This window comes from Olivibacter sp. CPCC 100613 (assembly GCF_036959255.1).
Taxonomy (GTDB): domain Bacteria; phylum Bacteroidota; class Bacteroidia; order Sphingobacteriales; family Sphingobacteriaceae; genus Olivibacter.
On sequence record NZ_JAWMTI010000005.1, the window covers coordinates 230,687 to 288,357 of the forward strand.

A 57,671-nucleotide genomic window follows, 5' to 3' on the forward strand; every position below is an offset into this window, starting at 1 on the left:
AAAAAAGAAGAGCCGACAGAAATTTAAACACTTCGGTTTCATATCAAGTACCTGAATGAAACCAGCAGGGGCTTGGTTTATTGCCACTTAAAAACAACTTACGCTAATGAAAAAAATATTCGCTTCAAAAGACGTTCACGGTTTCGATTGGATCGACTTAACGAATCCCTCTACAGAAGAAATCTTAGCTATAAGCAAGCAATTTTCATTACACGAAACATCTATTAAAGATTGCATGCAGCCTGATCATTTGCCAAAGCATGAAATTGTTGATAACTATACATTTATCATTGTTCGGGTTTATACACAAGATCCGATGAAAGATGCAGATACTATTCAAGAATTAACAAACAAAATAGCCCTTTTTTATACTTCTGATTACATCATCACTGTTCATCGGACGGAACAACCCTTGATCAACGAAATTAAATCCAAGGCGATCGATGCCGGAGGGTGCAAAGATACCCTTTGTTTATTAAATCGTATTGTACGGGCTTCACTCCTTACTTTTGAAGAACCCAGTGTCAAACTTGCCCAATCGTTAGATTATTTCGAAGAAAATGTTTTCTTGAAGCAACGTAAAGCCCCCATTTTGAGAGGACTTTATTATGTAAAGCGGAAAGTGGATGTAATCAAGCGTTTGTTGATTCTTTCGTATGAGATCATTGATAAAATAGACACACCTAAACAACGGAATATTTATACGCGTGATTTACGCGATCAATATGTAAGAATGCAAAACATTTATGAGAACCTTTCGGAGAATACAGCGCAGCTTTTGTCTGCTTACTTTTCAATTGCATCCCATAGAACGAATGAAATCATGCGTGTTTTAACCATCTTTTCAGTCTTTTTTATGCCACTCACTTTTATTGTAGGGATATATGGGATGAACTTTCATTACATGCCGGAATTGGGTTGGCACTTAGGATATCCGATCGTTATGCTTGTCATGGCTATTATCACATTAGCCATCTATTTCTGGTTTAGAAAAAAAGGATGGTTATAGATTCTTTGTTACCTCAATTAAGCCGGCGGACCACGATAGACCGACACCAAACCCTGCAACGACAACAGCTGTTTTTTCTTCTGTTAGATTTTCGTTGCTATAGTTTTTTAAGGCAATCGGTATAGTAGAAGAAACTGTATTCCCTCCATCTCGCAAATTGATGTAAAACTTTTGCGATGAAACCGCTAAACGTTCTCGCATCACCTTTAACATATGTGCGTTTGCTTGATGGAAAATGAATTGTCCTACCTCTTCCTTCCTTAATTCATTGAGCGTAAGTACTTCTTCAATAAAAGGAGGCACTACGGTACTCGTGAAACGGAATATTTCAGGTCCGTTCATATACAGATTGTTTTCTGTATAGATATTTCCTCTACCGTAAAGGCGTTCGACAGCCTGGTTATCGACTGGAAACTTAGTCCCTCCATTTTTTACAATCAACTTACTATATCCCTTCCCATCAGTTCCAAATTTAAACTTATGAATACCATTTTCTTCACTTGAGGAAATAATGGTAGCACTTGCCGCATCGCCAAAAATCGCTCTATTTGATCGGTCTTTCCTATTGATATATTTTGAATATGTATCCGTAGTTACCAATAAAACATAGTTAGCTTGACCACTTTCTATAAACGCTTTCGCCATACTCAAACCATAAGTATAACCAGAACAACCTAAATTGAAATCAAAGGCACCTACCGTTTTATTCAGTGCTAAGCGATCCTGCAAGATACAAGCGGTTGAAGGCATAATATATTCAGGGCTTTGCGTGCAATATAATACATAATCGATTTCCGATTTATCGATACGTTGAAACAGCTTCAAGCATGCTTTTTCAGCTAAATCTAAAGCAGTTTCGTTCGTCTCGGCTATATAACGACTGCTTATCCCTATTTTGAACTCAAACTTAGAAAAATCATAATCCGGAAATTCCTCACTAAGATCTTGGTTGGTAATTTTTTTTTCTGGAAAATAGTATTCTATTGCCTGTATTCTAGCACCCATAGAAGGTTTTATATTAACAAAATTTTAAATAAAGAGTGCAAACCTACTCCTTTTCAAGGTATTTTCCACACAATTGGACAAGAAAATTACATAAAAGTGGCGGACAAAAACAGCCTTAAATCAAACCCTGAAACGGTTTTTGGTTCAAAAATATAGCTGAGAATATGGGCACGACATTTCCTAGCGTGTGATTGACGTCATCCAAGTGGATCTATTAATTCAATTAGTTTTTACGATTTTATCTTCCAATTGACTTAAACATTCGCCGATTTAAATGGAATACGAAAACTAAATATGGAACCTTTGCCTTCTTCACTTTCTACCTCAATATCACCACGCTGTAATTTGATTAGTTGATAACAAATATATAGACCGAGCCCTGTCCCTGGCCTTGTATTATCTTTTCCAGCTTGGTAATATTTTGTAAACAACCGGCCCTGTTGCTCCTGGGGAATACCGATACCTGAGTCTTTAATACGCACTGTAAGCTCCTGCGCGCCTTCCCCTTCTTCTTGTTTCATTGTGCAGTGAACTTCTACTCCACCAATATCTGTATATTTTATTGCGTTACCTACTAAATTAATAACCACTTGCTTTAACCGAAAAGGATCTCCATAAACCATGTCATCTTGTGAACCATCAAAATTAAAGCTTAAGGATATATTTTTTTTTATGGCAATGAAACGCATGGTTTCTACTGTTTCCTTAATTTCGTAAAAAGGAGTAAAAGAAACAACTTTTAATACCTCAGACTGTTGGCTTTCAACCTTCGTCATATCCAAAATATCGTTCACAGTATCCATTAACATATCCGAAGAAGCCTTTATGGAACTCACCATACGATTTTGCTCAGCAGTTAAGGGGGTGTTTTTCATCAGATAGACAAATCCCGTAATAGCCGTTAACGGATTACGGATCTCATGACTCATAGTCGCCAGCATTTCAGATTTTTGCTCTGCAAGCGCAATCGCTCTTGCATTTTCAACTTTATATTGGTCTTCGGCCCGACTTGCTTTCTTTATGTAAATCAAAAGCAGTGCTACAAAAATAAGCACCATGATAATTGCAGTAACGGTAAAATTATCTAAATCATCCACCGCCTCTTCATATTGCGCGAGTGTTTCCCGTTGACTTCTCTCCCAAGTTAATAAGTAATTGTCTTTTATTTGATCAATAAGCTGACGCAATTGGATGATAAGCGATAAATTGGAAGATATAAGCTGCTGCTGCGATTGAGCAAGTAGGTTATGTTCTCTGCTCAATCTTTCCAAAAGTTGTTGTTGGCCCCTTTCGTTCTGGATCTGTAATTCTCTAGCCAACGAATCCCGTATAGCGCTTTCACGTGCAACGAGCAATAATTTTGTGCGTAAGGTATCCGAGCCTGGGGAAAAGGCCTGTTTTAAGCGTTTCAAGAACCCCTTCTTTTTAACAGCGGATGCTACCTCTCTAATAATGGTATCTTGCTCGGCGCTACGTCGTATTTGCCTCTTTTCTTTAGCAATCCGAACCTTACTATTGCCTAAAATATTCTCCTCTGTGCTTTTTACCAGTAAAGAATCAAAGCTTTTTTTCAATGCGAACACCTTAAGCGAAAGGCTTAATTTCCCATCCACGTATTTTTTAAATTCCTGTTCATTCAGCGAATTACCTAATGTATCAGCCAAAACAGGATATTCATGGAGAATCGTATCAATTTTAGTAAAGACATTTAATACCTTCTGCTGATATTCGTCTAGTTTGTCACCATAACCATAAAGGCTGGCTTGTTGAAAATCATTCTCGGCGCTACTTAGTTCAAGTAAAACATTACTTATTTCACCTGTTTCAGGAGGCGCCTTCAATTTCACACTTAAATAGGTCAACTTCTCTGCAATGGAATGCCTCAATAAAAGCGAACCAGCGGTGAGTAAAAAAACAAATATTAAGAAAACAAATAGAAGTCTCTGTAAAATACCGGAAGTTCTTTCTCGTTTTCTTTGCACCTCAAACTTCATAGATTATTCATTTTATCCGTATATCATTCATCAAAACGGTACAATGGCATCTATCAACCGAACAATACATAAATAGCCGCCTGATTTTGGTCGTTAACGGATAGCGCGACCATCAATCCTAATCCTATTTTAATCTTTCTCTAATGTTAAGCGGGTTAACTTTGCAAAGTTAAACTAAAAAATATATTATGCTTTATTCAATCTTATTAGGTGTCATTGGTGGACCTGAATTAGGGGTCATTGTGATTGCATTGCTATTACTCTTCGGTGGCAAGAAAATTCCTGAACTGATGCGAGGACTAGGCCAAGGTGTACGCGCTTTTAAAGATGGTCAACACGAAGAGACACCCGGGCCTGAGTCGCCAAAAAAGGAAGAATCAGTTTCCGAATAAAAGTGCTGTCATTAAATGAAAGGATTCTTCAATGGCGACAAACTGTTTGTCCCTTGATTCTATTAGATTTTGTTTCGGAACATCAATAGCAAGCAAGTATTGATTGAACATTTCTTCAATGGCCACAATACGTTGGAGACCGTCTACTCCCCAAGTGCTAAGATAACTGTTCAATTTTTTAACGTTGATTCCAACATAAGGAACGGCATAACTCATGGCCGTAATAGCTCCGTGCAGGCTTGTACCAATGTAACATTGAGCATTGGCAATTAGGTACATAATATCCCAGATAGTAACCTCATTGAAAAACTGTGCGTTTCCTTCCAAATGAGGAAAGATTAATTTTAAGGCCTCATCATCATTATGATTGGATGCTTTTCCTATCGGACATAAACAGATATCGGCACCGGTTTTGTCGTGAATGGCATTTAAAACCGACGCAATCTTTTCCTCTCTTTGCTTGGCATGATTTCTATTGATCTGAAAAAAAACATAGTCTCCTCTTTTTGATGCTACAAATTGCTTCACATCAGGATTCACCAGGTCATCGAGATATTCAACCGGATAAAATTTTGACATCAAAATAGCGGAATCAGGGTATAATTTCGTTTCGATACTTTTCTTTTTCAGATTTCCCTGTGTAATGGTATCTCGAACGGAAAAATAGTCGACATGCTTTAACTTCTGTTGTAGCCCCTCTATCTTTGAAAAAATACGTTCAGGAATCTCGGAGCCACCTAAAGAATTAAACAGTACATGGTCTACCGATTTGAAATCTGCCTTACTGAATACAAAAGGAAGTATAGTTTGTCCCTTCAATTTACGTTTCGCCCACTTATTAAGATCTATAATCTTTTCTAAATGATGTTGATAGCGCCTAATTACTCTGTATTTTTCGTTCAAGGCAACCAACAAAGAATTCCAAGTAACCGCTATTGCTTCACCACCCGCCACAATAACATTGGCTTTTTTATCGCTCGCATTGCAAGCCCGATAAAACGCCTGTATATCCTGCGTAGGCTTTCCTCCCAGATCACTTAAATCGCTCTCTATCATTCCAAAATATTCAATATCTAATGGATGACCATATGTTTTCAACTGTTGCTCAATAATAATGGGAAACAATAAATCGCCATAGTTAAAACGATCAAAAGCACCTACAATTAATATTTTATTCATGTTTCAGCAGTTTTAGCTTCTTATTTTTTGTTTTATTTTGCCCGTAAAATTACGAATCAATATTTTTTCATCTGCACACAAACCGAAGCAATAGATACTCAATCCAAAAACAAGGCAAGTGAGGGGTATACTCAATAAAAATCGATGTTGATAGTGTATGTATTTCGTTGCTAAGCCACCGGTAATTAAAGCGATCGTCACCGGAATGATTTCGCGGTAGACCACTCTTGACAGGTAATTACCGATAGATAATCCCCCTAAATATTTTAAGAAGAACATCCGCAACACACATGCAAGAAATTCAATAATAGCGTAGCTTATAATAACCGAATACACTGGATAGTGAAGCGAAAGCAGGATATAAGCTATGGGAAGGTTTAACAATAAAGTAGTACCCACCACAATCTGATAATATTTGATATCACCAATAGCCTGTACAGCAGATTGCAAACCGATTGTTAACTGATTAATCAATGTAGCGATGAGAACAAGCTGACAAAAAACAACCGTATGCGGCGGCACATTTTTCAACCAAAGATTTAGAATAGCTTCCATTTCGAAACATGCAGGTATGGCAATGATGGCCAGCAAGAAAAAACCGAATTTACTTGCCATCATCGCTAAGCGTAGCATTCTTGCCCTATCATTGGCCCCTTCGCTTTTCATAATCTGCGGATTAAGTGCGCGCAATAGTGTCGCCGAAAAAAAGTTAAGCTGCGCTGCCACTTGATTAGCAATTCCATATGCGGCATTGATCACGGCTCCCAGAAAAATGTTTAATAGAACAGCCAGCCCCTGTGTCCTTCCTAATCCACAGAGTGTTCCGAATAAATTCCATCCTGCGAAGGTCGACAACTCTTTCAATAACGGCTTATCTGCTTGTGCCGTAATTCCGTTTAAAGAACAATCAGCATATTTCCGCAGACAATAAACGGCATAAAGAAGAAAACTAACGACACTCACCAAGGCTGTTAAGGCCCCATAAACCATTAAGCGATCATAAGGAAGTACGGTCAACAACAAGGCAATTCCTAGCTTCAACAAAGTTTCAATGACGTTTACAATTGCTACCCAAACCATATTTTCATGCGCAATCAAAGCTCCGTTAAAAGGAACAACTACTACATTAAAGAAGACCGTAGCAGCCATGAAATGGTAAACAAAGCGTGTGGCTTCCAAACGAGCTACCGGAATATTCAGTGTACCATTAAACAAAAACAATCCGGTAATTTCCAAAGCGACAACTATAATGACGGCAATTATTATATGCAAAAGCATGCTATTGCTAAACACACGTTTTTGCATTGGCAGGTCGTCTGCTCCTTGATAGAAAGATAAAAAACGTTGTGTAGAAGATGCCATGGTTGTATTGAGAAAAGATAGCATAAGTACAATCCCGGCAACCAGATTGAACAAGCCATAATCAGTGCTTCCAAGCACGTTTAGCACTACCCTTGTCGTATACAATGTGATGCCGGTGGTAACCAGCATCCTCAGATAAAGTATGGATGTATTAAGAGCTACTCTATTCGCTGCTTGCATTTGCTTGTTTTAGTTTACACAGTGTTGGTCTGACAAAAAGTAAATAAATACTATTCATTTTCTTTTCTAAGCTACGAAATTTAACAACACGGCCATACATATATAAAAATCGTGCCGTTCCTCACCCAAAATCGAACTATTGGACTGAAAATTGTTAGTTTTAGGGAAAGGTAAAACATTCATGGTTAAATTTTCTATCTGCATACCTGCCTATAAAAGTCGATATCTACAATCGTGTATAGAAAGCATTTTGCAACAAACTATTGATGATTTTGAATTGATCATATTGAATGATTGTTCTCCTGAACCGATAGACTCCATCGTGCAACAATTTGAGGATGATCGGATACACTATTATCGTAACGATAAAAATGTTGGCGCCATTAAGTTAGTGGAAAATTGGAATAAATGTTTATCATTAGCCAGGGGAGCCTATATAATGATTATGGGTGATGATGATGAATTAGAGGTGAATTATTTACAGGAATTTTCAGAGCTTATTCACCAATATCCGACATTAAATGTATATCATTGCCGAAGTAAAGTGATCAATGACAAAAGTGAAACTATGATGTTAACACCAGCATACCCGTCATTTGAAAACGTATATGACAGCATTTGGCATCGTTTAGCTCAATATCGATCAAACTATATTTCGGATTTTGTATATCGTGTTGAACCGCTCCGAAAGCAGGGTGGATTTTATAACCTACCGCTCGCTTGGGGCTCAGATGATATAACCGCATTTATTGCTACAGGGCAAACAGGTATTGCACATACCAATAAGGCCATTTTTAGATATAGAAGTAACGCGCTATCCATTACATCCACTGGAAATAATTTACAAAAAATGGAGGCTAACATCGGTTATGCGAAGTGGTTAAGCACATTTCTTCTGGAAAAACCTATTGATGAAGAAGCTATTGTAGTTCATGATTATCTGGTTAAAACTCAAAATCATCTCATGGATAAAAGGAAACTTTTTACGATGGCTTTATCCATGCGTTCTTCTTTAGTCGCTAATTTTTGGTTGTGGTTTAAACATCGTAAGGCGTTTGGTTTGCAAACGAAGCAGATTCTTATCGCTGCTGTAAAAAGTATAAATCTAAGAGAGAAGAGATTGTGAAGATTATATTTAATCCACCCGATAATAAAGAGAATCAATACATTAACCTTATGGTTGCGCCTTTGCGTGCTTCCGGATTTGAAATCTATGCGCTTGATGATTTTTTTTCGTCTTATAAACATTTCAAATCCATTGATCTCGTACATCTTAATTGGTTCGAGAACGTAGATGATAGTAGTTTTTTTGTTGCCTTACGGAGTTTTTTTCGAAAAATGGTCGTATTACTCGCTATAAGGTTATTTAAAAAACCACTTGTATGGACCATGCACAATCGAAGTTCTCATGAAAAAGGTTTACGTTTTTTCAGCCGCACGCTTAACAAGCTGCTAATTAAATGGGCTGATCGTATCATTATACACAGCCACATCTCACGTCATATTTTGATCGAGCGCAATGCACAAGTAGCTTCCAAGATAGTATATCTTCCCCATCCAAACTTTATTGATGTGTATGGGCCTATTCTACCCGGTTCAAATGATTCAAGTGGCATATTAAATCTACTGTTTATCGGCGTCGTTAAGCCTTATAAAAATATAGAGTTGTTAATCAAACTGGCAAAAGAGTTTAAAACAGATCTTATATTAACCATCGCAGGAAAACCAGCATCTGAAAAGTATGGGCGAGCATTGGAAGAAATAGGTAAAGATGCTGAAAATTTAAACCTTCAGTTACGCTTTATTGAAGATACGGAGATTCCAGATCTTTTCCGTGAAGTAGACCTATTGGTTTTACCCTATGATTTAGAAAGCAGCTTAAACTCAGGGACCGTTATTTTAGCATTTTCCTATGGAAAGACCGTTATTTGCCCCCTTATAGGCACGCTGGATGATATGCAAGAGGTACACGAAGACATATTAACGTATCGTTACAACGGGAAGAAGGAACATGAAGCTGTATTAAGAAGAACGATCGCGAATGCGATTAATTTGAAAAAAGCTAAAAACGATATTTTCAAAGAAAAAGGAGTTCGCCTATTCCATTATGTGCAACAACGACATAACAACCAACAAATTGGAAAGGAACTAATCAGCATCTATAAAAGCTTCAAACAATCTGTCAAGAAAGAAGGTAAAACATCGTAGACGAAAAATTTAACAGATGAAATCATTGTTCTATCCTACATGGTATGAATAAATTTGATACCTACCTATAATAGGCAGAGTTTCATCAATATTGAACACCAAATTTATACGAATGAAGATACTCTATATAAATGCCCTATATAGCCCTTTTATACAAGGAGGTGCGGAAATTTCCTTGAAAGCTATTGCAGAAGGGATGCAAGCCACAGGGCATGAAGTTGTTGTATTGAGTTTAAAGCCCAACGGGGTATTGAGTATGGACCAAGTAGATGGTGTAAAAGTTTATAGAGCAGCATTGAAAAACGTGTATTGGCCCTTTGAGAAAACAAGGGCAGGTAAAATGGACCGAATGCTTTGGCATGTTCGGGACCGATACAATACCGCTATGAAACAGGCTGTTAAGGTTGTTCTTGAGCGAGAAAAGCCAGATATTGTTTCATGCCACAACTTAGTAGGTTGGAGCGTTGCTATTTGGGATGAAATAAAATCGGCTCATATTCCTATTGTCCAAGTACTTCATGACCTTTATTTACTATGTCCAAACAGCGATATGTTTAAAGGTAATGCTTCATGCGATAAACAGTGTTTTAGCTGCGCTTTATTAAGACAGAAACATAAAAAGTTATCTACTCAGGTAGATGCTGTTGTGGGTATTAGCAAATTTATTCTCGGGCGTTTTGAACAATATCAATACTTTAACAAGGCCAAAAGATATGTTATCTATAATACAAGGGAAATACCCCAAACACCTCTACCGCCTCCAAGGATAGATGGTTCTACTTTCACGGTAGGCTATATAGGCACTTTAGCGGAAAAGAAAGGTATTGAATGGTTGATCGATCAATTTCAACGACTTTCAATTAAGGCTCAGCTGCTGATAGCTGGCGGTGGAAAAAAAGATTATGAGCTTTTTTTACAAGCCAAAGCCCGGGGAACGAACATTTCATTTATTGGCTACACGAATCCCGAAGCATTCTATAAGACTATTGATGTGCTCGTAGTCCCCTCACTTTGGCAAGAACCTTTGGGTATGGTGGCCATCGAGGCGCTTGCCTATCATGTACCGGTAATTGCGAATGCTGTAGGCGGTTTGCAAGAAACCGTTAAGGATGGTTTCAATGGATTATTATGTACTCATGAGAAGAACAGCTCCCTCGGCGATGCTATACAACGTTTATACGATAACCCTCTACTATACAATACCCTGGTTAAAAACGCACGCTTGTCAGTACAAGTTATTCTCAGCAAACAAAGAATGATAAATGAGTATTCAAACGTATTAAATGAAACCATCCATGGAAACAAGGGATAACCGTTATTCTTTACCCGGCCTTCTACTCTGTTTAGCCTTGTTAAGTGTATTTTTACCTTGGAAAATATATCCAGCCATATTCCTTATCGCATCGGTTGTATTTCTCATTGGAGCCTATCGGTACCATCCAAGCGGTCTTAAAACCTTTCTACAACAGCCATGGGTTTTAGCTATAGGTGTTTTTGTCGTGTATGCATGTGGAAGCTTTTTCGCTACCGCAAACGGTCAAACGCAAATAAGGGACAATCTCATTAAAATGCTTGTCAATTTCTGTTTCTTTACGTCGAGTATTTATTGGCTGAGTCAATGCGAAAAGAAGAATTTAGTCCGCATGATTGATTGGACCATGCATGTCATTTTTGTTCTTTGTTTTATACAGTTATTGATTTATCATCAGGCTTTCCATTTTCACTTATTAACAGGCGCGGCCTCTTCTGCAAAAGGCAGTGCGTTATACAACAAAGATTTATTTTTTTGGGGCCTCAGTGATAAAAACATGTTTGGCGCAAGACTAGCCCTATTTGGTTTGATCTATATTTTAATTCCACTGGTTAGCAATTTCCGTATCAGTTTTACCCGCATTTTACTGATTTTCTCACTCGCTTTTCTTTCGTTATCACGAACACCCATAGTCGCTTTACTTATTGGGGTATTCCTTATTTTTTGGTTTTTTGCCAATAAAACAGTCAGGATCGCTTTGTTTGCTTTCTTATGTGTATTAGCGCCTTATCTATTTATTAAAGTCTTACGCGTAGATACATTAACAGCTTCAAATGACGGTATGGGGGTGCGAATAACATATTGGAAGGCCTTTTTCCAACATTTTCGAGAGATTCAACCCTGGGGCAACGGATTTTTAAAGGGTGGTGATTTTTTACAACAACATGCCGCCTATTACCACGGGGAACCCCACATTCACAATACATTTTTATCGAATTATTTGGAACTCGGTATCGTTGGATTCGTTTCTTATCTCCTTTTCCTTTGTTTTTTTTATCGTTACTGCACACAGATTAATAACCTTCGTAGCTTTTGGCTGGCAGTATTTTTGCCCCTATTAGCCATTATGATGATTCTATATTCGGGTTATGATAATGACATTGTACTGTATTTGCAACTCGCTTTCCTATTAGGAAGTTTTCAAAAAATAGTTAAAGAAAAAATAAATATCGGAATTTAAATGAACACGAAGGTACTCATAGATAGTAGATGGGCAGGAAATACCGGAATTGGTAGGTTGTACCAAGAGGTGATGGACCGGAAACCTCCGCACGTAATGGATGTGCACATAGAAAGCGAGATGCGCCTAGGAAGTCTATACTCTCCTTTTATGCTTGGAAAAGCCATACGCTCTTCCCATGCGGACGTCTTTTATAGTCCTTCCTTTATGCCACCCGCTTTTTCCAATATTCCGTTTGTGATTACCATCCATGATCTGATGCACTTGTTTTATTACTCTTCACTTCATAAAATATATTATCAGCAAGTTATCGCCAGGCTTGCAAAAAAAGCCAAAAAAATAATTACGGTTTCATATCACAGTAAACAGCAATTGACTCAACTTCTCGGTATCGATGAGCATCTTATTACTGTCATTTATAATGGTGTAGACAAACGCTTTGCAGAGAATGAGAATCGTATAAAACTTGAGCGTCCCTACTTGTTGTACGTCGGGAATCGACGCAAGAATAAAAACATCCCTGCTATGCTTCGCGCTTTTGCACAAGCTAAAATAGATAAAGAAATCATATTTGCCCTTTCAGGTGAACCTGACCCGATCTTACTCCAGGAAGCGGAACATCTGGGAATCCAAGAGCGGATAAAATTTTTAGGGTTCATACAAGAAGAGACCTTGCCCCAACTTTATAAAGGCGCTTTAGTTACTATGTACGTTTCACTTATGGAAGGTTTTGGATTACCTATATTGGAATCTATGGCTTCCAGAACACCTGTTTTAACCTCCAATGTCAGTTCTCTTCCAGAAATAGCAGGATCCGGTGCATTATGTGTTGATCCGTTCAATATTAATGAAATGGCAGAAGGTATTAAGCAACTTGTAAACAACAATCAGCTACGAAATTATTATATCGAAGAGGGAACGAAACGAATAGATACTTTTCAGTGGGAACATACCGGCATACAAACCTGGAAAGCAATACTTTCATAACTCAAACCGCAACTATGAAAAATGTGCTATTTACAATTATATTTATAAATCTTATCCTTTGTTGTTTGAGTTGTCAAACAACAACAAAATCCAATAGCACAGGTAAAGGGAAACCCCGCGATACCACAGTTTATCAGGTGTTGGATGTACAGGTTTTTCATGCAAAAGGAGACGGGAAGACAGATGATACAAAAAGCATACAGCAAGCCATTCAAGCAGCGCAAAAAGGAGATACCGTTTTAATACCATCCGGAACCTATTTAGTAAAGACGTTAATTTTAAAATCGGATATTAACATCAAGGGCTTAGGACAGTTGAAGCAAGTTCTTCCCACTGATACGCAAAAATTTTCGCGTGTTGTCCAAAATTCTTCCGCTCCTTTATTTTTTGGAAGGAATCTTCGAAATATCAATCTGCACTTCCGTGCCTCTACCCAAAACGAGGCCTTGTACATTTCAAAGAGCTCCAATATTCGTATTGTAAATACCAATGTCCAAGGAAATGATAAAAAGATATATGCCTTTCCCGGAATGCTATTTTACGAATGTGACACCGTGTCAATCAAGAATAGCCATATTAGTGCCTATGGGGCCGGCCGCCAATCGGCCTCCAAGTACCAAGCAGGAACCGGTATTCGATTATTGTCCTGCAGTAACATTTATATAGCGAATAATCAAATAATCAAGAACGGCGAGAACGGCATTTTCATGCATGGAAGCGGCAGAGCCATTATAAAAAACAATCATATTGCATACAATGGGATGAGCGCTATCCAAATCGGGTTTGGAAAAACAAAAAGAGAGCAATATTTCGATATTTCCAACAATACATTAAATCACAATGCAGCTGACGCGATTGATATCAACAACAAAATAACACCAAATCCCTTTCCTATTCATTGCATTATAAAAAACAATAAAAGTTTTAACAATGGATTTGTTGCAGGTGAATCGACAGTAGATGGATCAGGCTTAGCCACGTTAGTTAATGTAAGCGAAACACGAGTTTTAAACAATACATCGAAAAAATCAAATCGCCCGGCACTTTATCTAGAACGCTGCGGTGTTATTCGTGCTGAAAATAACATAACCGATAATAAAGTAGAGATTGTACAGGCCTTTGATAAGATTTTATTGAAAAACAACACATTCGATGCTTTAACAATACTTTCAAAAGCAAAGGGTGTTACTTTACAATTAATGGAAAATAAATTTCGAACGATATTGCTGCCCAACGATATTGCAATAGATTCCCTTATCCTAATCAAAAATGTCCTTGCTAACACCAGCTTGAATATTAACCTACGGGGGAGGGTAATCATGAATGGAAACGAGATTTTCAGCAATCAGCCAACAGGCGCTATCCTACTTGTAAAAACGCAGGGTGCATCGCTTGTAAGCAATCGTATAAAGAGTACATCCGGTTATGCTGTTACAGTAAGAAAATCAGCAGAAGCAGTCCGTCTGGAACGTAATACAATCCAATCGGTTAATGCATGTGTTATAGATGAAGGTTCGAAAAACTTAACCCTTCAATACAACAAACTTATCTCTATACCAGGCGGAAAGTTGAATAGAACGTTAATAAGCCACAACCCATATGAGCTGATTTTAAAGAGCAATGTACATAAAGGTGGTAAAACAGACAATTCAATCCGTTTAGAGGGTACTGGATCTGCTTATATTGCTGATGAAAAAACAGTCAGTGGGTATCCAGATTATGGTAAGGTTGTTGTTAAGAAGTTGTAACTACAAAATGAAAACAATATTGTATATCCCCACCCTGAATGCCGGAAGGTTATGGTCTTCTGTAATTCAAGGCATTAACAAACAACTTATCCAGCCAGATCGGATCGTGATTATTGATTCAGGATCAACGGACGACACTTTATTGCATCCCTCCATGAAGGATTTTGAGATTATCCACATCGACAAAAAAGACTTTGATCATGGGGGAACAAGGCAAATGGCCGTTAATCGCTTCCCTGACGCAGACTTGTATCTTTTTTTAACCCAAGATGCTATACTTGCGAACGAGCATTCTTTAGGTAATTTGATAAAGGTGTTTGATGAAAATCCACAGGTTGGTGTGGCTTATGGCCGTCAGCTTCCACACATTGGGTCAAAAGGGCTGGAAACCCATGCCCGGTTATTTAATTACCCCGCAAACTCTCAATTGCGCGGACTCGCAAGTAGAAGTAAGTACGGAATTAAAACCGCCTCTTGCTCAAACTCCTTCGCGGCGTACCGAAAAACAGCGTTTGAGGAGGCCGGAGGATTTCCGAGCGGTACTATTTTGGGAGAAGATGTTATTGCTGCGGGGCGTATTATTTTAAACGGTTGGCAACTTGCCTATGTTGCTGATGCACAAGCCTATCACTCACATAGCTATTCCGTAAAAGAGGAATTCAAACGGTATTTTGATATTGGCGTCTTTCATGCTACCAACTCTTGGATCTTCCAACATTTTGGACATGCTGAATCGGAAGGTTTTAGATATGTCAAGTCTGAATTTTCTTATATCATCAAGCATCGTGCTACGGAACTTCCAAAGGCCTTTTTTTCTACCGGAGCCAAGTGGTTGGGATATAAGCTTGGGTTATTTCACAAATACTTGCCGTCTACATGGAATAAGCACTTTTCTATGCACAAAGCGTATTGGAAATGATTATGGAGCAACATGCTTAATAAGACAAAGACCTCCAATTTGTGGAAAAAAATCCCCACTTACCATTCCTAATAAACTGTAATTTAAATCAAAAAGGCGCTTTAATACGCTGCTAAGCAGCATTTGTGTATTTGGCATATTTCTTGGCATTTGCTTCACATATAATTAGAAGAGACATGTTAAGAGATTCGCAAATACAAGAAATGAAACAGGCTACCAGTGTAGATCAAAGCATTGTTGTACCCAATGTAATGCTAAGAACATCTTTTACGAGTTTAATTGAAAATAATTTTCTACACTACGCAGACTTCCCTATTATCCTTATTAACAAAGGAGAAGCACTCGATATAACTTCAAAATTTTTCAAAAGAAGTTTCGATATCATATTTTCCTTGACCGCACTGATTCTTGGTTTTCCATTATTTTTGTTGGTTGCCTTTATTACAAAGATTACTTCTAAAGGGCCTGCTTTTTACAAGCAAGAGCGAATTGGCTTGCACGAGAAGCCATTTTTCATCTATAAGTTTAGAAGTATGTATGTAGATGCTGAGAAATTCGGACCGCAGTTAGCACAAGATATTGATCCACGTATTACGCCATGGGGAAGATTAATGCGTAAAACGCGTCTCGACGAGATTCCTCAATTTTGGAATGTATTAAAAGGTGACATGTCAATTGTTGGCCCCCGTCCTGAACGCGCTCACTTTATCAATCAAATTGTAGACAAAGCGCCAAGCTATAAAAAATTGTTAACGATAAAGCCTGGAATTACCTCTATCGGACAAGTAAACTTTGGCTATGCGCAGACTGTGGACGAAATGTGTGAACGGATGTTATTGGATTTACAGTATTTACAAGAGATTAATTTCTTTGCCGATCTTCAAATCATTTTTAAGACTGTAAAAGTTATGTTCCAAGGAAAAGGTAAATAGGTAACTCCAAACCACCCATATAAACTATACTATTTAGAAGGAGAAGGGATCATGGCCCCTCTCCTTTTTTTATGTTAATATAACGGCTTGGGGATTTCGCTTTAACACACAGATAAGGTATTTATTTTAGGGTTGTGAGTTGCGGGTTGTGCGTATGGTACGTACGACCGATAACTGAAAGCTGATCAAAACCCCTGATGAAGCTCCTTCTTTCGTGAATCGCAAAATTTTACGCAATCGGTTGCGTTGACTGTCTTTTTATTTTATTTTAGCGAGCTATAAACAAATATTACAAAATCACATCCAAAAAAAGCTTAATTATGTGTGGAATCGTAGGCTATATTGGGCACAGAGACGCCTGGGGTATAATAATCAAAGGATTAAAAAGACTTGAGTACAGAGGATATGACAGTGCTGGAGTTGCACTTGTAAATGGAAAAATGAACATTTACAAAAAGACCGGCAAAGTGAATGATCTCGAAAATTTTGCAGAAAATGAGGAATTATCGGGCACGTTAGGAATGGGACATACCCGTTGGGCCACACACGGTGTACCCAGCGATCGCAATGCGCATCCTCATCTTTCCGGAAGTCAAAAATTAGCAATCGTTCACAATGGTATTATAGAGAATTACGCCGCCATCAAAGAAATGCTTATGCAGAAGGGACACACCTTTTTAAGCGATACAGATACAGAAGTTCTCATTAAACTTATTGAACAAATTCAGCTAGAAGGCGAAACCGATCTGCGGGAAGCCGTTCGAGTTGCTTTGACACATGTGACAGGTGCATTTGCGATCGTAATTCTAAGCAAGGACGAACCTGATTTATTAATTGCCGCCAGAAAAGGTAGCCCCATGGTGATTGGAATAGGAGAAAAAGAATATTTTGTTGCCTCCGATGCATCTCCAATCGTTGAGTATACTAAACAAGTTTATTATCCAGATGATAATGCTATTGTATTTCTTAATCGGGAAAACATGGAGATAAGGGATCTCTCCAACCTAGAAATAACACCTTATATTCAAGAACTTGAATTAGAATTAGAGGCATTAGAAAAGGGTGGTTATGAACATTTCATGCTAAAAGAAATTCATGAGCAACCTCGATCTATTGCCAATTGTATGCGTGGACGGATTTATGCTGAAGAAGCGCGAATCAACTTGGGGGGGATTAGCGAGTATGCCAATAAATTTCTGCAAGCACAACGGATTATTATCGTATCCTGTGGCACCTCGTGGCATGCAGGATTAGTAGGCGAGTATTTAATCGAAGAATATGCACGAATCTCTGTTGAAGTGGAGTATGCTTCTGAATTTAGGTATAGAAATCCTATAATAGGGAAAGAGGATATTGTTATTGCCATTTCTCAATCCGGCGAAACAGCCGACACAATGGCAGCTGTTGAGCTAGCAAAAAAGGCCGGTGCTACGATCTTTGGAATATGCAATGTTGTTGGATCTTCTATTCCAAGATTATCTCATGCTGGTATGTATACCCACGCGGGCCCGGAAATTGGTGTAGCATCTACTAAGGCTTTTACCGCACAAGTTACAGCACTTTCTTTACTATCATTATATATTGCTCGCCACCGAGGTACACTTCCTGCTTCTAAGATTGCGACCTTATTGGCTGAATTACAAAAGACACCCGATCTCATTCAAACCTGTTTAAAAAGCGAGTCGCTTGTCCAATTGATTGCCAGCGAAATAAAGGACAGCACCAATTGTTTGTTCTTGGGCCGTGGCATAAATTTTCCTGTAGCGCTTGAAGGGGCATTAAAATTAAAAGAAATCTCTTACATTCATGCAGAAGGTTATCCTGCGGCAGAGATGAAACATGGTCCAATCGCACTAATAGACGAACAAATGCCAGTGGTAGTCATCGCAACGAAAGATTCATCTTACGAAAAAATCATAAGTAATATACAGGAAGTAAAGGCGCGTAAGGGCAAAATTATTGCGATCGTGACTGAAGGTGATACCGTTATCCGGGATATTGCTGATTATATTATAGAAATTCCTTTTTGCGAAGAGGCTTTAACTCCCATACTTGCGACTATTCCGCTTCAACTATTGTCTTATCACATTGCCGTAATGCGCGGCTGCAATGTTGATCAGCCAAGAAATCTGGCAAAATCAGTCACCGTAGAATAATTCTTCGAGGCGTCCAGCACAAGTACCCGTAGAACCACCAACGGGTACTTATTGTGCTTAGACTATTCACACATGAAAAACGTCGATATGATATAAGTTTATATTCTTTGATAAAAATACAATTTATTTTTTATTTCAATAAAAAAAATTCAAATATTTTTTCAAACTGTTACTTATTTACAAAAAGAAGCCGTTTGTACACAATCAATGTTTAGTGTGTAGATCTATGAACATGGGTGGCTTTAGAAGATAGGTAGTGTTATATACTTCTATATTTGATCGGGCAACATAGTTAGCATTCAGTCCCTTACAAAAGGCATTAGGCTGTTGCTTTTATAAATTCGAGCCGTACATTTGTTCCTTTCGCGAGTGTAGATTGTACCGAGAGCTTTCCTTGCTGCATCTCCATAAAGTCACGGCAAATCATCAACGTAATGCCAATCCCTTTTTCTCCTGCAGTTCCCAGAAATTTGATTTTATTGGGGTTGTAAATATTTTCAAGTGTTTCTTCACTCATTCCGATTCCATTATCCCTGATGTCAATATACATCTTGTCATCATTAACTTCTCCCAAATCAATCGAGATACTACCCGCATGACCTGTAAACTTAATTGCATTATCTAAAACATGTTTAATAATAAATTGAGCTAACATTGGGTAACCCATTGGCGATGCCATTTCCGAACAGGGGACAACATGAACCGTTAATTGTTTTGACTGAATGGAGGAAGCATGTTGCTCTAGGACAGTTGTAATAATATGTGCTAAATTCAATTTCACCGGTTCTTCGTCCAACTCCATTGATTGCTCTCTGGTCCAAACAACGGTTTTATTGAATCCTTCCAATTGCAGTTCGGCTGTTTTCTTTAATTCGGGCAGTAATTCTAAAAATACTTCATCATCAATACCCTGCTTCAAATAGTTATCTACGAACCAGATGGTATTTCCCAGAAAACCTCTCAAATCATGCACTAGCAAGCTAATCCATTTTATTTTTAACTGATTACTGTCTTCCAATCGCAAAATGGTCTTTTCTTGTTCTGCGATGATCGCTAATAACTCCTCTTTACTTTTTGATAGCATTTATAAATCCCATTAAGAAAACTTCAGACCAACCGTAAGTCAATTACCCCCATTTTTAAAGACTAATGTTAAATCTAATATTTTTTCCATGCATTTTTAAATAAAATAATAAAAACACCGAAACACTTCTTTTTGTTATGTAACTATCAACAGCTACTACATTTTATGAATGAGCCGATTACCATTGCTTTGCTCGAAAAACTAAAAGAAAGTGGATTTATGACTTTAATAGCAAGTGCGCAGGACGGGTCCGATCTGGTATATATTCCGAGTAAAGAGCCTGAAAATAGCGATCTTATGGATGACGCATCGATCACTGCACTAAGTGAAAAGGAATTGCTAGGGGTAGATGAAGTACTCAATAATTTTTCCTATTATCAAGCAAAAGGCATCGAAATCGAAATAGATGAGGGAGAATAGGGTACTAGTTATTAGTTATTAGCTATTCGAAGTAACGTTTCTAAGAAGAGTATATTCAACTATTTGACTACTCAACTATCTCGCACTTCATGAAATGAATAACTGGCTATCATCGCATTAACTAATCCCCTATTCGCTATTTCTTGGCGCTCATATAAAAAATAAGCTCACCACCCTTTATTAAATCCGCATGTTTTATCTTGTAATCCTTAATTTCTTTGCCATTCAGCGTTACCTTTTTCACAAAAACATTTTTTTCCGATTGATTAATCGCTTTTATAGCAAGCATTTGACCATTTCCCAACTGTAATTTTGCGTCCTGAACCGCTGGACTTCCTAGCCAATATTCGTCTGACGCCGGGGCAACGGGATAGAAACCCAACGAACTAAAAATGAACCAGGCACTCATTTGTCCACAATCGTCATTACCTCCTAAACCATCGGCACCATTATGGTATTGATGTTTAAGAATCATTCTTATCTTTTGCTGGGACTTCCAAGGTTCTCCTGTTATATTGTACAAATAGGCAACATGGTGTGACGGTTCATTTCCGTGAACATAGTTCCCGATGATACCATCCCTTGTAATATCCTCTGTGTGGGCAAAAAACTCATCAGGTAAGTGCATACTAAACAACGAATCTAAATAGCGGGACAAGCGCTTTTTACCTCCCATATTCGTCATCATTGCCTCAGGATCATGCGGAACATACAAGCTGAAATTCCACGCATTCCCTTCGATAAATCCCTGTCCATCTGTTTTAAGCACATCAAAATCTTTTTTAAAAGAACCATCTGCCATGCGAGGTCGCATAAAGCCAATAGTAGGATCATACACATTTTTCCAACTGGATGCTCTCTTAATAAAATCCTGATATACATCCATTTTTCCTAGCTTTTTAGCCAATTGCGCAATACACCAGTCATCATACGCATATTCAAGTGTATTAGACACAGAGGTTCCGGAAATATCGGCCGATACATATCCATTATCAATATAACCACCAATCCCTTCATAATTTCTGGTATTTGCAGTTTGCACACAGGCATTTAATGCTTCTAGTGGGTCTCCTTTATACACACCCTTAATAATCGCATCTGCAATGACTGAGACGCTGTGATAACCACTCATACACCAATTATCATTTGCGTAGTGCGACCAAACAGGAAGCATGTGCAACACACTTTGCTGATAATGTGCCATCATAGATGCAACCATATCAGCATTTCGCTTGGGATTAATTAAATTAAGATAGGGATGAAATGCCCTAAAAGTATCCCATAGGGAAAAAGATGTATAATTTGTAAAGCCATCAGCCTGGTGCACCTCTTGATCCAATCCTTTATACTGACCATTGACATCCATATAAACTGTTGGCATTAAGGAAGCATGGTACATCGCCGTATAGAAATTAATACGGTCTTCATCCGTTGGAACATTGACTACTATTTTTTGTAACTCTTTTTCCCATAATTGCTGTCCTTCTTTCTTAACTCGATCAAAGTCCCAATGTGGAATTTCATGTTGCATATTGGCCAATGCATTTTGCATGCTCACCGGACTTATTGCAAATTTAACCTTTATCTTTTCCCCTTCTTCCGTATCAAAATCAAAGTGCATCCTAAGTTTTTTTCCCGCTACATCAGGAAAATTCTTCTCCTGGTTGAATTTACGCCAAAAGCCCTTATAGACTTGCGCCGGATCGTTATTTTGTGTTCCGTATTCTTTAAATGCTTTTGAAAAACTCATCGCGAAATAAACGGTACGAGTTCTTGCCCATCCATTTGTTTGCCTGTAACCAGTGACCAAACTATCATTCACAACCCGGACAACAGTCCAAACATTCTTATCATCATAGTTATAAATTCCAGCCATCAAATCGAGAATGATATGCGCATCACTTGCCTTGGGAAACGTATACTGATGGAACCCAACCCGCGTAGAAGCAGTCAGTTCAGCGAAAATTTGATGATCATCCAATTTGACGCCATAATAATTTGGTTCTGCCTCCTCGTTTTCATGACTGTACGCAGAGCGATAACCTTGCTCAGGCCGATCACTAGTACCTGGATTCATTTGCAATTCACCTGTTGTTGGCATAATTAAAAAGTCGCCTAAATCTGAGTGTCCTGTTCCACTAAAGTGTGTATGGCTAAAACCAACTATCGTAGGATCCGCGTATTGATAACCTGCACAATATTTGTAAACATCACCATTGTATTTCCCTTCAACCGCATAAGGAATCGTGTCGGTATCAGGACTAAGCTGTATAGCTCCAAATGGTACCGTTGCTCCAGGGAAGGTGTGACCCATTTTCGCAGTTCCGATAATCGGTTTAACATATTTCACCAATGATAAATCTTGTGCATAGCCCCCTATGGGGAGCATAAAAACAAACAAGACCTTCTTCCATTTATTCATATAACTCAGTATTTTTATTGTTCATGCTTATGATTGCCGTTGAATTAACCCATTTTATTTCTAAAAGCGAAATATTCTTAGAAAAATCTCGGTTGAAATATCGTCTTTCACCGAAGCAAGGGATGACCGCAACCCTCATCAACAAACCAAAACAAGGACTTACGGCCATCTAACTTGCAATGAAGTTATCCACTAATCGTTGGTTTCCTGGAATACTCCTCCCATAAAGATTGAAGGCTCTTACCAGTAGTTTTTTCCCAAAAGGTTTCGGCGTATACTTTTTCACGCATTGCCTTATCCAGCTTTTTAATCGTGCCTTTTTTTACGTTTCGTTCAACCCAATAAAAGAAACGGGCAGTTATACGATATGCGTTTTCATAAGACTGCTTTTCGCTAAATTCAGGTAGTTCCCAATTTGCCCCCTCATTATCAACTCCGAGTGTGAATCTAACATAATCTGCGATACCTTCTGTGATCCAACCTGGGCCTGCGCCGCTTGGATAAGATTGGACAAGATGCATTACTTCGTGGGTAACTACGTCAACGTCACCCGGATTCTTTTTAAACCACGCTGGATTAAACCGCACAATACCACTCGCAGCAGCAGCGACTCCTTCATAGGCAGGATCAACTATAAATACAACCTTTCGTGTGGTTTTCTTATTATATAGTTTTGCCTCTTTTGGATAGTTTATAAAAAACACCTCCACAAGTCTCTTTTTAACCGCTGTATCAAAATCCGGCGATTTGTTAATAAAGATTAGGCTATATTTCCCCTGTTTAATTGTGTCAACAGCAGTAGCTCCCTTTATATCTTCGTCAATCGCATCCCATCTGTTTTGAGCGCGGAGTAGCTGAGATTGAATACAAAGAAAAATTAGCAGTAAGCATGTCTTGAATGTTGATGTATGCATCGGTTTTAACATTTTATTATGATTTAAAAATTCTTGAAGTGAGCTCGAGTAAGTCACAACCGTTACTTACTCGATGAAAAAGAGAAAGGATATGCCTTTTCATCAACACCTCTATTTTTATTTGGGTTCCTGTCCATTTCAAAGTGTAACGTTCCTCCTTCCAAGATACGTTGATGGCCAATCCAATTTTGATCAAATGTTTTCCTATCCAATGTGGCCTCTTTGATGTAGCGATTTTGGCTGTCATTTTGAGGTGCTTCAATTTCAAAATTTTTACCATTTTCGAGTCGCAGCGTCACTTTTTTGAACAGAGGGGCTCCTAAAACATATTGGTCCGTTGCAGGACATACCGGATAAAAGCCCATTGCCGAAAAGACGTACCAAGCAGATGTTTGTCCGTTATCTTCGTCACCACAATAACCATCGGGAGTGGCTAAATATAGACGATTCAGAACCTCTCGTGTCCAATATTGAGTTTTCCAAGGTTCCCCAGCATAGTTATAAAGATAAATCATGTGCTGAATGGGTTGATTTCCGTGTGCATATTGTCCCATATTGGCGATTTGCATTTCTCTGATTTCATGAATAACACCTCCATAATAGCTGTCATCAAAGGCAGGACTTTGACTAAATACCGAATCAAGCATGGAAACAAAAACTTTTTTGCCCCCCATGAGATCGATAAGTCCTTGTATATCATGAAAAACGCTCCACGAGTAATGCCAGCTGTTCCCTTCCGTAAATGCATCTCCCCATTTAAGGGGGTTAAAGGGCGACTGAAAAGAACCATTTTGATTTTTACCCCGCATTAAATTCGATTCTTTATCGAATAGATTACGATAGTTTTGGCTACGTTTAGCATACAGTTCTATTTCTTTCCTCGGTTTTTTGAGCGCCTTCGCCAATTGATAAATCGCAAAATCATCGTATGCATACTCTAAGGTTCTCGCAGCATTCTCATTAATCTTCACATCATATGGCACATAGCCCAACGTATTATAATATTCAACTCCCTTTCGTCCCACGGCAGTCATTGGTCCTTCATTATTGGCTCCATGTACGAGTGCTTCATACAATTTTTCAATATCATACCCTCTTAGGCCTTTTATATATGCATCAGCCACAACAGAAGCAGAATTATTGCCGACCATGATATCAGCAAATCCCGGGCTACTCCATTCGGGTAAGAATCCACCCTCTCTATAATCGTTGATAAGACCTTCCTGCATCTCCTTATTAATGGACGGATACATTAAATTTAAAAAGGGATACAGCGCTCTGAATGTGTCCCAAAAACCAGTTCCTGCAAACATATATCCAGGAAGAACTTCTCCATTATAAGGGCTGTAATGAACAATCTTACCGGTTCCATCCACTTCGTAAAGTTTATTAGGAAAAAACAATGTACGATATAAGCAAGAATAAAAAGTACGCAATTGGTCTATGCTAGCACCCTCAACCTGCAATCGCCCCAGCTTTTCATTCCATGTTGCACGTCCTTTATCCGCAATTTGATCAAACGAATCGTTGCCAAGTTCTTTTAAATTAAGCAATGCTTGTTCCTCGCTGATAAAAGAGGAGGCTACCTTAGCATGTACCCGATCTGTTTTTCCGTTCACGGAAAAACCTACAATAGCACCCACATGATCAGCGGTCAATTCGGGCTGATTCAAGTACTTCGTTGAGTCAGCCCAGGTTGCGAAATTGCTAAAAGGCTTATCGAAAACGACCACAAAATAATTTTTAAAGTTTTTCAATTTCCCTCTGCTATAACGAGAAGAATATCCGACGATCATATTCTTTTCAGGAATGATTTTCACTTCCGAACCCCGATCAAAAGCATCTAATACGACGAAAGCGCTATCGGTTTTGGCAAAAGAGAAGCGAAACATGGCCGCCCTTTCTGTAGGAGTTAGCTCGGCAGTTACATCGTGGTCTGCCAAATACACGCTATAATAATAAGGTTTAGATACTTCTGCTTTATGTGAAAACCAACTAGCTCGTTCTTCTTCACCAAATACCGCTTTACCGCTTACGGGCATAAGTGAAAACTGCCCATAGTCATTCATCCATGGGGATGGTTGATGCGTTTGTTTTAAGCCTCGGATTTTATCGGCCGCATAGGTATACTGCCAACCGTTCCCATTTTTGCCCGTTTGAGGTGTCCAAAAATTCATCCCCCAAGGCAAACCAATTGCAGGATATGTATTGCCGTTGGACAACGACACCTTTGAGTCGGTTCCCATTAAGGGATTTACATAATCGACTGGTTCTAGCTTAGCTGTTGGCACCTGTGCTTGCGCAGATAAAATAAATAATGCGGCCACTATTGTGCAAAACACTCCTTTTTTCGTTCTTTTTAACATCATTTTTAAAAATATAAATACCAAAACAGCCGTTGGCTGTTTTGGTTGTTCATTTAGCGTTCTATTGAAATCGCCCCAATTTTTAACGAAACCTCAGCGCTTAATTGTAACCTGGGTTTTGTTGAAGATTGGGATTTAAATCACGTTGTCTTTGCGGAATAGGAAAAAGTGCCTTAGTTGGGTCGCTTGGTTGATGATCCCACCAAGATTCTGTGGTAAATTTGCCGAAGCGAATAAGGTCATCCCTTCTGAATCCTTCAAATATAAACTCTCTCCCGCGCTCAGCCAACAATTCGTCCATCGTTAGCGTGCTTGTAGTATAGGCATTAGCTGGCCAATCACTATCGGAGAATGCCCGTTTTCTACATTCATTGATTAACGTTACGGCCTCTTGCGTTGCAACGCCTCCGTTCTTTCGCATAATAGCCTCAGCTTTAGCAAAGTAAATCCATGATAGCCGGTAAATATTCCAGTCAGTATTATTATAATTTGGATCAACCGGAGTTCCGTCAATACCCACCACTTGATTTCCCAGCTTATATTTATTAAAGCGCACACCACTGTTTTCTTCCCCTTCACTCATATTAGAAACAGTAGATCCGGATTTATTCTTTCGAATATTATCGACAAACACCAAAGGTTGTCCATTATATTCTTCAGAACCCGTAACGGGTACTCCTGTTCCAAAGTTATACATAGGCCCTTCCAATAGCCATTCTCTCTTTCTTAAATCTTGATCGGAATAGTTTGTAAATACACCAGGGATAACTACAATTCCGTCATTTCCGTTCCTTCCACCTCCATAAATTTCTCTCTGTTTAAAATGATAAAATTCGCTGGGCCAGGAAGGTTGAAAATTAGCCGTTGTATAATCATAGGCAATGGAAAATATTACTTCCTTAGACAAGTCGTTCGTCGTGTTATAAGTATCGATAATATTAGGATCCAAAGCCATAATACCGTTTTGTGCTCCACCATCTCCATTAATTAAATGATCGGCTGCAGCAATACAATCATCCCAGCGAGCAGTTCCCGTCCAAACCTCTGCATTGAGATACAACTCTACCAACATCGCATACGCGCCAGCCTGAGACATTCTGCCCAACATTTCACGAGAAAGCTTGGGTGCTTGATTGATGTTCTCCAGAATTTCACTTTCCACAAAGTTAAACACGTCCTGACGGGAGCGGGTCTCTGGCTGAGCGGGCTCTCCTACCTGCGTTACGATTGGGATATTGCCAAAAAGATCCATCAATTTTAAATAATGGAAAGCTCTTAACAATTTTAGTTCTCCAATATAAGCAGCCTTCTCTTCCTCTGTTATTCCCATTGCAGCAACATCCCGCTTTTCCAAATTTTCGATAGGATCGTTACACAGGCCCATCCCCCAATACATTAAGGACCAAGCATTGTTCAGCCCCCCTTCATCCACGGTCCATGCATGGTAGTGCAGGCGTTTCCATTTCCCTCCGTCTTCTCCATGCCGACCCTTTGTAGGCCAAGCCAATTGATCGCCAGAAAGTTCTGCAGGTCTCCACCAACCATCCTGCCCAGAAGGCGTTACCCATGCATTCGCATGAGTATAAGGCCTCAGCACTGCCGACACAACTTCATTTCTGTTATTGTAGAAATTATCTGTAATCATTTCATCATAGGCATTCTCATCCAACTTAGTACATCCGGTCAGTAGTAATGTGCCTACCAATATTTTTTTTAATAATGATTGCGTTTTCATCAGTAATTATTTCAATTTAAACTCCGATTGCTATACATATGGTTAAATCAGCCTATTAAAAGGCGAGATTAACTCCGAACAAGAATGATCGCGTACTTGGATAAGAACTCCTATTGTCAATACCTAATCTTCTATCGTTGTTGTCGGGATTTCCGATCCCCGTGTCCGAAACCAGATCAGGATCGTTACCCGAGTACCCTGTAATGGTCGCTAAATTCTGTCCTGTTGCATAAACCCTCAGGTTTTTTACCAATCTTGTGGGGAGTTTAAAGGTATAGCCAATAGTAACTTCATCAATTTTCCAATGACTACCACTTTCCAAATAATAGTCAGAATACATATAGGTGTCATCGATATCCTTATACTTGGTGAATGTTTCTTTTAACAGATTACCACTCCAGGTTTTGTTACCATAACTTAACGCCATGGTATTCAGGATATCGTAAGCAAATTTCCCGCGCATAAACACCCTGAAGTCAAATTGTTTATACCTAAAGCTATTCGTTAATGATAAGTAATATTTTGGAACCGCATTTCCGATAGGAGCCAAATCGGTTAGGTTTCTATCCTTCGAATAATTAATTTGGTCGTTTCGAACGGCCTCTCCGTTCCGATTATAAAACAGCCACTTACCATCTTCCGTGAAACCAGCAAAACGTTTTCCCCAAAATTCACCAACTTTTTCGCCTTCATAAGTAGTAAAAGCCTCACCCAAAGCACCGGCTCCACCAATTGTTCCATAATTCGCATATTCCACTTTATAGATATCATTGGAATAGGAATCCAAGGTGTTCTTTGTGGTGCTGGCAGCCAAATCAATCGTCCATTTGAAATCCTTTTTATCGACTGCTTGATAGCTAAAGGCAACTTCAATCCCTTTAGAAGAAATAGATCCCACATTGGTATAAATCCGGTCTCTGATATAAGGCGGTTGCGGAGAGGTGTAGGTATCAAGCAAGTCTTTCGTCGTCCGTTTGAATACATCGATGCTACCACTGAGTTTACTATTAAACAACGTATAATCAACACCAATATTGGTTTCTCTTTTGGTTTCCCATTTCAAATTTGGATTAGGATTCCGATTGGGGCCATACGTTTCTCTGTAATAACCATCTGGATAAAGGTATCTTCCACCGCCTCCCAAGGTAACACGGGAAGCATTATTCGCAAAGCCAGAGTTTCCCGTCTCCCCATAACCTGCACGAAGTTTCAGAAAATTCACAAAGCTGATGTCCTTCATAAATGCTTCCTCAGACACGGTCCACCCCGCGGATACCGCAGGAAAATTTCCCCATTTGTTGTTATCGCCAAAACGAGAAGAACCTTCATGACGTAAAATAAACTGCGCCATATACTTGTTGTTAAAAGTATAATTTATCCGCCCGAAAAAGGCTATAAGCGTGTTGTCGTTTTTAAAGCTTCCCATGCTCGCTTTACCATCAATTAAAGCCGTCCCCTGGCCTAGATTATCTTCGTGAAAAAGGTCGTTGATAAACCCGCGATTTTCTGCACTCAGGCCTTCTTCTTTATAATATCGGTAGCTGTATCCTGCAATAGCTGTCAAATTGTGTTTCTCCGCAATGAGCTTTTGGTATTGTAAAGTAGGTTCAAAAGCGTAAGATTCTGAAAGAAAATCGCTCTTTGCCGCCCATGCTCCTCCTGGATAATCGGTGTTTTCTAACGATGCTTCGCTGTTTTGGGGAGCATACTGGCTATCATTCCATGATTCTCGCTGGTACGAGCCAAAAACTGAACCTTTCAATCCAGGTAATAACTCCAGATCTGCTTTAAAATCGCCGGAAGTAGTTTGTTGCTTCCTCCAAGATGTTTCTTGCATTAAGCGAGCATATTCATTGGTACTTATTAGATCAAAACGATAAGACCCATCATCATTAAAATTGGATAAAGTTGGATTTTTGAACACTTCGCTTTCCCATCCGCCACCTCCTAGTCGATTTTGCTTATTGAAATTGGTTGCCAAATTTAGCATGACGTTCAAGCGATCGTCTAATCCTTTTTGATTGATATTCAATCGCGCGCCATATTCCTGACGAGTGTTAGCTAAACTTATGCCCTCTAGATTCCGGTAGTTCACACTTGCTCGGTAGTTGGTATTACTCGTTCCTCCGCTCATAGCAAGATTATGGTTATTCGATAGGTTACTATGATTAATCAGCATGTCATAGAAATCGGTATTATGACCAAAATCTTGCTGATTAATTTCGCCGCTATTTACTTTATCCCGAAACTCTTCTGCTGATAAGGTGTTTGGTCTCCTGGCCACATATTCCTTTCTAACATAGTTATTGTAAGTAAAAGAAGAGGCACCTGCCTTTCCTTTTTTTGTAGTCACTAAAATAACACCAGCATTGGCAGTAGATCCATAAATAGCGGCTCCAGAACCATCTTTCAACACGTCTATCGATTCAATATCGTCCTGCTGCAATAGGTCCATATTTCCTCCGGGAATACCATCAATTACATAAAGTGGGCTGGCAGATCCGGCAACACTTACCACGCCGCGCAACTGAACCGCAACTGCCGTATTCGGATTCGATCCACTCGTACGTGTCACCTGCAAACCTGCAACCTTTCCCTGAATGAGGTCCAAAGGGTTTCTTGCACCGCTTTGCCTGAATTGAGCGGTATCGATGTGCGCTACAGCAGAAGTCACCTCTTTCTGTTTTAATGTTCCGTAACCTACAGAAACTGTTACTTCTTCAAGCGATTGCACATCTGGATTCAGCGACACGTTGATAATCATCCTGTTACTTACCGGTTCATCTTTTGTAATATATCCTAAATATTGAAACTGCAATATGGAATTTGGCAAAGCAGCTAATTCAAACCTTCCATTCCCGTCTGTTTGTGTTCTGTTCTGTGTTCCTTTTACACTAACGGTTACTCCTGGTAATGGATTTTTGTCATCAGCGCTTATTACTTTACCTACGACAGTTTGCGTGTTACTAGTTTGCGCATAACTATACATGCTACATATCAACAGTGTGATCAATAAACTGCTCTTAAAAAGATAAGGCATGGCCCTTTGTGAGAAGCACTGTCCAAAAAGGCGCTTCCAACGAATTGTGTGTTTAAATTTATGCATATGAATTTTGATTGGTTACAAAAGTTGTTTTGTTAAAAAAAACGTTTTAGCTTTGCCATATTCCATGTTCAGCAAAGTTTTGTTTATTTTGTCCCTAAGGTTTACAGGCTTAAAGCATTAGTCTGATTATGAGCGTAAAGGTAAGTCTACACCAAAGAAAAAGTTGTCAACCAAATCACAATAGATTGTTAACAGAATCTTAACAGAACGATCAAGAAATCAAATGGTCAAAGAAAGGATTAATAGGCTGTTATTACCATCGATCATTTTATACCGATCGATTGCCGTCTGCTGTATGGTTATTCTCATCATTGTCCAAGCGAATCTCATATACAATACCTACGAACTAAAAAACAGACAATATAACTTGGATGAGAAAGATCGAATCGATCATGCTTATAAGCAAGCCATTCGAAATGAGTTCTTATTTCCGGGGGGTGCGCGCATTCTAAATCAACATATCATTAGGAACATAACAAAGTTTCAGGAGCTTTATCTTTACAAACCAAAAGAGTTTGAAGCATTCCGAAAGAAGGTAAGTGAAGATTTATATAAGGATCTCGTTCATCTTAGCACAATGGATAGCTTATTCCGAGTGATTCGTAATCAGTTGGAGTTAGGCAACGACCTGCTATTTCTTCTTACCCTCAACAATATTGCCATCACATTCGATGGCATTGCCTATGTCCCCATATACCATAAAGGGATTTTCGAAAACTCCTTAACAAGTATACGAGAGCTCAATCAAGGTATGTTAGTCGCCGGTGATCTATCAATTGCCAACCGTGAAAACATGGTCACGAGTCTGATTATTTCCGAACCTACTCCCTATACTTTGCAAGTTAGTTTTAGTTTGTATGTTGATCAACGCAATCGTCAGCTGGCGATCTTTAAGCAGATGATACCGACTTTAAGCTTGTCTTTAATGTCTATTGCTTTCGTATTGCTAATCTATTACTTCACTTATAGAAACTGGTTAAAACAGAAAAAGTTAGCGGATATGAAATCAGACTTTCTGAACAGTATCACCCATGAATTCAACACCCCCATTTCGGCGATATTAGTCGCAAATAAAAGCCTACAAAATCCGCAAATAGCCACGAGTTATGCCAGTGTAAATGCATTGACAGCGATTATAAAAAGGCAAACAGATCGTCTTCAGACTTTAGTCAATCAAGCGCTCAATATCACGTCCATGAATAAGGAAAACATTAAAAAGGAAGCGCATGACCTAGAAAAATTGTTGGAGGAGATTATCAACGATTATAAACTGAAAACAACAGAGAGAATCCAAATTAACTATACACCGCATACATCCAGCTCGGTTGTTAAGTTAAATCGATTTCTTTTTACTACCATGCTTTATAATATTTTCGACAACGCTTTAAAATACAACGACGCGAATATTAAGCATATTCTGGTAACAACCAAACAGACGAATGAAACCATAAACATTTCAATAAAAGATAATGGCATTGGGATGGCCGAAAGTACCATTTTACATATTTTCGAAAAATTCTATCGTGGAAAACAGGATTTACGAGCAGGTGGCTTAGGTCTCGGCCTGTTTTATGTAAAACAATCGCTCGAGGCACATGGATGGCGACTTGATTTACAAAGTGAAATTGGTGTAGGAACTGAATTTTGTATCTTTATCCCCTATCATACAAATAGTTTAGGCTTATGAAGCATCGTTTACTTTTCGTTGAAGATGAACAGGATCTCGGAAACGTTGTTAAGCAATATTTAGAGTTTGTTAACTTTGAAGTAGTCTGGTGCATGAGTGCCAATGAGACCCTCTTGCGCTATCTGCAATATCCAAGCTACGACCTACTTATTATTGATGTACAACTACCTGATTATAATGGCTTTGAGTTAGCAGAAAAAATAATCAAAGAAAACAATGATCAGGCTTTCTTGTTCCTAACTGCAAGAAATGAGAAAAAAGATCGTATTCACGGCTTGCATATTGGCGCGGATGATTATATTAACAAGCCTTTCGATATCGATGAACTGGTTTTAAGAATAAAGAATATAATACGAAGGAACAATAAAGATACAGGGTCCGAAGCACTTCCGGGTGAGCTTCCAATAGGCGATCTCATTTTTCAAAAGGAACTATTGAGATTAGCCCTTCCAAATAAAAAAACCGTGTCGCTTACTTTAAGAGAGGCGGAATTGCTAGAGTACCTACATCTTAACAATAATCGTATTTTAAAAAGGGAAGAGATTCTGTTGCATTTATGGGGTGAAAATGACTACTTCTTGGGAAGAAGCTTGGACGTTTTTATTTCGAGACTTCGCAAAGCATTAATGTACTCTACCCGAGTCAATATCGAGAATGTGTATGGGGTTGGCTTTATTTTTCGTATATCATAATAAAATAAAAACATTTGTTGTACGATCGCTTCGAACCTAATATTAGCACTAGAGGTGTGTATTAGTTGCTAATTGATAATTTTTATCCCGGGCTTTTAAAAAGCCGTAGTTCTTTATCAAATCAATCACATATTTGTTGTAATGATTAACTCCAAACTGATTAAGGTGACTTTCATCCAAAAAACAACTGTCCGGTAATTTCAAATGCTCGTTGGCGTTTCGATAAAATCCGTACTTAGCAAAGAGTTTGTCTGCAAATATATTATTGGTAACATGTTTGTATTTCGCTTGTGGGATGGGTGATTGCAGAATCAGATAAGGAATCTTCCTTTCCTTCAGTGTATGGATTATTCGCTCGAATGCCCTTATTTGATCTGGCAAAAATGAATAATTTACAGACTTATAATACTTCGCTCCCTTGAAACGATCTGTCGATTGCACATATCCTCCAGACACATACAAGTCTCCATTTTTGTTGGGATTTTCCTCTTTAAAATCGTCATTGAATTCCAAAACATCGGCAAGTGCTCGATAGAACAACGTATTGTATATGCTAATATTATTATGGGATAAACTCAAATTCACAAGTCCTGTATCAAGCTCAGCATTCGATACCAGATCGATCACAGACTCAATGCCGTCGGATTTAAACAAAATGGGGTAAACATCAATAATTACTAATTTAGGCTGAAATCTAGCCATGTACTTCGTAAAGAGGTAAGCGGTCTGAATCGGTGTTTGAGAAGAAGAGCCAAGATTAAAGAGCTTCCACCTTTGTTTTGCAAAAATACGAGGATCATAACCACGGTAAGCGTGGGATGACCCCACTACAAGAACATCAACATTTTTTTCAACCTTTTTTGCTTCGTCAAACCTTGTGTAGGAATAACCTACCCCGCCTAAGACGTAAGGTAAATTCGGGCGAATTGAAAAAGGGGCGAAGCGTCCAAAAACAATTAACCCCATGAAGCAGGTAACACAAGCTATTCCGACAAAGGAGATGAGTGATATTAAAAACTTTTTCATTCGAATAATTATTTATGCGTAAAACATCTCTGTGACACAAATGGCTTCGTTATCTACGGCTGGCAGATAGATCGATCCTTTCTTCAGGTTCTTTTTACATGGCTGCTCACACAGTCTCATCTTAAAATTGAAAATATATAAACTCCGTTCCTCCAGTTTGCATATACATGAGGATAACAAAAATCATAAAGGAATAAAAGGACCAACGTATCATTCTAGGCCAGACAACACCTATTTTCTCTATTGCATAATTTTGTTCACGCCCTAGCCACTCCACAACCATAAAGGGTATAATAAGTAAGAAGCAAACGATGATTCCTCTTAGCTCCAGCGACTGCAAAGGGTTAAATTGATCTCCCATATTAAAAAAAATGCCCGCTATATATTGAAAGGCATGTTCAAGGCTAGAGGCCCGAAAGAAAATCCATGCGAAGGTAGTCAATGCAAAGGTGATCATTATTTGGAGCAATTCTCCCCAAGAGGGAAACAAGCGCCCTTTTGCAACAATATCAAGATTTGCCCGATTTGTTTTAAAAATTATTGAAGGCATAATAAATAAAGCATTTAACCCTCCCCACGCAATAAAAGTCCAATTTGCACCATGCCAAAAACCACTTACCAGAAATATGATGAATGTATTACGTATACTCATCCATAATCCACCCCTACTTCCACCCAAGGGTATATACAGATAATCTTTGAACCACGATGATAAAGAAATATGCCATCTACGCCAAAATTCAGCAATGTCTCTTGAGAAGTACGGGAAGTTAAAGTTTTTCAACAATTCGAACCCAAACAATCGCGCTACACCTAGGGCAATATCAGAATAACCCGAAAAATCACCATAGATTTGAAAAGCAAACAGAATAGCACCTATGATTAGTACTCCACTTGAATACGTTGAAGAACCATCAAAAATTATATTAACGTATTCAGCACAATTATCGGCAATGACTATTTTTTTTATAAAGCCCCAAAGTATTTGCTTTAAACCATCAACGGCCCTAGAATAATCAAATTTCCGCATTCTCTTTACTTGAGGCAATAGATGTGTCGCCCTTTCTATAGGACCCGCAACTAAGAGCGGAAAAAAACTGACAAATAATGAATAGTGTACCCAATTTGTGCTGGGTTCAATTTTTCTATTATAGATATCCAGAACGTAAGATAATCCATGAAATGTGTAAAAGGAAATACCTACAGGAAGAATAATATTCAAGGTGGATGTATTTGGCTTAAACCCAAACCGGCTGATCAAATCGCCGAAAGATTCCACAAAAAAATTATAATATTTGAAAAAGGCGAGAAAGCCTAAATTAATACCTATACTCAAAACAAGCCAGAATTTTCTACTTTTCGTATGCTCAGCACGATAAATTTTAAGGCCGGTGAAGTAATCAAGAAAAGTAGAAAAAGCAAGTAAAAATAAAAATCGCCAATCCCAGCAACTATAGAAATAATAGCTTGCTATCAATAAGAGTATATTTTGTTGCTTAAGTGATCTATTTACTACGAACCAGTAGAAAACGAAAACAATCGGTAAAAAAATAGCGAAACTAATGGAATTAAATAACATATCTGTACGCTTTTGTGACAATCGCGGTTATAATTCGGTAAAACAATATTAAATTTATTTACTGTTCTAACCAATCATTATCTCGAAACGTACATTTTATGTTACACCTACCACACTTATTCTCAAACAATTAATAGCAAAAAACCGATTTTTTATGAAAATGATCTGCGTAACTTTTTTACAAGGTAACCACTTTTCCTGTTCGTACCGATTCATCGCAGGCTAATGCAATACGCAAACTATTTATTGCGTCCAAGTTGGCTTTTGTTAGATCTAGATTTTCTACAATGGCTCGTAAAAAAAACTGTTGTTCGCGATTACACAACTCTTGATGATCTGGCTCATCATCTAAATTAACCCACGTATCTTCATGAACAAAAGTGCCGTTTTCGTCTATTTTCGCATCATGAATTTTAAGAGATTCTGTTCTTGTATGTGATTCTACCGTATCAGATTTTCCTGCTTTTGAGGCTTCTTTTGCGACAATAGACACAGCGCCTTTAGGCCCGATCACGTCCTTTATAAAAAAGGCAGTTTCACTGATCATGGGCCCCCATCCAGCTTCATACCAGCCCACAGAGCCATCTTCAAACCTAATTTGTAATTGGCCATAATTGTAATTGCCAGCCGGAATATCATCCGTCAGTCTCGCACCAATTGCGCTCACTTGAACAGGTTTTGAATCGGTCATCTGGCACATAACATCAATATAATGCACACCACAATCTACAATGGGGCTTAAACTCTTCATCAAATTTTGATGCACTTTCCACATATAACCTTGACTTTGTTGATTTAAGTTCATTCGCATCACCAAGGGTTTACCCAATTTCTGTCCTTGCTCGATAAACAGTTCCCAAGAAGGGTGATAGCGCAAAATATAACCCACGATCAGCTTTTTATTATATTTATTTGCTGCAGCCACCACTCTTTCCGCCCCGTTTATGGTATCTGCTAAAGGCTTCTCTATGAAAACATGGCATCCTGCTTGGAATGCCTTTATGGCAAAATCTTCGTGCGTATCCGGATAAGTCGCTATACAAACAGCTTGCGGTTTTGCTTGGTGTAAAGCTTCTTCGTAGTTATCGTACAATGCATACCGGCCACCTAATTCATTATTCAGCAGTTCTTTGCTTTTACCTGTGGAAACCAATCCGCAAATCTCAAACTTATCCATTGAATGATAGGCTTTTGCATGTGACGCTCCCATATTGCCACATCCAACCACTAAAATTTTGATTTTATCCATTTTATCAACATTTGCTTTTTACTTTTGCAAGATAGCTTTTCTAAAATTATTTTGCTTCGCCTGCATGCTATTTTCAGGATAGCGCCATTAATGCAGTATTATTTTTCTACTTTTATTTATATTAGCAAGTACATTAAAGTATAAACAGGCGACACAAGATGCTTTTTACCTTCCGTAGTGGAATGTTTACCTTTTTTAGAACCGTGTTGGCAGAAGAATTGTTAAGGTATATTTATTAAAATGGATCATTATGGAACCGCAGAAAATTCGAATCCTCTTTGTAGACGATGAGGAACACAATCTGATATCATTTAAAGCAACCTTTCGGACTAAATATAAGATTGAGACTGCCATTGGTGGGCTGGAAGCTATTGAAAAGCTTAAGAACAATGAATTTGACATTATTATCACAGACCAGCGTATGCCGAGAATGACGGGTGTTGAATTCCTTGAACAGATTATAGAAACACATCCTGATCCGATTCGTATTCTTTTAACCGGTTACACGGATATGGCGGCTGTTATAGACGCAATTAACAAGGGAAAGATTTTCCACTACCTTACTAAACCATGGAATGAAGAAGAGTTGGATAATACGATACAAAAGGCCTATCAGCTTTATCTTGAAAAGAAAAAGATGAAAGATGAAAATCAGCTTTTGTCTATTACAAACGAACAATTGGAATTTTTACTTCGACAGAAATTGCTCTCCTGATTGAATATCCTCACCTTTTACTGAATTGTCGCTTGATTGAGATTGGACAGCGGGTATTTTAATAATGAACTCACAGCCTTTATCTTCTTCCGTAAGAAGGGAAATAGTTCCATTATGCTTTGCCACTGTTTGCGAAACAATGGCAAGTCCCAAACCCGTTCCCTCGCCTACATCCTTGGTTGTGAAGAAGGGATCAAAAACTTTATTTTTCAGCTCTTCCTTAATTCCTATTCCATTGTCCTTTATTGAGATGTATACTAAATCCTCCTTATAATAGGTTCTAATCGTAATCTTTCCACCTTGCTTTCCTTTAAATTTCTCATCAATAGCATAGAAAGCATTCGTCAATAAATTTAAAAACACCTGATTCAATTTCCCTGGAAAACATTCGACATAAGGAATTTCATCATAATGTCTTTTTATCTGAATTCGATCCTTAAACATACTATTTAAAATCACCAAAGTTGATTCTAAGCCTAAATTAACATCAGCCAGTTTTAGATCATCTTCGTCTACTCTGGAAAAGACCCGTAAACTTTTTACAATTTCTGCAGTTCTAAAAGCCCCTTCCTGTATTCCCTTTAGCAACGATTTAATTTCCTCTTTCAGAAAGCTTAAATCAATATCTTCTTTATAGTGCTCTAGTTCGGCTATTTTTTCCTCTATCGAAATATCCTTAAGTGCTATTTTTTCTATAACCAATAGTGTTTCAATTAATTGATCTACATCCCTGCTTAAAGGCTTTATACTAGCAGTTACAAAGTTGATGGGGTTATTAATTTCATGCGCTATACCCGCCGTTAACATACCTAATGAAGCTAGCTTTTCGGATTCAACCAAATGTGCTTGTGCCTGTTTTAGGTTATACATAGCTTCATTTAAGCTCTCATTGGTTTTTTTCAAATCTTTGGTCCGTTTGTCAACTTCAGTTTCCAACAAGACATTCTGTTCCCTAATGATTCTTGCGTTTTCTTGCGATATTCGTAATGCTTGGGCCTGAGATGCCTCCTTTTCTTTTCGATAGAAATTGATACGATCGGCTAAGGCGAATGAAAGTAAGGAAATCTCTACGATAGAACCTATTTCGAGAATATAGGCTGTGAAAGCATTATAAGGAATTATATTAAAATTACGAAGAACAAAGGCTATAACACAGGTGAAGAATAACGTAAATGCAATTAAGAAAAAAACTGCTGGTCGGTATCCTTTTTTTCGAATTTGATTAACGACGTATAACACATATATAATGCCAAGCGAGGCCATGGTCTGCAAAACAATTGTCCCTAGGAACACATCAACCAGACCAACCAACAAACCAACAAAATAACATAGGATTATTACGTTGATTCCCTTATCCAGTTTGGGGGTATTGGTTTTGGTATGTAAAAAGGTTTTAATAAAAGCGATGGTTGCTAACCCTGAAAAAAAAGGAATAATGATTGAGCTCCGACTTGCCATCCAAGGACTGTTAGGCCAAAGATACATATAGGCATAGCCCTGGAACATTGCCTGTGTAAGCCCTACGGTAAATATGTAGACAATATAATAGATATAACTGCCATTCCGTGTCGACAGACCGATAAAGAGATTATATAACATCATAATCAATACAGCGCCAGCATACAGTCCGAATAAAAGATTTTTTGTCGACATCTTTGCCAAAATTTGCTTCTCGGAACCAACATATAAGGGTAGCTGCATCTGATCATTAGAAGAAACGCAGAGATAAATATGAGCTATACTATCTTTTTTCAAATCAATGGGAAAAATATAATCGGGTGCATAAACTTTCCGCTGCTCAAAGGGTTTATATTTCCCCAATGTATCGATTAAAATTTCACCTTTTGCATCCTCCACAAAAATGACAGCCTCATCAATAGTGGCCTGTTGCAACAGCAAATACAAATTTTCATCATTTGAATTATTTTGGAGTGTAAATTTGAGCCATACGTTATCTTTTGTGGCGCCTAGGTTGATGATTCCATCTTTGGGATAAACCGTAAAAACCTGTTTCTGAACTGCTTGAATGGGCAAACTTCTTGAAGGATCTTTATAAAGGGAGATGTGACGATTTAATAAGATGTTGTGCTCGGTGTTATCAAAATAAACGATATTATCGTGATTATCGCGCACATTTGTGTATCCCATCTTGCAAAGACACATCAGCGCACAAAGGACTATTAAAAAAGTTCCGAACTTCAAATGGATCCTAGGTTTATTCATCACTTCCAATCTTTTTACATTAATCAAGATGAAGGAAAGTTTGGAATAACGAGATCATAGGTTACTGGGTATTCACCTTTAGGTCCTCGTTCCAATACTCGTTGATGTGGGTTATCTCTCAAAGAAAGAATTTTTTCCCTTTCCAAATCTGTTGCCATTGATAGATCATTTATATCCTCCATGCGCATCACGGTTGCGATCAAATCATCTTTTGGATAATAAAACAACCCATTGTTTCCTAAGGTCTTTTCCACTTTACATCCTAAACGTACGCCCATTTTTACCGTAATGGGTGCGCATAAGACAAAAAGACTAACTACCGGTAACTGTTTGGTAATTGCAACACCAACTCTGGAAAGAATATAGCTTCCGATACCCATCCCAGCTACTTCTCTTGAATTCCATAAACCACATATTTCACAAGTTCCTCCACGTGACTGATCTTGTTTTATTAAGTCGTAAATTTTAGCATCATATCTTCCAATTGCCGTCTCTATTGGCAAAGCATACTTACTATTGGCCATCTGTACGCGTGCGCCACCATATACTGTTTTCGTTTCTATGTTTTCAACCAAAATAACAACGGTGTCCTTATCGTCCACCCAATCTTGCCGATTAGAGGTAATTTGACTAATTCCAAAAATTTCCAATAGTTTTCTATGCCCAACTATGAACTTTTCGCAGGCTTCCGGATCATCTGGTGCTCTAAAAGTTCGTATGTGGATCATTTTAATCTACTTTAGCATTATGAATTAGCGACTCGAAATCGACAAAATATCGCCCTGACTGATTGAATTTATCGAGAAATACTCGCCTTGTAACATCCGTAACCATCGCCCCCCCTAAAGTCACGGCTGACGCCAGTTGTGGCCATCCTATTATAGTTTTTCTCATGTAATGAAGTGATCGTTTCATTGCCTCCGAAACATTCTCAAAACCTATAATATCGATTAGGTATTCTATCTTTTGTTCAAGGTTTAATTCTTTTAGCTGCGTCTCCATTTCTTGAATGGAAAATCCTTCTATTCGCTTTAATCGGCCATGAAGAATAGGGCGTTCTCTTTCCAAATCGAAACGTTCGATATCCAGCATTCCTTTATCATTGGTATCCATAATCACCGGTATACCATACGCTCTCGCCTTCAGTCGGCTGATGATCTTCATATCAATTCCGTCGCATTCTTCCACCAACATATCTAATTTTCCTCCGTCGAGTAAGAATTGATCCATATTGTGAGTAGTCAGCCCCTCTATAAAACAACGCACCTTTATATAAGGATCTAATTCGGCAATTTGTCGAGCCGCGATAACAGCTTTACTCTGTCCTAAATCCTGTACACCTACACGAATACGATTCATGTTACTCAATTCGATTGTATCAAAATCAGCCAAGCGGAGTTCTCCACAATTACGTTCCATTGCCATTGTTAGCGCAATACTCTGTCCAACTGACAGCCCAATAATTCCGACTTTCTTTTTATTCAGTATATCTATTTCATTCGGTTCTATTTTGTAAACATTTCTACTCGTTCTCACCTTGATAAACTCGGTTTCATCCAATAGATGTACCATTTTTTTTAACCAAGGATAATAAACCCACGCCCCAAAATCGAAAAACGAAAGGGGCTGTACATACGTGTCTATGTATGTTCTTAATTTACGCTCATCAAAAGTCTCCGATGGGTTTTCAATTTTCACTAATTCGGCCAGTTGCATGTCAATGGTATCGATTAATTGGATAGCATTATTTGCTGCCAATAATTCATCCATTTCTTCGCTATCCTTCGGATACTTTCTTCTAAAGATGATCGGTTGAAAACTCATTTCCACAGCCTCTAGTTGTATTTTTGCCATTTGATGACTTTATGTTACAATATTCAGATAAAATAGAATTCTTTACGCTTGAAAACGCTATCCGTTAAATTTCCCGATAACAGCAGCAAATTTATCCATGGTAATTGGCTTCTCTACAATTGCCTCTATCACACTGTATTTTTGCAATCTTTTTAATGTATGTTCATTATTAGATAAAGATAAAATAATGATTTTATATCTATCTTGAATCGATTTAGGCAGATCTATAAATTTATCTAAAAACTCAAAACCATTCATGATTGGCATCATAATATCCAATGTTATAAAAGAAATAGACGTGCGTTTGCATTCCTCTTCATTTTCTATATATTGAAGAGCAAGCGTGGCATCATTAAAAACCCTTACATCCGAACTCTTTCCACTAAAACCGATGACTTTCTTAACAATGAGACAATCGATCGGACTATCATCAATAACTATAAAAGGATATTTCATTTATCTAACAATACATTAATATTCAATTTAAATCTTTTGGCTTAACATTAAATCACTTCGTCGGGATAGACACAATAAACTCAGTACCAACATTTTCCACAGAATTTACTGTTATCTGCCCACCTAACTTGGTTAAAATATTCTTAACGTTATAAAGTCCAAGACCGCTACCTGCTTCGAGCAACGTAGCTCTAAAAAATAATTTAAAAATCTCTCCCAAGTATTTTTCGGGAATGCCTATTCCCGAGTCCTTAACGACAAAGGTGGCAACCCCTCTCTCTACACCCATTTCCAGGTGTACATATTTATAATTGTAATCTTTCTTTTGATATTTAAACGCATTAGATAATAAGTTATTCAACACAAGCTTCACCGAAACTTCATCAGACCTGAAAACATCGGAATTGTTAATCGTAATTGTAAATCGTATACCTTTTGCATTGGCAATTGCCTCGTACATTACCCGCAAATCGTCCGCTAATGTATTAAGATTAATATCCACAATATTGAACTCTCCTCTGCGAACACTGTAATAATCGTGTATTGTTAAAATATAGCGATCAAGTTTTTCGGCAGAATTGACAATGATCTGTAACAGTTCTCCGATTTCATTTAGATCACTTATGTCTTGTGCTAATTGGGCAGCGGCCATGATACCTGCTAGTGGTCCGCGTATATCGTGACTCACACTATGTGCAAATTTATCTAGTTCATTATATGCTTGCTCTAGCTCTTTATTTTTAACCGAAAGCAAGGAATTAGTCAGATAATATCTATTGGCATCCATTATAACTGCCGAAATAGCTTCAACCGACCACGGCTTTTTCACATAACGATAGACATTCCCTTTGTTGATTGCATCAATCGCTGTGTTAAGGTCATCCGCATAAGCCGTTAGAAGAATTCGAACAGGCAATGGATAAATCACGCGAATTTCATCCAAAAAATCGGTACCTAACTTATCCGGCATACGCTGATCTGTAAAAATAATTCGCAAATCAGTATGCTCTTCTAATATCTTTAGTGCCTCGTTTGTATTTTCAGCTACAAAAATCTGATAGTCCAGTCGAAAGTATGCTTTAAACGCGACCAAGTTGTTCACTTCATCATCCAAGTATAAAATTTTTATCTCTTCATTCATACTGACCAACCCAGTTTATTTTTCTATCCATTTATTGAAATACTATTGCGTAAGTTACAAATTACAATTTTACTTACTCAGAGGCTCTATCTCTCCAGCCTCGTTGCTGCATCCCCAATTACAACAAATAATTAGCAGGGAAAGGTTCTGTAAGAACAGATTCCCAACAAGCCCGGAAGTGCTTATTCAAAAGCGCAAAAGGTAAGGGATTGCTTTCCGCTATTTCTACAATTTCTTGTGCGGGAACCTGAAGATCTCTTGCCAATAGTGAAACAATTGGAACACCGATTTTACTCAAGTTGTTTATTTGACTGCTGGTTATCAAACCACTATCCTTAGATTCTTGGTAAACGTCTTTCAAAATACTTCTCTTTTCTTTTATTTCTAAATGATGATACGCTAATGCTTCACTCCGCTCCTCCAAAAAAGATCTTAAATATTCATAAAGTGCACTTGTTTGTTCAATATTTAAATAAACACTACACACTTTGTTGCCCTCACCCGACCACTCATTCACTGACAGCAATAAATTATTCTGTCTTACGTGATCATCATTCGTAGGCTTCAGATCGATAAAAGATTTCCCAGGTGTTTGTTTTATCCTTAAATCCTTCATTAAAAATCTTCTAAAAAAATACAAATCTTCATAAATGTCAGTGTTAAAAATGTTCTTTTAATGTCAAACTTAAGCAATTTAAATCATAAGAAGCCCTACGATACAAAAACGCAAGCTCCGCACTATTTCTCCGTTGGTAATTGGCACAGTTATCGATATATAACATACAATGTTCTTTTTGTCAATCAGTGCGCAGAAAGAATTTTATATTTGCAATTGGTATTTATGGTCAGTATTAGAGATGGTTTAATCCAATTGGGGTTTTGCCGAACAATGTATACAGAGAACAAGCAAAACTCCATCGAAGGTGTTTATGATGGCATTTATAATAATGTGTTTGTATCCTTAGAAGTTTTTACCAACGGGTATATCGCTCGCGTGGAAAACAATTCAGAGCACCGACTGCTTTCAGAAAGCCAAGAAGATATAAAAATATCATCTTTAAGACAGGATGCTGATTTACCTATTTTAGAACTATCTACCGCTTCATCATTATTAGAAGCCCCCTTAAAAAAAGGAGACATTATACTCAATACTGCTGGCGAAACTCGAAGCATTCGTTCAGAAGTTCTGACAATGCATGACATTATCCATTCTCTTGAAAAATTAACAACCAATTTGCAAATCAAAGAACAATCACCCCCCGATAAGACTAACAGTCATCACTAAAAAACCATCAGCTACCGATACCGGTTTCACCGCACAAATTAACATTTATTATCCTACTTATATTAAGGGAAAAACCGCAAAATTAAACAGGAAAAACCCTGTGCAATGTTAATTTAAGATTACACAGATATCACATTTTGGCGTATAGCCTCCAATACTAAACCTACTCTACTCTTCACTTGAAACTTTTCGAAAAGCGCGGCACGATAACCATCGATTGTTTTGATAGAAAGGAACATTTTAGACGCGATCTGCTGATAGGTTAGGTCACTACATGCTAATTCCAAAAATTCTCTTTCTCGATCTTTTAAATCTATGGACTCCTTATTGAACATTTCTTGATAACACATGTTGGTAACATAGGTATTATAAAAACCCCGAAGCAAAATCTCTTTTAATGCCAATTCAAGTTCATTTGGGTTCATATTCTTCAAAAGATAAGCGCAACATCCTGCCTTTATCATTCTTATTACGTTCTGGGAATCTTCCATCATGGATAACGCTGCCATCTTAATGCTGGGATAGGTTTTTTTAATTGTTGATACAATTTCTGCCCCTTCCATCTCTGGCATATTTACATCAATCAGTAGAATGTCCGGTAAGGGGTTTTGCGTTTTTAATTTCCGTAATAAATCCGGCCCGTTGGATGCATATAATATCACCTCAAAATCGGGGAAGGTATTGACAAACATACCTACAGTCTTTAAGAACAATTGTTGATCATCAACTATACCGATAGTTCCTTTCATCATATGTTTACCACCTTTTAATAAAATACGTTGCTTCAATAACAAATCTCGTTCCATCATTGAAAGTTTAAAAAAACATTGATAAATACGTTCTCCAAGTACTCTTCATCTACCTTCTCATAATAAAGACATCAATAACAGGCTAAATTAGATTTTTCTTTAAAGATATAACACAAAACATAAAATATCACTATAACTAAGGAAAATACTTTAAATATTCTCCTGTTTTTCTCAGTTTGAGCACAGCCTCAACACAATGCTCGACAGGCACTTTGTTAATTCTCATATTTTCCTGCCCATAATTTCCTATTTCCTTATACAATCCTCTTAGAAGCCCATTTTCTTAGGATATACTTGCGAAATTTGACAAAGTAATTAAAATATTAAAAACATCTATTATTATGTCAAAACGCATTTTACTTTTGCCATTGGTATTATTTATTTTATCATGTGATAAAACCAAAGACCCGGGAGTGGAGATTCCTAAGACCGTTGATCAAGCGCTTATACGCACCGTTTGGAATACCGTTTCATCCAAATACGAGTATAAAGCTAGCGATGGAACTATTGTTTATGAAACTAGTGGTGTGTATGAAGATTTCAGAAATAAAAGCATACAGTACAACTTTAGGCCAAACGAAGCCACTCCGGACGATCACCGCGTAACCAGATTGAATAAATTCACAAACGTAACCACATGGGGTAATTGGGATATTTCTCGTGAAAACAAGAAAGACTATGTAAATATTACATGGGATTCCGGAAAGGTGGATAAATATGAGGTAACAGCCTTTACAGACAAAACGATGAGTTGGTTTATTGTTTCAACCAACAGTTCCGACCTCAACTACACCGAAAATGGAGAAACCAAGGCTGCAGCAAGCCGAGAAGGAACAATTGAATTGCATTGTCCTTGTAGAGATTAACAAAGTCCATTTATCAATCTATTTTACAGGAGCCCTTATCAACAAGATGCTGATAAGGGCTCCTTCATTTTTGTAGTAATACAATCCTCGAGACTAATCTTTTAACCTATTATTTATAGAGCTCGTTTCTTTCGTCACCCCTTATCTTTGTTTTACTTATATTTTGACAGATGATGAAATTTTGTCATATCCAGGAGATGATCTATATACGCGAAAAAATGAGAAGGTCTCGTTGCGCTTAAGTTAATTAAACAACAACGACCGACAAGAGAAACAAACAAGATCAAACAACAAAGGGTCGATTTCATAGCATTGAAATCAACCCTTTACGTTGGAAAATAATATAATTTCTTAATAAGCGTTTTCTTCGCCTTTTACCATATTAATAGCCGTCTGTATAACAATTCTTACATCTAGCCATATAGACCAATTTTCCAAATACCATACGTCATACTCTACCCGTTTGCGCATTAAGTCAGGCTCTCTTGTTTCCCCTCTAAATCCATTGACTTGGGCCCAGCCCGTGATTCCCGATTTTAGAAAATGTCTTACCATATACTGATCAATAATCTGCCGATACTGTTCAGTCATCGAAAGGATGTGCGGGCGCGGGCCTACTACACTCATATCACCCAATAAAACATTAAAAAACTGCGGCAGCTCATCCAAACTTGTTCGTCGTATAAACCGACCAATTGGAGTTATGCGATCATCACCTTTTGTAGCCTGCTTCGTATCACTTTCATCATTAACCTTCATGCTCCTAAACTTTAAACAGTCAAAGGTTTGGTTGTTTCGCCCACTTCGCTTTTGTTTGAACAAGATCGGGCCCGGACTTTGAATCTTTATTATAATTCCAATGAGGGGGAACAACCAGCTGAGGACGAATATAATAACCAAAAGACTGAAAACGATATCAAATATCCTTTTCTTCACTCGATTTTCGATTTCTTCTAATGGGTCATGCCGAAGACTTATTACAGGAAATTCTTCCATGTAAGTCAATTTGAAAGGAGTGACAAATGTTCCTGTCAGATCCGGTACAAACTTCATTCTCACACACTGCTTCTCGGCTTCTTTTAGTAACACATTAGCATTAGCCATATTCTCAGGAGTTAATGGCACATATACTTCTTGAACCCCGCTTTTTGCAGCAACCTCAATTTGTTGACAAACAACAGGCAATAACCGACCGTCTTCACTTATACTGAGTTCCTGGTGATCATCCAGAAATCCATTGAAATCATACTGACTTCTTTTTTGTTCAAAGAACGCAGCAAGCCTTAATCCCATCTTATTCATTCCCAATACCGCTACCGGTTTACTTGCTTTGAAGTGCCTCAATAGCTTTGCTTCAAAGAAGGTTCCAAATAACCTACTAGTAAACAGACCTAATGCCAGACCTACGTACATGATCAGCAAGAATTCTCGAGCTATTGCTTTTTCTTTAAAAATAGTAATGTAACAAGCATACAATGCAAAATGGAGTAAATAGCTTCTTAATGTTGAAGAATAAATAAAATCGATTCTTCGTACTGTTTTTTCTGTATACAGCTTACAAAGAAAAGAAGCAACAATCCATATGAGATTACTGATAATAAGTCCATCAAGGTAGATTCCGCTTAATTCTAGTTCGCTGCTTAAATAATAAAATCCTGTCAAATAAACACCGTTAACAATAAATAAGTCACTTATTGCTAAAATGAAAATCAATAAATACAAATATCTTGTCCTCATGAGAGATATATTTTAACCAACAATTACATGAATCTGTATAAAGGAAATAGATCAGTGTCCGGGGCGGTCTTTTCCTTCGACATCTCCTTTACAATATCGGTATAAACGGGCTCGTCCACTACATAGCGCCAAACTGTAAAATCATATAGATTTTCTGAAAAACCTTGCTTAAAATGAAAAAGTGAGTCTTCCTTACCACTAACGCCACTACCTAAATGCAAGTAGTGCATATTATGGAGCCTCCCGATCAATGTCGCTTCGTCAAAAATTAGTTTCATCGGTGACTCTCTTAAAAACTCGTTTCGAGTACCCGCGAGGTGGAGTTGCATAATATTGCCCGTCATTCCTACCATTGCGCCCGCAATCATACGTCCCTCATAATAGGCCCCAATAAGCATTGGTGAAAAGCCTTCCGAAGCCATAAATTTCTCGAAATAGGTATGTTCAAAAAAATACTTACTATTTGCTCCGACCTTAAGCATATTTTCGAAGTAAATATCGATGAAATCATTTAATTCAGATCTGGTATCAGCTTTCTTAACTGTAAAACCTTTCTTTCTTAATTGATTCACTTTCATTCTAATCTGCCTTCTGTACTGTAATCGTTGTTGCTCAAGAGGTTGCCGCAAATCGATCGCGATGGTCTTTCCCACAACCTTTAGGTCGAAAGAAGACGTTGGGAACAATGGTTCTTGATTAAATAGCGGATTGAGAATTGTAAACAGCGTAACTATTTTCTCCGATAGCAAATAATTACGAAACACTTCATGGAACTCGCAAATAAATGACGTTGAAAGCAAGGAAAAATCAATATTTGAGACCGGTCCTGCATAACCATACACACATGTACAGTCATAATATCCTGTTTCAGCAATTGTTCGCCTTACCAGAGGAATTCCAATAAAAAGGTCGTTCTTTTCGTACACGAACATAAAGACTTGACCCTGCTTATCAAGTACATGATAATCCCACGTTTGATAAAAATCGTATGCGCATGATTTTCTTAGATAATCATTCCATAATTCTTTATCCTCAAGAGTCAACACCTTAAAAAGAGAAGAAGTTTGTAGAAATTCGACGATCATGTATATTAATTTTATTTACAACTTCACGTACGATTAAGAATGACTTACATTCTTTAATCATCATATATGAAGCAAATTTACCATTAAAAGCGCCATGAGGTGTTCAAATCCGGAAGATGTATAAATTATGTAACCGAACTGTGAAACTAAAGAAGTATCGAGAATCTTACACAGTTTATTCATTTAGAACCGTTTTCTTTGCCAACGATGCGGCTAGGAATTCATTTTGAATAGCTTCTCAAGCTTTTCATCACACTTGCCGCTTCTGAATCGAATAGGAATACTATAAGTTATAGCTTTCGACGCTAGTTTCTTAACTAAGAAGGCCGACTTGAATCCCAATCGGCCCTTTTAGTTGTATATATTTCCTGTGCTATGTAACGTGAATGGAAGGAGAATGGATTTCGCTTTTCAATTGATAATTATCGATATGGTTTTCGCTACACACCTCATTAACAAACGCTTTAAACTCTTTTTTAAATCGCTCTTTAGAAAATTTCATAGCTGATTTTCTAATATCTACCGAACTGTACTGCCGGTGATAAAACTCCTTAATACCAGCATTAAGGCTTTTCGGACATTGCTCATCATATAATACACCATTGCGGTCATTGATCAACTCTTCACTTGCGCCACCTTTAAAAGCAATTACCGGAACACCTGATGCTAGCGCTTCTACAATAGCAATACCAAAATCCTCTACCCCTGCAAATACAAATCCTTGAGACTTGCTCAATAAGTCTTTAATTTCTTCCTTTGTCTTATAACCTACAAATTGAATATTATCGGTAGCACGCTTCATCAATTCTTTCCGTTCTGAACCATCACCAACGACAATCAACTTTTTGCCATTCTTTGCGAAAGCGTCTACAATGATATCAAATCGTTTGTAAGGCTCTAAGCGTCCGACCGTTATAAAGTAATCTTCTTTAATTTCAGAGATATAAAAATCTTCCACTTCGACCGGAGGATAAATGACCGTACTTTCTCTTCCATACTTTTCCTTTACCCAATTCTTAACAAAATATGAATTAGAAATGAGGTAATTGGGGTTATTCCCTCCTCGCCTATCAAATTTTTGCAATAACGGTCGTATAAACGATAGAAGTTTCAGAGGGCCCCGAAAGTATTTATCTGCTTCTTCCCAAACATATTTAAAATTTCGTGCCTGTAGATAGCAAATATGCACTTCATTTCCTACTCTATATGATTTAGAGAGTGCCCACGAAGAGCTGATAACCAAATCGACTTTATTACGTTTTGTTTGCTCGTTAAATTGATTTACAACTACAGGAAACAGGGGCATCAAATACCTAAAATAGGATCGAAACTTTGCCATTAAAATAGATTGCTCGACATTTACATGTCGGTTTGCAAAAACGCGCTTAAGATCGTCATCTGCCATTTTATTTACATATGCATAGTAATAATCGAAGCGCATCACTTCGGAAATTGCCGTAACTACGCGTTCGGCACCACCATACTTATCCAGCCAGTCATGTATTAAAGCCTGTTTCATACTATTTTTATTTAAATGAAAAAAGAAGTTCAACCCCGTCTTAGCGGGTCAATCGATTTTGGGGTAAGATTTTTTATTTGCGGGTATTGCGCCCGAAATATGGTAGTACAAACCTTATTATTTTCAAGAATTTTAATCCAGGAATAGTACACTAAGGGGGGAAAATTCCCTTACATAATTTTTACGGAAGTTTCACACTTATAAAAAAAATTTTACCTTTGCGTGTCAGATCTACACGAACAATACAATTTCCTTGGTATTCTACCGTTATTTTAGACAGTGATCGACGTTATTTTTTTAATCCAACCGTAACGAATAACGTTCACTTTAGGCGGAATTAACAATCAACCGTTGTCATTCTTTTGCCTTGAGTTTTCGTTATTATTACACAACTCAACACTTAAATGAAAAAAAATTTCTTTTTAGTTTTCATCACGACAGGTGCGTTTATTACCTTATTGTCCTGTTCAAAACAAGAGCTACCCGAAGAAACAACTCAAGAAGGGCCTAACACAACAATGGCCACATCCACTACCAGCTCTTCCACCTTTAATTTAGGAGTAAACGGCCATCCCTTAGGCCCCGAATCCTATACTAGTGTTCCTGCCAAAGAACAGATAGCTTTACTCAAAAAACTTGGTATGAAGAGTTATCGTTTCGATGTAACGACTACACTCAGTAATGGTAAAATGCATGCTGAAAATTATTTCACTCCTTTAAAATATGCTGCGGCCGAAGCCGGTATAGTCTTAGTTCCTATGCTGTATGCGCGAGGCCTCGACTTTAACATGAAAATGTCGGAAGCCTACAATCAAGGGCGTTGGGTAGCTGAATTATTTGCCCAACGGTATAAAAATGACTTTCACTATTACAATATTGGTAATGAGCTTGAAAACCTCTTTATTTTGCCCTTAAAGTCGGGTACGTCCAGCTCACATTATGACCTAAAAAAATTCAACATAGCATTACATTATCTCTGGGGCATGAACGATGGCATAAAAGCGAAAGATCCAACTGCAAAAACAATCATAAACGCCTGTTGGTTACACACTGCTTATATAAAGATGTTAGAAAATAAGGGGTTAAAATTTGACATCATTGGATGGCAGTGGTACGATTATATGGAACGTTCGGCGAAATCAAGCTATGGTATCAACGATATTAGCACTTATTTGACATCACGTTTCTCTAAACCGATATGGTTTACTGAAGTTGGTTATAAGAATAATAACAATTCAACAAAAGAGTCGGATAGGAAAGCTTTTTTTGATTCATTCATGGCCAAAGTCGCGAAAAATCCACGGGTTAAAGGTGCCTTTATTTATGAGCTTTTTGATGAACCTGAAAAAAATCACGTTCATGAATCTTATTACGGTATTATCAAGTGGTATACCCCGTATACCCAGTATAAACCTACAGCTTATGCTTCAGCCATTTTACAATAAGTAACTGTACGTCGATCACTGTTTTACCGAAAGCGGCTTCATGCCGCTTTTGTTTTTTAAGCTTGTATATAATTCTGTATATTGGCTAGCATTCTCTGTTATACTGAATTTAGCGGCGTACTCTTTTGTATGCGCCGCCTTGTCAGCCAAAAGATTTTTATTTTGCAAAATCTCACTCAAAATCGAAGATAGTCCATTCGTGTCTTCGAAGTTAAAGAGCCACGATACACTGCTGTTATGAAGCTCCGTAAGGCCTCCCCTAGAGGCCATACAAACAGGAACTCCAAAAGAAAAAGACTCTATGACTACACGTCCGAAAGGTTCATTCCAAATCGATGGCACCACCGTTAATTGAACTTCTTTATAAAAATCAGCGGGCTTGACTTTACCCAAAAATCGATAGCTAACTCCTCTCAATTGTTGTTTCAGATAAGCGATGTACTCTTCCTCCCCTTCGCCTGCTAGCAATAATTCAAATGAAGTACAAGGGACTTTTTCAGCCAGCTTACCAGCTTCAGTTACCAAATACTCGACACCTTTGTCCTTAGCTATTCGCCCCATGTATCCGATACGGAGAACTTCCTCTGATTTTTCACTATTCGAGGTTGATGGAAGTTTAACGGCATTGTAAATCACTTCAAAACGTGGAGATTCTTTGGCATTCATTTTTTCCTGATGTTTATTTACTGTAAATTGACTAACGCCAACCATTACATCAGGTTGATCAAGCAACCATTTTTTTGCTACATGAGTAAGCTTGCAGCTCTTACAGATACCGTCGCAATTTTTCGTTCCATCGAACATATTACATTTATGACACAAAAGGTAATAGTCACGAAGCGTATGAACCAAAGGTAGCTTTAAGCGTTTTATCGTTAGCCAGATTGCCGGGGAAAATCCCATCACATTATTCGTATGTACTACATCTGGTTTTATCCGTTTAAGAATATGAGATAGCTTAAAATGATAAAAGGGATTCAAGGAATCTACAAGCAGCCAGATAATGGTTACAAAAAAATTATGCTTTTTATTGTCATAGACGGAAGAAATATTTTTAGCTACAAACCGAATGATAATCACACCGTTGATTCTCGTCACTTCTTCTTTTTGTCCGATTGTAAACACATAAACTTTGTGGCCATTTCGAACTAACTCTTCAGCAAGAAGTTGCACCGACACTTCCGCTCCACCAACAAGCTTCGGGTAATAAAAAGTATTAAATAAAACGATTTTCATTCTTCTGTTCTTCGTTGGCTCGTTTATATAGCCTCTTTTTAAGGTTTGGTCTATCTCCTCGTCAAGCAGACCCAGAACTCTGTTGGCAAAAAATAACATGATTAAAATCAGCTAACGATATCTTTCCGAAGACTTTTTATCAGATAAGAAGATTTTGATATCTTTATTATAGATGCTTCTTGCAAGCTTTCCGTCACGACACAGTTTGCTCCCACAACGCTTTCGGCCCCAATCGAAACAGGGCCTAATAACTTAGCACCAGCTCCAATAACGCACCTTCTTCCAATGCTTGGAAAACCATCTCCTTCAGGGGGGTATTTTCCCTGTGTTTTCCGACCAAGCGTAACCCCGTGATACAAGACCGTACCGCTGGCGATCGAGCTGCCTTCACCAATTACCAAACCAACACCATGTATAATGATAACTCCTCCCTGGATATTTGCCTTATAGTCGATATCTATCGAATAGATTATTTGGACGATTCTAGTAAGAATCAGCGGTAATAAAGGTATTTTTATTCTATAAAGCCAATTTGATAACCTGTAAATAAATAAGGCATGAAACCCCCTGTTGGCAACGATAGCCAAAACAGGATTCATTTCATATTGAATTCTTAGCTCCTTAATATCGCACCAAGCGCTCTTTAACCATGTCTTCATGCCTGATTAATTACGTTCAATAGCGCATAACTTGACTTTTCCCAACTGAAATCCTTACTTCTTGTGATATTTTCATCAATTAACTTATGCATCTCATCCTCTTGGGTATGTTGAAATCGTTCAACAGCGGCACTAAGGCTTTCAGTGGAATAAGGATCAAAATAAAATGCACCCTCTTCTGCAATTTCTCTATAAACCTCAAGGTTCGAAAGAATAAGTGGACATCCGCTAGCCATAGCCTCCACAACGGGAATACCAAAGCCTTCATAAAAAGAAGGATTAATCATTGCTTTTGCCCGCCGATAGAGGGCGGCCAGCTCATCATCATTGCAGTTGTCCAACACCTTTACGTTTGAGGGAATTTGGAAATTAACTTCATTGAAACTTTTAATTTTCGCACCAACAATCACCAGTTTTTGATGTGATTGCTCTGGCTTTGAAAAAAAATCGATTATTAAATTGATATTTTTCCTCGGATCCATTGAACCGACGAACAAAAAAAAGTCATCCTTACTATAGCTGATATTGCTCGTTGACACCGCATTGAATTTATCAGCGGGAGCATTATACACCACAGAAACGTCCTCGTACTTTATTCCCAATTGTTCTGTTATCTGCCTCTTTGAAAACTCGCTGACTGTAATCAAACGTTTTGCTCTTTTTGCCAACCTAGGAATCATAATTCTATAATACCTGGCAAAAGACTTGGTGAACCACGAAGGGTTAACAGCATAAGACATGTCATGTATACATAAGATCTGATTTTTATCGTATAAGGTTCCAATGTTGCAAAGACTTAGTAAAACATAGTTTTTTTGTTTCTTCAAATAAGCTGGAAGACTAAAATGTTCCCATAAGAGTCGCGATTTGTATCCACGAACCTCCTTAATTAATACTTCAGGAAAGGGGTTGGATGCAAACGGCATATGCGGAGGGACAAGGATTTCAACATCTTCACCAAATTCAATCAGCTTTTTTACAATCTCAATTGCATATCGATGAACTCCTGTTACCCGATGGGCGAGAAACTTACCGTTCACATATATTTTCTTCTTCATACTTTTTACGTAACCGTATTAATGTTATTTGTGCGTGTTAATGAACTCTTTAAACGTAAAATAGATAGGTTTTTTTTTGTACTCTCCCGCGTCCAAATAAATCAGTCCATAGCTCATCTCATCGGGGTACATTTTTAAGTTTGGTTGATCCAGCAGTTCGTATATAAAAAACCCCCTCACCACTTTTTGATCGACGATACGTTGCAGGCTATTTTTGAGGTAGTCATTCTGTTTAACGAAAGAGATATTCTTGCTTCCTCGATGGGTATTGAACTCGGTTATCCAAATTTCCTTTTTATAACGATCTGCAATCTTTGGCAGGAAATTACCATACGGAGCAGCAGTTTTGGTTATATCCCCCATATTTGAATACCAATGATAGCCGATAATATCATACTTAATTCGGTACCGTTTTAAAATGTCTAAATAATACCAATGAACCCAAGTCAGCGACATGCTGACCTTTAGCGTAGGTTTTATATTTTTCATGCCATCTACGATGCCGGCCAGCATCCACATTTGCTTACCAATTAATTGTGTTTGGTAATGGCTAGCTTTCGTTCCATCATTCTTTGCATTTTTCTTCATCAACTTTAAATCCCATTCGTTACCGACTTCTAAAACGTCAACATCACTTCCATATCGATTTATAAATTTTTCACCTAAGGCGAAATACTGATTATAAATAGAGATAGAATCTTGGGCTGAACGATCAACACCACTAGGGAATAAAGCCAACATAGGTTTGATTCCTGAAGCTTTTAATTTTGCTAAAAGTTCCAAAAAATAAGTGTCGTTTCTAGCTTTTCCTTCCGAGTTTATAGGAACATCAATCCGATAATAATTAACACCTAAATCCTTTAGCCATTGAATTTGATTATCGAGCGTTTTGTATTTATACTCCTGCTGAGTAAGTGGATGTCCATTGACACCCCAAACAAATTCAACATCGTTTTGAGCACGAAGCTGACAACAGGGAGAAAAAATAAAAAAAAAGCTAAAGACGAATATTTTAAGAAAATTGCTCATCATCGGTTATTTCCCTACTTTTATTAACAAGCACGTGCCAAAGTGCTAAATAAATCCACATGGAAGGATATCCGAACTCAGGTACAGTGAGCATAAGGATGAGAAAGAGCCCTCCAAGGCCTAAAAAGTAACAAGTATGTGTATCCTTGTCCATTGTTCTCGTTTTAAACAAATTCGCAAAGAAGAAGGCGCTAAAGACAATCAACCCGATTAGACCGCAATTAACGAGTAAAGTAGTTAAAAAGTCTGTTGATCTGATATATCCAAATCCGATCCCAAACAATTGATGCCCTGCATCAGAGTCGACCCAGTAGTCATAATGACGCATAATCCATCCCGATCTACTTTGTTTTGATCCGCTATTACCACTTAACTTACTAGAAAATACCGTTTCATAAACACCCTCTATTTTTTCGCGAACGGGGTCTATTTGAAGCGCAAAAAGGAAAATCAGTACAAGCCCCAGGAGGTAGAATAATTTCTGGTATTTCTTTTTATAGATAAACCAACCTAATTGAAAAATAACGATCGCTCCGTACGCTGTAGTAGAAAACGTTAAGAACAAACATCCTAGTAAAAGAATGTTATCGAATTTGTTTTTCAGTACGTGGGTTAAGGCCCAAAATGGGAAAACCGTAAAAGCAAACATCGATGGTTCGCCCGTTAGACTCTTCATACGAAGCACGTTGAAGCCTGCAACATTCATCATTTGCGATAAGGAGCCAGATCCTTCTTCACTGGAAAAGGTTCTATTTGTTAAGAAGTCGCCAGTCGTCCCAGTGATTTGATAAAACAAAATTTCGTACAGGCCATAAGCGCAAAGTATCCGAAGCCCATAGTAAACGTATTTGATTACCGATTTGTCTGAATAATATTTTACAAATAGATAGATCAGAAACGACATTGCAAGGTACATTGCTTGCGTAATGTGTGTCGAACGAAAAAAAGATTGCAACAAATTACCTCTGGTGACTAAAAGAAGTTGATCACTTAATTTCAGATCAAAAGCAAGGTTCAGTGACTGAGAAACCAAACTGAAAAACAAAAAAATCAGACCGAATGCGACAAAATCTCTAAAAAAAGAATTTTTACGCGTATTCTCTGGAATGATAATGAGTAGTCCAAATAATAACGCAGCCAAAACTGTCGTAATAGTAGTACCTTGTACTGAAGGTACCACTAAAAACGATGTAATGGGGAAAAATAGCATCATGAAGTTGACGTAACGGTTAAAAAAAACCATTGTATCTGACGTCTTCTCCAATTGATAATCTGCTACCAACATAACACTCTCTTTATCGCTTATTTTTTGAACGTCCTTTTCCAAATAGATTTATTTGGGGATTCCTCGTGATCGTAACCATAGCCGTATCCATAAGTCTGGTATCCAGAATAACGCATATCTACATCATTGACAACTAAGTACATATCACCAAGTTTATTCTTTCTTTTCAGCTCATTAATAAATTCAATCTGCTCCTTTTTAGTGTAGTTATGTCGGCATACATATACAGTCATCTCTACATATTGCTGGATAATCATAGCATCAGACACAAGTCCTACAGGAGGAGAATCAACAATAATGTAGTCAAATTTTTCGCGCAGTTCACTAAAAATATCTGTCACTTTATTTTCCAAAAGAAGCTCGGATGGATTGTCTACACGTGTGCCAGCTGACAATAAATAACAATTGCTATGCGGTTGACCTTGG

General features: G+C 38.0%; 48 protein-coding genes (2 of these 48 running past the window's edge). 19 read left to right on the forward strand and 29 right to left on the reverse strand.

Annotation, left to right across the window (positions count from 1 at the left end; translation table 11 throughout):
* On the forward strand, positions 1 to 27 hold the 3' portion of the coding sequence (locus RYH73_RS17215; protein ID WP_335314691.1) for an endonuclease/exonuclease/phosphatase family protein. It extends 1,032 nt beyond the left edge of the window; the window shows 27 of its 1,059 coding nt (coding positions 1,033-1,059); the start codon falls outside the window, past its left edge; its stop codon occupies positions 25 to 27.
* A gap of 79 nt (positions 28 to 106) precedes the next feature.
* Entirely contained in the window at positions 107 to 1,009 is a 903-nt protein-coding gene (locus RYH73_RS17220) for a magnesium transporter CorA family protein (RefSeq protein WP_335314692.1), read from the forward strand.
* Here the strand turns inward: RYH73_RS17220 and RYH73_RS17225 are convergent.
* Positions 1,004 to 2,014 (reverse strand): 3-oxoacyl-ACP synthase III family protein, encoded by a 1,011-nt coding sequence (locus RYH73_RS17225; protein WP_335314693.1) that lies wholly within the window; start codon positions 2,012 to 2,014, stop codon positions 1,004 to 1,006. The genes RYH73_RS17220 and RYH73_RS17225 overlap by 6 nt on opposite strands.
* Positions 2,015 to 2,268: 254 nt before the next feature.
* A complete protein-coding gene (locus RYH73_RS17230; protein WP_335314694.1) occupies positions 2,269 to 4,008 on the reverse strand; it encodes a sensor histidine kinase in 1,740 nt (579 codons plus the stop codon).
* Between the two features lie 188 nt (positions 4,009 to 4,196).
* Between RYH73_RS17230 and RYH73_RS17235 the strand changes: the two genes are divergently transcribed.
* A complete protein-coding gene (locus RYH73_RS17235) occupies positions 4,197 to 4,400 on the forward strand; it encodes a Sec-independent protein translocase subunit TatA/TatB (RefSeq protein ID WP_335314695.1) in 204 nt (67 codons plus the stop codon).
* Here RYH73_RS17235 and RYH73_RS17240 read toward each other — a convergent pair.
* Together RYH73_RS17240 and RYH73_RS17245 are read right to left on the reverse strand one after the other, a co-directional pair.
* Positions 4,386 to 5,579, reverse strand: coding sequence for a polysaccharide pyruvyl transferase family protein (locus RYH73_RS17240; RefSeq protein WP_335314696.1), 1,194 nt, complete (start codon positions 5,577 to 5,579; stop codon positions 4,386 to 4,388). The genes RYH73_RS17235 and RYH73_RS17240 overlap by 15 nt on opposite strands.
* Before the next feature lie 12 nt (positions 5,580 to 5,591).
* Positions 5,592 to 7,121 (reverse strand): oligosaccharide flippase family protein, encoded by a 1,530-nt coding sequence (locus RYH73_RS17245; RefSeq protein WP_335314697.1) that lies wholly within the window; start codon positions 7,119 to 7,121, stop codon positions 5,592 to 5,594.
* Positions 7,122 to 7,302: 181 nt separating this feature from the next.
* Between RYH73_RS17245 and RYH73_RS17250 the strand changes: the two genes are divergently transcribed.
* The 9 genes from RYH73_RS17250 (at position 7,303) to glmS (ending at position 18,563) form a co-directional block, all read left to right on the forward strand.
* Entirely contained in the window at positions 7,303 to 8,247 is a 945-nt protein-coding gene (locus RYH73_RS17250) for a glycosyltransferase family 2 protein (RefSeq protein ID WP_335314698.1), read from the forward strand.
* Positions 8,244 to 9,329: a glycosyltransferase gene (locus RYH73_RS17255; RefSeq protein WP_335314699.1), complete on the forward strand. Its 1,086-nt coding sequence runs from the start codon at positions 8,244 to 8,246 to the stop codon at positions 9,327 to 9,329. The genes RYH73_RS17250 and RYH73_RS17255 overlap by 4 nt, the downstream gene beginning before the upstream one ends.
* 112 nt (positions 9,330 to 9,441) lie before the next feature.
* Positions 9,442 to 10,641 (forward strand): glycosyltransferase family 4 protein, encoded by a 1,200-nt coding sequence (locus tag RYH73_RS17260; protein ID WP_335314700.1) that lies wholly within the window; start codon positions 9,442 to 9,444, stop codon positions 10,639 to 10,641.
* Entirely contained in the window at positions 10,625 to 11,821 is a 1,197-nt protein-coding gene (locus tag RYH73_RS17265; RefSeq protein ID WP_335314701.1) for an O-antigen ligase family protein, read from the forward strand. Before RYH73_RS17260 ends, RYH73_RS17265 begins: the two co-directional genes overlap by 17 nt.
* Complete coding sequence (locus tag RYH73_RS17270) at positions 11,822 to 12,808, forward strand: glycosyltransferase family 4 protein (protein ID WP_335314702.1); 987 nt, start codon at positions 11,822 to 11,824, stop codon at positions 12,806 to 12,808.
* A gap of 65 nt (positions 12,809 to 12,873) precedes the next feature.
* Complete coding sequence (locus RYH73_RS17275; protein WP_335314703.1) at positions 12,874 to 14,556, forward strand: right-handed parallel beta-helix repeat-containing protein; 1,683 nt, start codon at positions 12,874 to 12,876, stop codon at positions 14,554 to 14,556.
* Between the two features lie 7 nt (positions 14,557 to 14,563).
* The gene (locus RYH73_RS17280; protein ID WP_335314704.1) at positions 14,564 to 15,475 is read left to right on the forward strand and encodes a glycosyltransferase family 2 protein; all 912 of its coding nucleotides are present in this window, start codon (positions 14,564 to 14,566) and stop codon (positions 15,473 to 15,475) included.
* Positions 15,476 to 15,651: 176 nt separating this feature from the next.
* Entirely contained in the window at positions 15,652 to 16,407 is a 756-nt protein-coding gene (locus RYH73_RS17285; protein ID WP_335314705.1) for a sugar transferase, read from the forward strand.
* A 320-nt stretch (positions 16,408 to 16,727) separates the two neighbouring features.
* Positions 16,728 to 18,563 (forward strand): glutamine--fructose-6-phosphate transaminase (isomerizing), encoded by a 1,836-nt coding sequence (gene glmS / locus RYH73_RS17290; protein WP_335314706.1) that lies wholly within the window; start codon positions 16,728 to 16,730, stop codon positions 18,561 to 18,563.
* Between the two features lie 319 nt (positions 18,564 to 18,882).
* Here glmS and RYH73_RS17295 read toward each other — a convergent pair whose 3' ends face one another.
* Complete coding sequence (locus tag RYH73_RS17295) at positions 18,883 to 19,647, reverse strand: sensor histidine kinase (RefSeq protein ID WP_335314707.1); 765 nt, start codon at positions 19,645 to 19,647, stop codon at positions 18,883 to 18,885.
* 165 nt (positions 19,648 to 19,812) lie between these two features.
* Here RYH73_RS17295 and RYH73_RS17300 point away from each other — a divergent pair, with 165 nt between their 5' ends.
* Entirely contained in the window at positions 19,813 to 20,067 is a 255-nt protein-coding gene (locus RYH73_RS17300; protein ID WP_335314708.1) for a hypothetical protein, read from the forward strand.
* Positions 20,068 to 20,203: 136 nt separating this feature from the next.
* On the opposite strand, the gene RYH73_RS17305 is transcribed toward RYH73_RS17300, so the two are convergent.
* The 5 genes from RYH73_RS17305 to RYH73_RS17325 all read right to left on the reverse strand — a co-directional run bounded on the left by RYH73_RS17305 (position 20,204) and on the right by RYH73_RS17325 (position 30,610).
* Positions 20,204 to 22,489 (reverse strand): GH92 family glycosyl hydrolase, encoded by a 2,286-nt coding sequence (locus RYH73_RS17305; protein ID WP_442946110.1) that lies wholly within the window; start codon positions 22,487 to 22,489, stop codon positions 20,204 to 20,206.
* A gap of 185 nt (positions 22,490 to 22,674) precedes the next feature.
* Entirely contained in the window at positions 22,675 to 23,403 is a 729-nt protein-coding gene (locus RYH73_RS17310) for a basic secretory protein-like protein (RefSeq protein ID WP_335314709.1), read from the reverse strand.
* Between the two features lie 62 nt (positions 23,404 to 23,465).
* Positions 23,466 to 25,769, reverse strand: coding sequence for a GH92 family glycosyl hydrolase (locus RYH73_RS17315; RefSeq protein ID WP_442946114.1), 2,304 nt, complete (start codon positions 25,767 to 25,769; stop codon positions 23,466 to 23,468).
* A 100-nt stretch (positions 25,770 to 25,869) separates the two neighbouring features.
* On the reverse strand, positions 25,870 to 27,504 hold the full coding sequence (locus RYH73_RS17320; RefSeq protein ID WP_335314711.1) for a RagB/SusD family nutrient uptake outer membrane protein: 1,635 nt from the start codon (positions 27,502 to 27,504) through the stop codon (positions 25,870 to 25,872).
* Between the two features lie 55 nt (positions 27,505 to 27,559).
* Complete coding sequence (locus RYH73_RS17325) at positions 27,560 to 30,610, reverse strand: SusC/RagA family TonB-linked outer membrane protein (protein WP_335314712.1); 3,051 nt, start codon at positions 30,608 to 30,610, stop codon at positions 27,560 to 27,562.
* A gap of 223 nt (positions 30,611 to 30,833) precedes the next feature.
* Between RYH73_RS17325 and RYH73_RS17330 the strand changes: the two genes are divergently transcribed.
* Together RYH73_RS17330 and RYH73_RS17335 are read left to right on the forward strand one after the other, a co-directional pair.
* Entirely contained in the window at positions 30,834 to 32,297 is a 1,464-nt protein-coding gene (locus RYH73_RS17330; protein ID WP_335314713.1) for a sensor histidine kinase, read from the forward strand.
* Entirely contained in the window at positions 32,294 to 32,989 is a 696-nt protein-coding gene (locus RYH73_RS17335) for a response regulator transcription factor (RefSeq protein WP_335314714.1), read from the forward strand. The genes RYH73_RS17330 and RYH73_RS17335 overlap by 4 nt, the downstream gene beginning before the upstream one ends.
* Positions 32,990 to 33,037: 48 nt before the next feature.
* Here RYH73_RS17335 and RYH73_RS17340 read toward each other — a convergent pair whose 3' ends face one another.
* From RYH73_RS17340 to RYH73_RS17350, 3 genes are all read right to left on the reverse strand, one after another.
* Complete coding sequence (locus RYH73_RS17340) at positions 33,038 to 34,015, reverse strand: hypothetical protein (protein WP_335314715.1); 978 nt, start codon at positions 34,013 to 34,015, stop codon at positions 33,038 to 33,040.
* Between the two features lie 121 nt (positions 34,016 to 34,136).
* Positions 34,137 to 35,594, reverse strand: a complete 1,458-nt coding sequence (locus RYH73_RS17345) for an MBOAT family O-acyltransferase (RefSeq protein ID WP_335314716.1) — start codon at positions 35,592 to 35,594, stop codon at positions 34,137 to 34,139.
* Between the two features lie 178 nt (positions 35,595 to 35,772).
* The gene (locus RYH73_RS17350; protein ID WP_335314717.1) at positions 35,773 to 36,843 is read right to left on the reverse strand and encodes a Gfo/Idh/MocA family protein; all 1,071 of its coding nucleotides are present in this window, start codon (positions 36,841 to 36,843) and stop codon (positions 35,773 to 35,775) included.
* Between the two features lie 250 nt (positions 36,844 to 37,093).
* Here RYH73_RS17350 and RYH73_RS17355 point away from each other — a divergent pair, with 250 nt between their 5' ends.
* A complete protein-coding gene (locus RYH73_RS17355) occupies positions 37,094 to 37,558 on the forward strand; it encodes a response regulator (RefSeq protein ID WP_335314718.1) in 465 nt (154 codons plus the stop codon).
* Here the strand turns inward: RYH73_RS17355 and RYH73_RS17360 are convergent.
* The 6 genes from RYH73_RS17360 to RYH73_RS17385 form a co-directional block, all read right to left on the reverse strand.
* Positions 37,532 to 39,706, reverse strand: a complete 2,175-nt coding sequence (locus RYH73_RS17360; RefSeq protein WP_335314719.1) for a sensor histidine kinase — start codon at positions 39,704 to 39,706, stop codon at positions 37,532 to 37,534. The two genes, RYH73_RS17355 and RYH73_RS17360, sit on opposite strands and share 27 nt — an antisense overlap.
* 98 nt (positions 39,707 to 39,804) lie before the next feature.
* Positions 39,805 to 40,509, reverse strand: a complete 705-nt coding sequence (locus RYH73_RS17365; RefSeq protein WP_335314720.1) for a hypothetical protein — start codon at positions 40,507 to 40,509, stop codon at positions 39,805 to 39,807.
* Between the two features lies 1 nt (position 40,510).
* Positions 40,511 to 41,635: a ThiF family adenylyltransferase gene (locus RYH73_RS17370; protein ID WP_335314721.1), complete on the reverse strand. Its 1,125-nt coding sequence runs from the start codon at positions 41,633 to 41,635 to the stop codon at positions 40,511 to 40,513.
* A gap of 57 nt (positions 41,636 to 41,692) precedes the next feature.
* Complete coding sequence (locus RYH73_RS17375; RefSeq protein ID WP_335314722.1) at positions 41,693 to 42,091, reverse strand: response regulator; 399 nt, start codon at positions 42,089 to 42,091, stop codon at positions 41,693 to 41,695.
* Positions 42,092 to 42,143: 52 nt separating this feature from the next.
* Positions 42,144 to 43,232, reverse strand: coding sequence for a hybrid sensor histidine kinase/response regulator (locus RYH73_RS17380; RefSeq protein ID WP_335314723.1), 1,089 nt, complete (start codon positions 43,230 to 43,232; stop codon positions 42,144 to 42,146).
* A 118-nt stretch (positions 43,233 to 43,350) separates the two neighbouring features.
* Positions 43,351 to 43,848 carry a hypothetical protein gene (locus tag RYH73_RS17385; RefSeq protein ID WP_335314724.1) on the reverse strand — a complete coding sequence of 166 codons (498 nt, stop codon included), beginning with the start codon at positions 43,846 to 43,848 and terminating at the stop codon, positions 43,351 to 43,353.
* A gap of 60 nt (positions 43,849 to 43,908) precedes the next feature.
* Here RYH73_RS17385 and RYH73_RS17390 point away from each other — a divergent pair, with 60 nt between their 5' ends.
* Positions 43,909 to 44,517 (forward strand): hypothetical protein, encoded by a 609-nt coding sequence (locus tag RYH73_RS17390; RefSeq protein ID WP_335314725.1) that lies wholly within the window; start codon positions 43,909 to 43,911, stop codon positions 44,515 to 44,517.
* 119 nt (positions 44,518 to 44,636) lie between these two features.
* Here the strand turns inward: RYH73_RS17390 and RYH73_RS17395 are convergent, their stop codons facing one another.
* On the reverse strand, positions 44,637 to 45,326 hold the full coding sequence (locus RYH73_RS17395) for a response regulator transcription factor (RefSeq protein WP_335314726.1): 690 nt from the start codon (positions 45,324 to 45,326) through the stop codon (positions 44,637 to 44,639).
* A gap of 341 nt (positions 45,327 to 45,667) precedes the next feature.
* Between RYH73_RS17395 and RYH73_RS17400 the strand changes: the two genes are divergently transcribed.
* On the forward strand, positions 45,668 to 46,192 hold the full coding sequence (locus RYH73_RS17400; RefSeq protein WP_335314727.1) for a hypothetical protein: 525 nt from the start codon (positions 45,668 to 45,670) through the stop codon (positions 46,190 to 46,192).
* Positions 46,193 to 46,543: 351 nt separating this feature from the next.
* Here RYH73_RS17400 and RYH73_RS17405 read toward each other — a convergent pair whose 3' ends face one another.
* The 3 genes from RYH73_RS17405 to RYH73_RS17415 all read right to left on the reverse strand — a co-directional run bounded on the left by RYH73_RS17405 (position 46,544) and on the right by RYH73_RS17415 (position 50,533).
* Positions 46,544 to 47,929, reverse strand: coding sequence for an undecaprenyl-phosphate glucose phosphotransferase (locus tag RYH73_RS17405; protein ID WP_335314728.1), 1,386 nt, complete (start codon positions 47,927 to 47,929; stop codon positions 46,544 to 46,546).
* Positions 47,930 to 47,952: 23 nt separating this feature from the next.
* Complete coding sequence (locus tag RYH73_RS17410) at positions 47,953 to 49,014, reverse strand: GNAT family N-acetyltransferase (protein ID WP_335314729.1); 1,062 nt, start codon at positions 49,012 to 49,014, stop codon at positions 47,953 to 47,955.
* A gap of 373 nt (positions 49,015 to 49,387) precedes the next feature.
* On the reverse strand, positions 49,388 to 50,533 hold the full coding sequence (locus RYH73_RS17415) for a glycosyltransferase (RefSeq protein ID WP_335314730.1): 1,146 nt from the start codon (positions 50,531 to 50,533) through the stop codon (positions 49,388 to 49,390).
* Positions 50,534 to 50,937: 404 nt separating this feature from the next.
* Here RYH73_RS17415 and RYH73_RS17420 point away from each other — a divergent pair, with 404 nt between their 5' ends.
* Complete coding sequence (locus tag RYH73_RS17420; protein WP_335314731.1) at positions 50,938 to 51,978, forward strand: glycosyl hydrolase; 1,041 nt, start codon at positions 50,938 to 50,940, stop codon at positions 51,976 to 51,978.
* A gap of 15 nt (positions 51,979 to 51,993) precedes the next feature.
* On the opposite strand, the gene RYH73_RS17425 is transcribed toward RYH73_RS17420, so the two are convergent.
* The 6 genes in view from RYH73_RS17425 to RYH73_RS17450 are tightly spaced (at most 24 nt apart) and all read right to left on the reverse strand, a layout consistent with a single transcriptional unit that may run on beyond the window.
* Positions 51,994 to 53,313, reverse strand: coding sequence for a glycosyltransferase family 4 protein (locus RYH73_RS17425; protein ID WP_335314732.1), 1,320 nt, complete (start codon positions 53,311 to 53,313; stop codon positions 51,994 to 51,996).
* A gap of 8 nt (positions 53,314 to 53,321) precedes the next feature.
* Positions 53,322 to 53,873: a serine O-acetyltransferase gene (locus RYH73_RS17430; RefSeq protein WP_335314733.1), complete on the reverse strand. Its 552-nt coding sequence runs from the start codon at positions 53,871 to 53,873 to the stop codon at positions 53,322 to 53,324.
* Positions 53,870 to 54,931 carry a glycosyltransferase family 4 protein gene (locus RYH73_RS17435; protein ID WP_335314734.1) on the reverse strand — a complete coding sequence of 354 codons (1,062 nt, stop codon included), beginning with the start codon at positions 54,929 to 54,931 and terminating at the stop codon, positions 53,870 to 53,872. The genes RYH73_RS17430 and RYH73_RS17435 overlap by 4 nt, the downstream gene beginning before the upstream one ends.
* A 24-nt stretch (positions 54,932 to 54,955) precedes the next feature.
* Complete coding sequence (locus tag RYH73_RS17440; RefSeq protein WP_335314735.1) at positions 54,956 to 55,963, reverse strand: glycosyl hydrolase; 1,008 nt, start codon at positions 55,961 to 55,963, stop codon at positions 54,956 to 54,958.
* Positions 55,944 to 57,245 (reverse strand): hypothetical protein, encoded by a 1,302-nt coding sequence (locus RYH73_RS17445; protein WP_335314736.1) that lies wholly within the window; start codon positions 57,243 to 57,245, stop codon positions 55,944 to 55,946. Before RYH73_RS17445 ends, RYH73_RS17440 begins: the two co-directional genes overlap by 20 nt.
* A gap of 17 nt (positions 57,246 to 57,262) precedes the next feature.
* Positions 57,263 to 57,671: the final stretch of a GumC family protein gene (locus RYH73_RS17450; protein ID WP_335314737.1), read on the reverse strand. It continues 1,922 nt past the right edge of the window; 409 of the gene's 2,331 nt are visible here — the last part of the coding sequence; the start codon falls outside the window, past its right edge — the gene reads right to left on this strand; it ends in the stop codon at positions 57,263 to 57,265.

Excerpts from the sequence above, each read along its gene's own strand:
- RYH73_RS17220 (WP_335314692.1), top strand. The coding sequence starts at position 107 with ATGAAAAAAATATTCGCTTCAAAAGACGTTCACGGTTTCGATTGGATC.
- RYH73_RS17225 (WP_335314693.1), bottom strand. The coding sequence starts at position 2,014 with ATGGGTGCTAGAATACAGGCAATAGAATACTATTTTCCAGAAAAAAAA.
- RYH73_RS17230 (WP_335314694.1), bottom strand. The coding sequence starts at position 4,008 with ATGAAGTTTGAGGTGCAAAGAAAACGAGAAAGAACTTCCGGTATTTTA.
- RYH73_RS17235 (WP_335314695.1), top strand. The coding sequence starts at position 4,197 with ATGCTTTATTCAATCTTATTAGGTGTCATTGGTGGACCTGAATTAGGG.
- RYH73_RS17240 (WP_335314696.1), bottom strand. The coding sequence starts at position 5,579 with ATGAATAAAATATTAATTGTAGGTGCTTTTGATCGTTTTAACTATGGC.
- RYH73_RS17245 (WP_335314697.1), bottom strand. The coding sequence starts at position 7,121 with ATGCAAGCAGCGAATAGAGTAGCTCTTAATACATCCATACTTTATCTG.
- RYH73_RS17250 (WP_335314698.1), top strand. The coding sequence starts at position 7,303 with ATGGTTAAATTTTCTATCTGCATACCTGCCTATAAAAGTCGATATCTA.
- RYH73_RS17260 (WP_335314700.1), top strand. The coding sequence starts at position 9,442 with ATGAAGATACTCTATATAAATGCCCTATATAGCCCTTTTATACAAGGA.
- RYH73_RS17265 (WP_335314701.1), top strand. The coding sequence starts at position 10,625 with ATGGAAACAAGGGATAACCGTTATTCTTTACCCGGCCTTCTACTCTGT.
- RYH73_RS17270 (WP_335314702.1), top strand. The coding sequence starts at position 11,822 with ATGAACACGAAGGTACTCATAGATAGTAGATGGGCAGGAAATACCGGA.
- RYH73_RS17280 (WP_335314704.1), top strand. The coding sequence starts at position 14,564 with ATGAAAACAATATTGTATATCCCCACCCTGAATGCCGGAAGGTTATGG.
- RYH73_RS17285 (WP_335314705.1), top strand. The coding sequence starts at position 15,652 with ATGTTAAGAGATTCGCAAATACAAGAAATGAAACAGGCTACCAGTGTA.
- glmS (WP_335314706.1), top strand. The coding sequence starts at position 16,728 with ATGTGTGGAATCGTAGGCTATATTGGGCACAGAGACGCCTGGGGTATA.
- RYH73_RS17295 (WP_335314707.1), bottom strand. The coding sequence starts at position 19,647 with ATGCTATCAAAAAGTAAAGAGGAGTTATTAGCGATCATCGCAGAACAA.
- RYH73_RS17300 (WP_335314708.1), top strand. The coding sequence starts at position 19,813 with ATGAATGAGCCGATTACCATTGCTTTGCTCGAAAAACTAAAAGAAAGT.
- RYH73_RS17305 (WP_442946110.1), bottom strand. The coding sequence starts at position 22,489 with ATGAATAAATGGAAGAAGGTCTTGTTTGTTTTTATGCTCCCCATAGGG.
- RYH73_RS17310 (WP_335314709.1), bottom strand. The coding sequence starts at position 23,403 with ATGCATACATCAACATTCAAGACATGCTTACTGCTAATTTTTCTTTGT.
- RYH73_RS17315 (WP_442946114.1), bottom strand. The coding sequence starts at position 25,769 with ATGTTAAAAAGAACGAAAAAAGGAGTGTTTTGCACAATAGTGGCCGCA.
- RYH73_RS17320 (WP_335314711.1), bottom strand. The coding sequence starts at position 27,504 with ATGAAAACGCAATCATTATTAAAAAAAATATTGGTAGGCACATTACTA.
- RYH73_RS17325 (WP_335314712.1), bottom strand. The coding sequence starts at position 30,610 with ATGCATAAATTTAAACACACAATTCGTTGGAAGCGCCTTTTTGGACAG.
- RYH73_RS17330 (WP_335314713.1), top strand. The coding sequence starts at position 30,834 with ATGGTCAAAGAAAGGATTAATAGGCTGTTATTACCATCGATCATTTTA.
- RYH73_RS17335 (WP_335314714.1), top strand. The coding sequence starts at position 32,294 with ATGAAGCATCGTTTACTTTTCGTTGAAGATGAACAGGATCTCGGAAAC.
- RYH73_RS17340 (WP_335314715.1), bottom strand. The coding sequence starts at position 34,015 with ATGAAAAAGTTTTTAATATCACTCATCTCCTTTGTCGGAATAGCTTGT.
- RYH73_RS17345 (WP_335314716.1), bottom strand. The coding sequence starts at position 35,594 with ATGTTATTTAATTCCATTAGTTTCGCTATTTTTTTACCGATTGTTTTC.
- RYH73_RS17350 (WP_335314717.1), bottom strand. The coding sequence starts at position 36,843 with ATGGATAAAATCAAAATTTTAGTGGTTGGATGTGGCAATATGGGAGCG.
- RYH73_RS17355 (WP_335314718.1), top strand. The coding sequence starts at position 37,094 with ATGGAACCGCAGAAAATTCGAATCCTCTTTGTAGACGATGAGGAACAC.
- RYH73_RS17360 (WP_335314719.1), bottom strand. The coding sequence starts at position 39,706 with ATGGGATACACAAATGTGCGCGATAATCACGATAATATCGTTTATTTT.
- RYH73_RS17365 (WP_335314720.1), bottom strand. The coding sequence starts at position 40,509 with ATGATCCACATACGAACTTTTAGAGCACCAGATGATCCGGAAGCCTGC.
- RYH73_RS17370 (WP_335314721.1), bottom strand. The coding sequence starts at position 41,635 with ATGGCAAAAATACAACTAGAGGCTGTGGAAATGAGTTTTCAACCGATC.
- RYH73_RS17375 (WP_335314722.1), bottom strand. The coding sequence starts at position 42,091 with ATGAAATATCCTTTTATAGTTATTGATGATAGTCCGATCGATTGTCTC.
- RYH73_RS17380 (WP_335314723.1), bottom strand. The coding sequence starts at position 43,232 with ATGAATGAAGAGATAAAAATTTTATACTTGGATGATGAAGTGAACAAC.
- RYH73_RS17385 (WP_335314724.1), bottom strand. The coding sequence starts at position 43,848 with ATGAAGGATTTAAGGATAAAACAAACACCTGGGAAATCTTTTATCGAT.
- RYH73_RS17390 (WP_335314725.1), top strand. The coding sequence starts at position 43,909 with ATGTCAAACTTAAGCAATTTAAATCATAAGAAGCCCTACGATACAAAA.
- RYH73_RS17395 (WP_335314726.1), bottom strand. The coding sequence starts at position 45,326 with ATGATGGAACGAGATTTGTTATTGAAGCAACGTATTTTATTAAAAGGT.
- RYH73_RS17400 (WP_335314727.1), top strand. The coding sequence starts at position 45,668 with ATGTCAAAACGCATTTTACTTTTGCCATTGGTATTATTTATTTTATCA.
- RYH73_RS17405 (WP_335314728.1), bottom strand. The coding sequence starts at position 47,929 with ATGAGGACAAGATATTTGTATTTATTGATTTTCATTTTAGCAATAAGT.
- RYH73_RS17410 (WP_335314729.1), bottom strand. The coding sequence starts at position 49,014 with ATGATCGTCGAATTTCTACAAACTTCTTCTCTTTTTAAGGTGTTGACT.
- RYH73_RS17415 (WP_335314730.1), bottom strand. The coding sequence starts at position 50,533 with ATGAAACAGGCTTTAATACATGACTGGCTGGATAAGTATGGTGGTGCC.
- RYH73_RS17420 (WP_335314731.1), top strand. The coding sequence starts at position 50,938 with ATGAAAAAAAATTTCTTTTTAGTTTTCATCACGACAGGTGCGTTTATT.
- RYH73_RS17425 (WP_335314732.1), bottom strand. The coding sequence starts at position 53,313 with ATGTTATTTTTTGCCAACAGAGTTCTGGGTCTGCTTGACGAGGAGATA.
- RYH73_RS17430 (WP_335314733.1), bottom strand. The coding sequence starts at position 53,873 with ATGAAGACATGGTTAAAGAGCGCTTGGTGCGATATTAAGGAGCTAAGA.
- RYH73_RS17435 (WP_335314734.1), bottom strand. The coding sequence starts at position 54,931 with ATGAAGAAGAAAATATATGTGAACGGTAAGTTTCTCGCCCATCGGGTA.
- RYH73_RS17440 (WP_335314735.1), bottom strand. The coding sequence starts at position 55,963 with ATGATGAGCAATTTTCTTAAAATATTCGTCTTTAGCTTTTTTTTTATT.
- RYH73_RS17445 (WP_335314736.1), bottom strand. The coding sequence starts at position 57,245 with ATGTTGGTAGCAGATTATCAATTGGAGAAGACGTCAGATACAATGGTT.